This is a genomic window from Rhodococcoides fascians A44A (assembly GCF_000760735.1).
Lineage (GTDB): Bacteria > Actinomycetota > Actinomycetes > Mycobacteriales > Mycobacteriaceae > Rhodococcoides > Rhodococcoides fascians_E.
The window spans coordinates 1097483-1155153 of the sequence record NZ_JMEX01000008.1 but is presented as its reverse complement, the minus strand read 5'-3'; the positions used below and the strand labels follow the sequence as shown (position 1 = coordinate 1155153).

The following is a 57671-nucleotide window of genomic DNA, read 5'->3' as shown; positions in this document are numbered from 1 at the left end:
TGGTCCACATGGATCGGTGTGGCATCGGCGCGGAGTCGAGCTGCGCGCAGGCGGTCGACGGCGTCGAGCACTCTCCTGTACTCGGGAGTGTTCCTGGGATCGGTCATACCGCGTCCTGCCACGGTTGGTCGCCTTCGCCGACGGAGAATTGTTCGTCAGGCGTGTCGAGGACTGGGGTATGTCGGCGGTTCTGCCTGCGTCGACGGCAGTGTTGCCCTTGTCCAGAGCCTCGTTGAACGGCTGGAGGTACTTGTCGATCGTGCGGCTGACCTGACCTTCCGGGTCGATGATCGCGTCGAGGAACAGTCCGAACTGGTCGACAAGTTCTTCGATTCTGCGCACGAGATCCATCGTCAGGTCCATCGTCTGTCTCAGGATGTCGACGATCGCTCCGAGCTGCCAGGCTGTCCCGAGGACAGGAACTTTCTCGAGCGCCACTTTCATTGCTGCGGAGCCGGACCCGAGATCTACCTCGGCCTCCAACATCTCGGCGAACTTCCTCACGACGGTCTGGACGCCCTCGCGAATTTCCTCGGCGATGGCTTCGGAGATGGCGTGGATCGTGCGACCGCACGAACCTTCCCAGTACATGGCTGCAATCTGTCGACCGGAATACTCGTTGAATGCTTGGGCGGCCTGGCCATCCCAGTAGTCGTCGACGCGCCGGACGCCACGCTCGAGTGATGCGGCGGCAGCTTCCATTGCGCTGCCCGCGATGTCGAATGCTTCTCCAGCTCGTCTGATCTCGTTCCAGTTCCCGCTCAGCGGTGTGGTGACCTCAGTCAGGGGGCTCCAAGTGGTGAGTTCGAAGATCGTCTCGTCCACGTCGCCCAGCCAGCCTGCAGCCGCTTGAATGACCTCACGGGTGTCGTCCACGGCGGGATTTGCTGGCGGATAGTCGATTCCGTCGGGGTGGCCGTAGTCGGCGGCATTGACGTAATCGTCGACATTTCCCACCGCGGCGGTCTTCGAATTACCTGAGGTGGACGTGCCTGCTGCGCGTATTCTCTTGGTAAAGAGCAATGAACGGTGCAAGCCGCTGCAGAATCTGACCGGGGATTGTATCGCTCGAGCCCGCGTGATCTCCGATATAGCGATGGCATGCCATCGTTTGTAGACCTATCTCGGACGCCATTTTCCCCATCCCAGCTATTTCACTTGCCTCTGCACGGAATAGTTCATCGGTTAACTCCAGCCCCCTGAATTGAAGTCGCTGCGCCTTATGGTCGATATCATGGCGTCGGCGATGGAATGGTTAAGCGCGTCAGGTAGGCCTTGATGGAGCTCGATCATGAAAACCGCGATGGGGGCCGTTGCAAACCCCGTGGTTGCGACGACGTCGAAGGTCGCCTGGTGCGGATCGCAGTTCTCTTGCCGATGGATATTCTCCGCGCGAACGGTGTACCGGACTGCGGGCTCACCTTGGATCTTGAAGTAATACGGTTGCGAATACTGCAGCCTGGGTGGGGCAGCGTCGGAGTTACCGAACACAACTTCGGCGTCGCGAGCGGCGGACAGTGCCGCATCGTCGATCGTCGTTCCGGTCCGTCCGGTCATGCCCGACAGAGCAAGGGCCGATCCGTCCGACTCCGGACAGTACTTGTAGCCGTAGTCGCCGATTGCGCCGTAGACGACCGACTCGCCACCTGTGGTCCAACCGGCGACGCCCCCGGAGACGTTTCTCCAGTCCGCTGGAATGTCGTAGGTCAAACCGAATTTCGTTGCGATGGGCTGGGGCTCCCCGTCAGGAACGATGATTTTGGGAGGCGGATACTCCATCGTCGGAAACCCCGACGGCAGAGGAGCTGGTGTTGTCGTCGGAGCTTGTGGGCTCGTCTTGGACGGTTCGGCGACCGAGACCCCCTCGTACCGGCCGGGCGCTTCAGGTGCCAGTTTGGGTATTCCCCACAGCACTAGGTTGAAGACAACCAAGCTCCCTGCCAGCAGCAGTAGCCGTTTACGTAATCCCACGAACGCTCCCCCCGAAGTCTGCGAAAAGGTAACACGGGGGTCGGACAAGTTCGGCCCGAAACCGGGCACACCGGTATGGTCACGGTTATGAAACTGCTCGTGACCGGGGGTGCCGGGTTCATCGGCGCGAACTTCGTCCATCTGACCGTCTCTCAACGGCCCGATGTGGAGATCACTGTCCTGGACAAGCTGACCTACGCCGGCAACCGAGCATCGCTCGACCCGGTTGCGGACCGGATCGAGTTCGTCGAAGGCGACGTCGCAGACTCGGATCTGGTGTCGAGCCTGATCAAGGACACCGATCTGGTGGTCCATTTCGCCGCGGAATCCCACAACGACAATTCCCTCGCGAACCCCTGGCCGTTCGTACACACCAATGTCATCGGCACCACCACCCTGCTGCAGGCAGTCCGCGAACACGACGTGCGCTATCACCACATCTCCACCGACGAGGTCTACGGCGACCTCGAACTCGACGACCCCGCACGGTTCACCGAGAACACCCCGTACAACCCGTCGAGCCCGTACTCGTCGACGAAGGCCTCCAGCGACCTGCTGGTCCGAGCGTGGGCGCGGAGCTTCGGGGTCCGAGCCACGATTTCCAACTGCTCCAACAACTACGGCCCTTACCAGCACGTGGAGAAGTTCATTCCGCGTCAGATCACCAACATCCTGTCCGGTCTGCGCCCCAAGCTGTACGGCGAAGGCAGGAACGTCCGCGACTGGATCCATGTCGACGACCACAACAGCGCTGTCTGGACGATCATCGACGCCGGTGTGCTCGGCGAGACCTATCTCATCGGCGCCGACGGGGAGAAGAACAACCGCGACGTGCTCGAGACGATTCTCGAGGAAACAGGACAAGCCGCCGACGCCTTCGATTTCGTCACCGACCGTCCCGGCCATGATCTGCGCTACGCAATCGACTCGACCAAACTGCGCACCGAACTGGGTTGGACCCCGCAGTACGTCGACTTCCGCAGTGGTTTGAAAGCAACCGTCGACTGGTACCGAGACAACGAGAACTGGTGGCGTCCACAGAAGGACACCACCGAAGCCGCCTACGCAACCGCGGGTGAACGCACTGTCTGAACGCGTCCGGACCTATCTTCTTCCTGCGGCGACGGCAATTGTCGCCGCCGCGGTATTCGCGTTGGCGTCGCGGTTCCTGATCGACGACACCTTCATCACCCTGTCGTACGCGAGGAATCTTGCATTCCATGGTGAATGGGCTCTGGTCAGTGGTCACCCGTCGAACACGGCAACGTCGCCGCTGAACGTTCTGGCGCTCGCTGCCGGAACAATCGTGGTGCGCGACGCCGTACTTGCCTGTGGGATCGTGTTCGTCTTGTCCTGTGTGGCGACGGTGGTGGCATTTCGAAGAATTGCTCTTCACCAAGGTTTCTCGACGGGCTTCGCTCCGGTGACGCTTGCATTGATCGTCGTGAACCCGGTGGTCTCGTCGTCTCTGGGATTGGAAGTGATTCTGGGAACGGCGATTTTGGCGTGGGTGGCGGTGTTCGCCATGGAGCACTCACCGATTGCTCTCGGTGTGGCGTCGGGCCTCGCCGTGGTCGCTCGTGTGGATTTGGTCGTTGTTGCGGCCGCGTTGGTGCTGATCAGGAGCGCGCCGCTGCGTCGACTATGGCTGTCTGCGCTCGCCGCTGCAGCCACAGCGTTGCCGTGGTTCTTCGTCAGTTGGGTGTTCCTCGGCTCGGTGGTCCCGGATACCGTCGTCATCAAGACCGGCCAAGGGGCCTGGGGGGAATGGGGTTTCGGCAACGGTTTGCTGATGTACCTCGACATCTATCCCGCCGCGGCTGTCCTGACAGCTGTCGTGCCGATTCTCGGAGCGCTGTGCTTGCTTGCAGTGCCGGCGGTGCGGCGATGGCGTCGAGCAACGGTGTTGTGGGCCTGGGCGCTCGGCGGCGTCGTCTACTACGCCGCGTACACCTTGCTCGAGGTTCCTCCGTACCACTGGTATTACGGGGTTCCGGCAGTGGCGGGGACGGTGATGTTCGTCGGCGCGATGTTCGCGGCTCCTTCTGTCGTGAAGTCTGTCGGCCTTGCGGCGGCGGGAGCCGCAGGGCTGGCGGGCGCGGCCCTGTGGAGTTGGACGACGGCCACCGATCGCGTCGTTCCCATCACGACCAACCATGCGACGGCGAATCAGTACGAGGACATCGGCGCCCAGCTGCCTGCCTACGCGGGCGACAAGGCTGTCCGTTCGGGCGGTGAAATCGGCGCGCTGTCGTACTACTGCGAGTGCCTCGTCGTCGACAAGTTCTCCGATCGGGGTGCACTCGAAGCGGATCTCCGGAAAAAGACGGCCGAGCCAGGAGTCGCCGGCTGGTTGTGGCGCAAGAACTTCCACTTTCTGGATTTCGACGCTCTCGAACAGGTAGGTCCGATCCCGCTGGACTACCGGCTCCTGCGGGTGAACTTGGTGCAGGAGAGCCCGCCGTCGTTCGTGGACTGGCCGATCACCTCCCCGTGGACCGGAGCGGGCGAGCTGCATTTGACGAATCCGGATGTGTCAGTTCCGAACTAGCGCGAAGTGTGCGACGCCCCGCGCTGCGGAATCCACTGTCCATGTCCAGGGTGAGCCGTCGCTCGGGCCTGGACGGTATTCGATGCGGTAGACCGGTACGACCGGCTTACGGGAGTAGTCGAGGTTGGCGTAATTTGCGCGAAGTAACAGGTCGCCGACAGGCCCGGATTCCTCCAAGCGCGGGATGATCCGCTCGTTGATGATGACGCCTCGGTCGGAGAACTCGTCGACGATTCTGCACTCGCATGCGTAGGCCAGCGTTCCGATCTCGCCGGGCGACTTGACGGCGTCGTCGCCGACGATCTTTCCGATCTCCTCGCCGACGCGCTGGTAGTCCGCGGCCGAAGCGAAGTTGCCGAAGATGGGCGGTGACGCCCACGGCATGGGCCTGGCTGTGTCGAACGCGATGGAGCCCGCGATTCCGATGACGACAAACAGAAGTGAGACGGCGGCCACCGGGCGCGGTGATATGCCGGCAAGGAATATTGCTGCCGATCCACCCGCGATCATCGGGGTGACGTAGTACCAGTGGTAGGGGACGGTGTCGAGAGCTGTGTACGCGAGGTAGTAGGCACCTCCGCCGAGTCCGAGACCGATCAGAGGCCATGACGCCCGGTCGCGCGCGCGTCTGGATACGCATGCGGCGAGCCAGCCGACGGTGACGACGAGGCCGACGACGGCAGGGCCGAAACTCGCGAGCGTGCCCCACCAGTCGCCGTCGTAGTAGAGGGACGGCCCGTCGAAGTAGTTGAAACCCTCGATTGCCTGGCCTTCTTTGAGGACGAGCGTGTCCGGCACCAGTGATCCGAGCACGATCCAGCTGAAGACGTACCAGGGCAGGGACACCGCAGCCGCGGCTAGAAGAGCCCGGGGCCAGCGGCGGTACAGCGTCGGCGCGAAAGCAGCGAGAAGTAGTACGAAGAGGACAAGGTCCAGTCGTACCAGGACGGCCAGTCCGCTCGCGACGCCGAACAGTACGGGGCTGCCGCGCAGAGCCGCAGCGGTCAGCGTGAGCACCGCTGCGGGAATGAGGAGAACTTCGAGTCCGATGGACGACAGCAGGAACGGGTTGCTCATCACCAGAACGACCGCGATCCCACCGAGCCACAGGCCTCTACCGATCGACCGTGAGATCGACGCGCATGCTGCACCGACGATTCCCCCGGCCAGAACGTTGGCGACGAACAGAGCGAACAACGGCGCCGGCGCGCCGAAGAACGACGTGATCCACACGATGAAGCCGAGGAGCAGAACGTTGAGGGGCGAGGTCGACGTATTCGCGGTCAGGTCGGTGACGATCGCCCACTGACCGTGTTCGGCGAGATTTCGGGCCGCGGAGAGGCTGATGTACGCGTCGTCGGTGAGGCTGGGTGCAGCAACCCAGTACCCGACGGCGCCCAGGGCCGCGCCGAGCGCGATGAGTATCCATGACGAGTGTCCTGCGCGCGACAACCGGGTTCCAGGCGAGTACGCCTCCGCGTCGGCGGCAGCGGACTGTGCAACCATGGTCACCAGAATGGCAGACAACAGGGCTCGTACGCTGCACCGCGAGCCCTCGCCCGGCGTTGTGTCTCGCAATACGGGCAGCACAAGAGCCAAGGAGAAAAGGGACCGTTGCTGTGAGTCACGCTGATTCCACCACCACGACCGAGGCAGACACCGTCGACCTGCCGTCGTCGACGGAGTTGCGCGCACAGCGTCTCCTCTTCGACGGGCCGTCGCCGCTGGTGAGTGCGGATATGTACACGAATGTGGCCAAGGGCAATGTCGAGCGTTCGAGGTATGCGGCGAAGCTGGCCAAGCGCACGGTTCTCGAGACGAACAGTTACTTCGGGCGGTTCCCGGCGAGTTACTGGCAGCGCTGGACCGATGTGACCGAGGTGCGTTTCTCGGCTTCCGTTGCCGGTTCGGGGCGCATCGATATCGTCGCTACCGACTACAAGGGTCGTAAGCGAACGATGGCCAGCGAGACTGTGACCACCGACGGGCGGGCCAGGCGGCTGGACTTCGCTGTTCCCGTCAAGCAGTTCCTCGACGGTGGAGCCTTGTTCGCCCGATTCACCACCACGTCCGGTGAGCTGACGGTCGAGGACGCCGAGTGGACCGTCGACGCGCCGGAGAAGCTGCGTCCGACGTCCGTGGTCATCTGCACGTTCAACCGGGCCGACGACTGCGCCAACACCGTGGCAGCCATGGCCGACGATCCGATTGCACTGCTCGGCGTCGACAACGTGTACGTCGTGGACCAGGGCACCGACCAAGTCCAGACGCGGCCCTTGTTCCAGCGTGTCGCGGCCGAACTCGGCGACAAGCTGGTCTACATCACTCAGCCCAACCTCGGTGGTGCGGGTGGCTTCACCCGCGGGCTCTACGAGGTGCAGGGCAAGGGCGGCGACCCGGCCAACGTCGTGTTCATGGACGACGACGTGCTGTGCGAGCCCGAGGCGATCGTGCGTATGAACGCGTTCGCGAACAAGACCATCGAGCCCGCGATCATCGGTGCGCAGATGCTCTACCTTCTGCATCCCGACCGGGTGCATGTCGGTGCCGAGGTCGCGAACCTCCAGAAGCTCGAAGCCGGGTTGCACGTGAAGAACGCGATCTCGGACAAGAGCGCGTTGAAGAAGAAGCAGGAGATCCGCGTCGACGCCGGCTACAACGGCTGGTGGTCGTGCCTGATCCCGTCGGAGATCGTCTCGCAGATCGGTTATCCACTTCCGTTGTTCTTCCAGTGGGACGACATCGAGTACGGCTACCGGGCCCGTGCCAATGGATTCGCGACGGTCACACTTCCAGGCGCGGCGGTGTGGCACGCCGATTTCGCGTGGAAGGACTGGGACGAGTGGCACCGCTACTTCAACCTGCGCAACGGCATGATCACGGCGTCGCTGCACGCGGGGCTCGACGGTAAGAAGCTCGCGCGTCAGCTGACGACCGATCTGTTCCGCTATCTCGTCTCCATGCAGTACGGCATGGCGTTCACGTTGATCAAGGCCATCGAGGACTTCCTCGTCGGGCCGAGCAAGCTCACCGACGGCGGCATGGATGCTGCGGCGGCGATCCGTCGTGACCGAGCCGCGTACAACGAGACCAAGCGCTACAACGCGAACGCGGTTCCTGACGTCCGCCCTGCGGACATGTTCATCACCCCGGCAGGGCCTCACCCCAAGAAGAGCCTGGAGTGGGCCGTTCTGGCGAAGCGTGTGCTAAACCAGTCGCGTGGCCGCGTTCACCCCGGCCCGGTCGCGATCTCGGCCGATGACGCGCATTGGTGGCACGTCTCGCTGTTCGCGCATGCCGTCGTCACCGATCGTTCGCAGGAGGGTGTGCGAGTACGTAAGCGCGACAAGGCAGCCGCCACGGAGCTACTGAAGCGAGGGCTGAGGGCGCTGCGTCGTCTGCGTGTCGAGACCGACAGCGTGGCCGAGTCCTACCGGCAGGCTGTTCCTGAGCTCACCAGCCGAGAGAACTGGACGCGGCTCTACTCCTAGGTGAGTGGAAATGTAGGCCGACCAGAACACACCGCATTGTCGCTCACAACGACGGAGCGGTGCGGATTCGTACGACGACCTGTTCGTTGTCCGCGGTGTAGCCGAGGTAGTCGAATTCCGTGCCGGTGCGGCCGACGAACTCTGTCCACGCGCGGTACTCGTGATTGCGCCAACCGGGGAAGTTGAAGTACTCGTCGAAGACGATGACGGTTCCCACGGCCAAGCGGTCGGCGACGAGGTCGAGGACGGTCACGGTCGACGAGTACAGGTCCGCGTCGAGATGAAGGAACGCGAGCTTGTCCGTGTGGCTCTTCAGGAACTCGGGTAGCGATTCCTCGAACATGCCGGGAACGATCTCCGCGCCGGGCACCGTCGGCTCGGTTTCCTGCTCGAACAGTCCCTTCGGGAAGCCCGTTCGCCACGTCTCGGGGAGACCGGAGAAGACGTCGAATCCGGCGACGATGGAAATGTCGCTTCGCTTCGCCATCTCCTCGGCGATGATCTCCAGCGTCGTACCGCTGGCGACACCGAACTCGAGCGCCATCCCCGGTACCGATACCTCGCCGAGCGCGAACCTCAGCGTCGCGTGGGGGCGCAGGAACGTGGGTGCCTTCGGCATGACCTCTTCGGCGAACTCGGCGCTCTGAGCGGCGGCCTCGACGTCGGACGCATACGGGATATCGCGTCGCATGCGCATTTCGAGTCCACGGATGAAGGCGTGCAGGTCGTCGATCTCGCGGCGCTGACGTTCGAGGATGTCCAGCAGCTTGGTCTGCTGATCGCTCGTCTGCTCGGCCAGCTGAGCTGTCTGCTTGTCCAGAACCTCGCCGATCGCGCGCTGCAACTTCTCTCGCGCCGAATGCCGAATCCGATCCGTCAGCTTCCGAGATTCCGTCATGCGCACACGGTAGCGGACGCAGGCGCCCACGGCCGTTGTCAGTGGAAATGGAGGCCCTGGGGCAGGAGCGGAGCCTGCGGAGCGACCAGATCACACCGCATTTCCACTCACCTGGGTCACCTCCGGAAATGCTCCCGACGCCCGAGTCGACGGAGACGAAGCCATTCCAGCAGGCCCTTGGGATTGTGAGTGGTCACAAGGAAGAACCAACCGAAACGAATCCACTCCTGCGGCAGCAGTTTCCGCATACCGGGCTGTGACATGAGGTACCCGCGGTTGCGATAGGTGAAGTAGCGCTTGGTGGCGTCGTCCGGGTACTGCGTGTGCATCCGCCCGCCGAGGATCGGTTTGAACTCCTCGGCGCCGTTGGGGTGGACGTAGGCGGTCGTCAGACAGGTACCGAACTTCAGGCCCGATCGCTGCAGTCTGCGATGAACTTCCACCTCGTCACCGCGGACGAAGAGTCGCAGATCGGGCACCCCGACTGCGTCGATCGTCGAGGCTTTGAACAGTGCACCGTTGAACAGTGACGCGATTCCCTCGAGCAGATCGTCGTGGGGGTTACGAGGGTCGATCAGTTCGGACCTCAGTCGCCGCCATTCCACTCCGCGCCGCAGCGGGAACGCGAGACGATCGGGGTCGTCGATGTCGCAGACGACGGGGGAGACCTCGTCGAGGCCGTGCTTCAGTGCGCACTCGTGCAGCGTTTTCAGTACGTCCGGACCCTCGGGCCGCCCGTCGTCGTCGGCAAGGAACACCCAATCCGCGCCGAGCGACAGGGCGTAGAGAATGCCGAGCGCGAATCCGCCCGCACCGCCCAGATTGTGATGCGACCCAAGATAAGTAGTCGGAATCGACGCAGACTCGACGAGCTCGCGGACCTCGTTCTCGTGCGCGTTGTCGACGACGACGAGATGGTCCAGCGGGCGGGTCTGGCGCGTGATGACATCGAGTGACTTCGCGAGGAGCTCGCGACGCTTGTGCGTCACGATAACTCCGATGATCGTCTCAGCCACTGGTTTCATCTCTAGGTCGTTCCGCAGGCTCCACTCCCGCTTCATCTCTAGGTCGTTCCGCAGGCTCCACTCCCGATCCGTCTCGAGGTCGTTCCGCAGGCTCCACTCCCGCTTCGTCTCGAGCGAGCTCTTCCAAGATCGTCGCCACGTGGTCGCCCGCGTCGTTGCCTTCGTACGCACGCACGACTTCTTCGATGCCACCGTCCTGACGGATCTGGCCGTGGTCGATCCACATCGCGCGGTCGCAGAGCTGGGCGAGGAACTCGTTGGAGTGGCTTGCGAAGACGAGGATGCCGGATCGTTGCACCAGTTCCTGGAGCCGGATGCGTGCTTTCTTCATGAATTCTGCGTCGACGGCGCCGATGCCCTCGTCGAGCAGCAGGATTTCAGGATCGATGCTGGTGACGACGCCCAACGCTACGCGGACGCGCATGCCGGTCGAGTAGGTCCGCAGCGGCATGTCGAGGTAGTCGCCGAGTTCGGTGAAGTCGGCGATCTCGTCCATCTTCGCGAGCATCTGCTTGCGCGTCTGGCCGAGGAACAGGCCTCGGATGATGATGTTCTCGTAGCCGGAGATCTCCGGGTCCATACCGACACCCAGGTCGAAGACGGGGGCGACGCGGCCGCGCACCGAGGCGGTGCCGCGGGTGGGCTCGTAGATGCCGGAGAGCAGGCGCAGGAGCGTCGACTTGCCTGCTCCGTTGTGTCCGACGAGGCCGACGCGGTCGCCTTCCTTCAGGTTCATCGTGATGTTCTTGAGGGCTTCGACGACGACGACGTCGGAGCTGTTCCGGTCGATGGCACCGCCGGCTTTGCCGAGGAACGCCTTCTTCAGGGAGCGAGTTTTGGCGTCGAAGATGGGGAAGTCGACACAGGCGTCGTGCGTGTTGATGCTGACTGACATTGCAGACCCCTAAACCCAGTAGGGCACTCGGGCCCGGAATTTCTTGAGAGCGAAAATGGTCAGGAGCCAGCCGACGATGGTGCAGGCGATCACGATGTACCAGTGGTAGGCCTCCTGGGGCTCACCGATCATCGGGGCTCGGAGGATGTCCAGGTAGTGAAAGAGCGGGTTGATCTCGACGAGGCGGGCGCGCTCGGCGGCCTGTCCGCCCTGGTTGAGTAGCCCCTGCGTCGTCCACACGATCGGTGTCATGAAGAACAGCAGCGTGACCATGGACCCGAGAATCGGCGCAATGTCGCGGTAGCGCGTTGCGACGATGCCGAACAGCATCGCCACCCAGACGGCATTGATGGCGATGAGCGCGAAGGCCGGGATCGCCGCGAGGTCGGTCCAGTGGAACGTCGGTCGGAAGATCGCGATGATGATCACATAGACGATCAGGTTGTGCGCGAACAGCAGAATCTGACGCCACACCAGCCGATACACGTGCACCGACAGCGCCGACGGCAACTGCTTGATCAGGCCTTCGTTGGCGACGAAGACATCGCCGCCCTCGAGGATCGCCGCACTGATGAAGTTCCAGATGATCAAACCGACGGCCACGTGCGGCAGGAACGTCTTCAGATCCATGTCGAGCAGCACCGAGTACAGCAGGCCCATGGCGGTGGCCTGGACTGCAGTGGCGATGGTGATCCAGAACGGGCCGATGACCGAGCGTCGGTATCGCTGCTTGATGTCCTGCCAGCCGAGGTGGAGCCACAGCTCACGCTGATTGAACCCGGTCTTCAGATCGCGGAATGCGCGCTTGTACGTCTGCGAATCCGAAACAGGGACGCTCACACGCTCTCCTGTCTCGTTCTCGGGTTCCTTCGCTGGAGCTGACACGACGGTCGACCTTACCCGCTCCCGACGGTCGTTCCGCAGGCTCCACTCCTGCCCAGCCCCGGGTCATTCCGCAGGCTCCACTCCCGCCGCCTCCCTGGGTCATTCCGCAGGCTCCACTCCTGCCCAGCGCTACAGGTACTGGCCCGTTCCGCCGCCGGTGTGGCCTGGGCCACTGGGGTTGATGGCGACGCCGGGAGGCAGGGCGCCTTGGCGCATTTGTTCGAGTTGGGCGCGTGCTGCCATCTGCTGGGCGAACAGGGCGGTTTGAATTCCGTGGAACACCCCTTCCAGCCAGCCGACCAGCTGGGCCTGCGCGATGCGCAGTTCGGCGTCCGACGGGATGGCGTCCTCGCCGAAGGGAAGGGCCAGGCGTTCCAGTTCCTCGCGGAGTTCGGGGGCCAGGCCCTGTTCGAGTTCGCGGATCGAGGACTGGTGGATGCCTTTGAGTCGTGCGCGGCTGGCGTCGTCGAGAGGAGCTGCCCGCACCTCTTCGAGGAGCTGTTTGATCATCGTGCCGATGCGCATGACCTTCGCCGGTTGCTCGACCATGTCCGACAAGGGCGTTTCGCCGTTCTCCACGTTGTCGGTGCCTGCGGCGCGGGCCGCGGCGGCGGTTGCCTCTTCCCGGCTGAGTGCGAGAGGCTGTCCGTCTGGACCGATCACGACGACGTGGTCGCCGGCTTCTGGATTCGAGTGCGAGTCCGAGTGCGTCATGTTCGCCATCCTTCCGGTTTCGGTGGGATTGCGCGATGAGCGGGGCCGATTATTGTTGTTTCGGGTCGTTGAGGAGGGAAGACAAGCGTGCAAGACAGCCAGGCGGTCGATCCGAAAAAGGGATGTGGAACACACGCTCACGAAATCGGCGCTTAGAGTGTCCGGCATGGGGTACGACGTCGCACGAGTCAGGGGATCCATTCCCTCGTTGGGCGACGGCTGGATCCACCTCGATCCGCAGAACGGTATGCAGATCCCCGACCGTGTGTCGACCGCCGTGTCCACAGCGTTTCGCGGAAGTGCGCCAACTCACACTTCGGGTCACCTGTCGTCTCGTCGCAGCGCTGGTTTGCTCGACGCCGCGCGGCAGGCGATAGCGGATCTGGTCGGCGGCGATCCCGCAGGTGTCGTTCTCGGCCCTGATCGCGCGACGATGCTCGCGTGGCTCGCCGAGTCCATGTCGTCGCGTCTCGGGCTGGGAACGGGTCTTGTGCTGTCGCGCCTCGACGAGGAAGCGAACGTGGCGCCCTGGCTGCGCATCGCCAACCGCTACGGTGCTCAGGTCCGGTGGGCCGAGGTCGAGATCGACACGTGCGAACTCCCCAGCTGGCAATTCGAAGAACTCATCACCACGACCACTCGCCTGGTGGCAATGACCGCGGCCTCGCCCATCGTCGGGTCGGCCCCGAACGTGCGTGTCGCGGCCGATCGTGTTCATGCCGTCGGCGGCCTGATCGTCGTGGACGCCGCGGGCGCGGCCCCGTACGCGCACGTCGATATCGAGGAACTGGGTGCCGACGTCGTCGCCGTCCAGGCGTCGGCGTGGGGTGGTCCGCAGGTGGGCGCGCTCGTCTTCCGTGATCCGGGTCTGCTGGATCGAATTCCGTCGATGTCGCTCAATCCGTTCGCGAAGGGCGTCGAGCGGCTCGAGGTGTCGGGCCATCAGTACGCGTTGCTCGCCGGTGTCGTCTCATCGGTGGACTATCTGGCCAATCTCGACGACTCCGCGACGGGTACCCGTCGCGAGCGTTTGCAGCTGTCCATCGGGTCGTTGCAGGACTACCACGACCGGCTGTTCGATTATCTGTTGCGATCGTTGGAGAAGCTGGACCACGTCATGGTGCTCGGCGACGCTCCCAGCCGTATCCCGACGTTGAGTTTCACCGTCGCGGACACGTCCGCCGAGAAGGTCGCCGAGCACCTCGCGCAGAACCGCATCGGCACCGTCAGTGGAATCCATAGCGGCAGTAGGCTTCTGGATGCCCTGGGGGTCAACGACGAGGGTGGTGCGGTGACGATCGGGCTCGCGCCGTACACGACGCGGTACGAGATCGATCAGCTTTCCAAAGCGTTGTCCAAGCTCCGTATGTGAGCGGAAATGTGTCCTCGGGTCGCTCCGCTGGCTCCGCTCCAGTGGCCCACGGCCGACATTTCCACTCACGAGACGCGGAGGACGACCTTTCCGATCGCGTCGGCGTCGAGCAGTCGATGGCCTTCTGCCGCATCGGTTATCGGTAGTTCGGCGTGAATGATCGGGGCGACGGCGCCTTCCTCGACCAGCGGCCACAACCGTGCAGTCATGTCAGCGACGATGTCCGCCTTGCTCGACGCTCCGGTTTCCGGTCGACCACGCAGACCTGCGGCGTGAACGGTGCCGCGCTTGGCCAGAAGTGCACCGAAGTCGAGCTCACCCTTCAGGCCGCCCTGCATCCCGATGGTGATGAGCTTCCCGTCCTTGGCAAGAGCATTTACATTGCGCCCCAGGTACTTCGCGCCCATGTTGTCGAGAATCAGGTCGGCTCCGTCGGGTAGTTTCTCGACGAAGTCCTCGTTCTTGTAGTCGATGAGGATGTCCGCGCCGAGGGATGCGCAGAAGTCGAGCTTCTCGCGCGATCCGGCCGTCACGGCGACGGTGGCGCCGAATGCTTTGGCGACCTGGATAGCGTGCGTTCCGATGCCGCTTCCGCCGCCGTGGAGGAGAACCACATGACCGGAGCGGAGGCCGCCGAACATCACCAGATTGGACCAGACCGTCGACGCCACTTCCGGAAGTGCCGCTGCCGCATGGAGATCGAGCTTTCCTGGGATGGGAAACAGCTGAGTCGACGGGACGGCGACCTGCTCGGCGTACCCGCCGCCGGCGAGGAGGGCGCAGACTTTGTCTCCGACCTTCCAGTCGTGCACTCCTTCACCGAGTTCGGAGATGATCCCCGAGCATTCGAGTCCCAACGTTTCGCTCGCCCCGGGCGGTGGCGGGTAGAAGCCCTGGCGTTGCATCAGGTCGGCGCGGTTGACCGCGGTGGCTGCGACGTCGACGATGACCTGCCCGCGCTCGGGCCGTGGGTCCGCCACTTCGGTCCACTGCATCACGTCGGGGGCCCCGAACTCTTTCAGCGTTATCGCATGCATGCCTGTCTCCTTACCCGATATCCCAGAGATTGATGCCGAAGTCCCGAGCGTGCTCGTCGATCCGGCTCAGTTCGTCCGCCGAGAAGTCGAGGTTCTCCAGTGCACCCACGTTGTTCTCGAGCTGCTCGACGCTCGATGCTCCGATGAGTACCGACGTCACGCGAGGGTCTCGCAGCGCCCAGCTCAGCGCGAGCTGCGCGAGTGTCTGGCCACGTGAGGACGCGATGTCGTTCAGGCTGCGCAGGTGGGCGAGGTGGTCGTCGGTGAACCAGTCGGGGTTCAGCGACTTGCCCTGTGTTGCGCGTGAGCCATCGGGGATTCCGTCGAGATACTTGTCGGTCAGCATGCCCTGCGCGAGGGGCGAGAACGCGATGGTGCCTGCGCCGATCGACGCGAGGGCGTCGAGCAGCCCGTCCTCGATCCACCTGTTGACCATGGAGTACGACGGCTGGTGGATCAGTAGGGGCACCCCGGCGGCGGACAGGAGTTCGGCCATCTTCGTCGTGTTCTCGGGTGTGTAGGAGCTGATCCCGACGTACAGCGCTTTGCCCTGATGCACTGCGCTGATCAACGCCCCTGCCGTCTCTTCGAGGGGTGTCTCGTGGTCGGGGCGGTGGCTGTAGAAGATGTCGACGTAGTCCAGGCCCATTCGGTGCAGCGATTGGTCCAGCGACGACAGGAGGTACTTCCGCGATCCGCCGAAGCCGTACGGCCCCGGCCACATGTCCCACCCGGCCTTGCTGGAGATGACCAGTTCGTCGCGGTAGCCGGCGAAGTCCTCGCGCAGAATGCGTCCGAAGTTCTTCTCGGCGCTGCCGTACGGAGGTCCGTAGTTGTTGGCGAGGTCGAAGTGGGTGATCCCCAGGTCGAATGCTCTACGGAGAACCGCGCGCTGGGTCTGCAGCGGCGCGTCGTCGCCGAAGTTGTGCCACAGGCCGAGCGAGATCGCCGGGAGTTTCAGGCCGCTGGTGCCGGTTCGCCGATACTGCATCGAGTCGTAGCGATCTGCAGCCGCGACGTACGGGGGATCGATATGAGGTTCGGACATGCACCGAGCCTATTCCGACCGCCCGAAACGGACATCGAGCGGGAGCGTGGCCCACGGAATGACCTGAAGGGACAGCTGATCTACTCATCGGTAGCTCTGATGCCTAATATGGTCGGGTGACGGCCGAACGATCCTTTGGTCCAGGGGGGGACCCGCAGTGGTTAGATGCTGCGGAAATGAGAGCGTGGCGCGCCTATATCGACGGCGGCCAACGATTGCAGGGGGTACTCAACAAGGATTTGCAGGACGCGCACAACCTGACGATGGCGGAATATCGCATCCTCGTCATGCTGTCGGAATCATCCGATGGGTCGCTACGAATGAGCGACCTCGCCGACGGTGTCCTGTCGTCGAGGTCTCGCCTGACGCATCAGATCAGGCGCATGGAGTCAGACGGCATGGTCGAACGCAGCACGTGCGTCGACGACGGGCGGGGTGTCCTTGCCGTCATCACCGCCATGGGTCGCCGCCGGTTGGAGGAAGCTGCACCTACTCATGTCACCAGCGTCAGGAAGCATCTCGTCGATCTGTTGACCGCCCGTGAACTCGCGGTTCTCGGCGACATCTTCGAAAAGGTCGACGCAGCGATGGGCAGCCCGACGAGCCGGGGGTGATTGACCCCGGGCCAGCAGAACCGTTTAGGATCGTCTGCGTCGAGAAGACAATGGAAGCGTGGCAGAGCGGCCCAATGCACTCGCCTTGAAAGCGAGAGACGTCCAAAAGCGTCCGGGGGTTCAAATCCCTCCGCTTCCGCAGCATGTCAGGGGCGGTTTCGCCTAACCGCCCCCGGCATCGACGCATTTAGCCGTACGCCGGTACGACACATATGTGACACGTCCTCAGTCGGTTCGTGCCATAGCGTTGCGACAAGGCGTGGATATAGTGGCGCTTGGGGACATCCGATACGAGGTGAGGGTAGGTAGCCTGGACCTTGCTTCGTACTTACGTTGGTACGACGGTCCTTGCGATCGGACGGCGTGTGTCACGAGTTCCAATGCTGAGTGCTTGCAGTAAGTCGCCGTTCACCGATCCCGACCGAGCGGATCCTGTCGGATGCTTTGGAAGTACATGTCGTCGACCTCGAGAGTCTGCGCCGGTTCAGCCTGTGTGCGGGCGGCGTAGCTATCGACGAACGAGGCTATTGCCTGGGCATCGGGGTCGCTGAGAAGATCCCGCATCGCCTTGTCCAACTGTGGCTGCTTGTCGAGTAGCGCGGCTCGGTACGCAGCCAGGATTAGGTCGGCATCTGGGTGATGCAGTGCGACGAGTCGGTTCTCGGCGTCGACCTCGACGGCGATATCACCGACCCTGCCGACACCACGAATCTCGCGCGCAACCGATTGTGCGCGTTGCACTTTCGCGCCCAACTCGTCGAATTCACTGCTCGACATCGTCATCTGGACTCCCTCGACGAGCAGACGATCACGGGGTCGGCGTGACCGGAGCCTGCGCCCCTGACATCTTCGCCTGTGGCAGGCGACATCCCGTGCTCGCCGAAATTACGGCACCTCGGCTGCCGATGAAGATGGCCGTTCGTTCCGGGCTGTAGAAGCGGACCTCGTGGTTGTCCGGATCGTCGTGGAATGTCTGAACCTTGGTCGCGCCCGCAGCCGTGGCGACACGTGTGGCGAACTCGAACACCTGCGGCCATACCGCATCCGGGATCGGCCCCTCCGACACATAATTCTTCAGTTGGACATCGTCACCGTCGGTCCCATCGAACGGCCGGCCGCAGCCGCCGACACTTCGCTCGCGTATCCAGGTCCACCTCATGCCGGGCACCAGGGTGTCCACGAATGCTCCGATCTGCACGACGGCACTCTCGAGCTGCGCTTCGGTGTCCTCGAGCGACGGCAACGTCTTTAGGATCGCGGCTGAGTCCGTCGTCACGGCCGGGTCGGATTTTTCGTACGGGTTGTCGAGCACGTCTGATCCACATCCTGTCAACGTAACGACTGAGGCGACGGTCAATGCCGTCATCCACCGTCGTGATCGGGTACCGGTCGTTCGTCTCTTGCGCATCATCGGGTCAGGCCGACCAGCCCGTCGAGAATGTCGATACCTCCGGTTTTCATTGCCGAGTCACCGGTCACGAGCTGGCCCGGCACATCGGCCAGACCGGCGATGACAACGGCGGTGTTGTAACCGGAGGTACGCAATTCGCCGTTGTCGCTCGACCTCGGGTACTCGCTGTGCCCTGTCGCTCCTTGGCGCGCCACTCCGTCGGCGGTGGTCGTCGCATCGGTGTCGAGGTGGGTGAATTCGGACATGTAACCAGGACTCCATCCGAAGCGGTTCATGTGCGCGACGGGATCGTCGTGCGCGGTCATCTCGTACGCGTGCCCGGGTGCGATGTTGAGCTTGTCGAGGCTGCTGTCGACGAAGTCATGGCCGGTACCAAGGCCGGGGGACCCGTAGACCATCACATCGTCGACGATTCCCTCGGGAGTCTCTTGGAGCGCGAGCCCGGTGGTGAACGACCCGTACGAATGCCCGACAGCCGTCAGATGTGGGTCGCCGTCGTGGTTCGACGCGTCGATGCCCTCGTAGAACTGCGACAGGTCGGGCGCGGCTGCCTGCGCGTTCCATGGTTGCGCCACCTGGATTGCCCCCGCAATGCTCTCCTCGGAGAAGTAGTTGTCTTTGTCGAGTTGCGGTGCGTCGTACCCGATCCAGGCGATGGTCGACACCGTTTCGCCCGCATGGCCCGGTATGTTGTCGAGTTGCTTCTCTGCGGTCGTCTTCATCTGTTGGCCTTCGTCGGTCATGGCACCGATGGCACCGCCGACGGTGGTATTCAAACCCGGCGTGGTGACGGACACGTGCTCTGCGGTGTCCGGGTTTCCGACCGCCACCGCCGCGTGGGTCTGCGCACCCGACCGAGTATCGAGGAGCATCAGCATCCGGTTGGGGTCTTTCTCGACGGTGTCCCGGACGGCCTGTAGGTCCTCGAGCCGATTCGACACGGTCGGATCGCAGGCCTCGGCGCGAGTCAGCTCGTCGTCGAGTTCGATTCGGTTGTAGTGATCACGATCGACGACGGGGAGGCCGTCGCGGTTGCCGATGTAGTTGTCGTGAGCGAACAGCGCATCCTTGTCGGCCGGTGACAACGTGGACCACAACTCGTGCAACTGCGCCGGGTCCGACGGCAGCGAGGTCTTGCCGCTGACGATGTCCGATACGACCGGGCTGATGGCTGCAGCCCCGGGCGATCCGGTCGCGTCGAGACGCTCTTGCGCTACTCGAATTTCTTGCGCCGCTTGCATTTCGGCTTCTCGGAACTGAACGAGAAGTGCCTTGATGCGTACCTCGACGGCGTCGGCCTGCGCGTCCAGTGTGCTCTGCAGGAGCATCGAGACAACTACAGCGCTACCGAGTGGAACAGTCGGGGCCGTCACGGTGCCGTCGTCGAACACCGTCATACCGGCACCGGGTGCCTCGAGGTCCACGATGGCCAACAGGGACATGCGGATGCCGTCGAGTATTCCTCCGTGGGAGGCGTGCGCTTCGGCGATGGCGATGACGGCCGTGTCGATGTGCGAGGCGGCGAGGCTCTCCGACAGACTGCGCGCCGACGCGGCTGCTGCCGCCTCCCCCTGCCATGTGTTCATCGCTGCGTCGACCGCACGATCCATCCGGAGGATCTGATCGGTGAACGTACTGTTCGACGCCAGTAGGGACGTGGCGTAGTCGAGCATCGAGCTCGGTTGGCAAAGGCGGACGTGCGAGATCGTGGTCACTGAGGGACACCGTTGCCGTAGCGTTGCAGCTGGGAGTCGAAGGCCTGGTCGATGTCCTCGTAGCTCGTTGCGTTCCACTCGCACGCTGCCGACATCTCGGCGACGTTGCCGGCGATGCGTGTGTAGGCGTCGGCCGTGGTCCTGGTGCACTGCTCCGAGGCCGGGGCGATCGGCGAACCCGGCATCGTGACCGTCGCCGTGACGCTGATTGCGTTCATCGCACTCGCCGTATCGGCGAGTGTTCTACCGAGCGCTCGAAGCCCTTCGAGATCGACTGCCAGCGTTTCGCCCACTTCTCGCCCCCCAGCGAATCCATCGGCGCGATCGAACCAGCGCCATATCGCCAGCAGGCTAACACGCCGACGCCAGCTAGAACTCACAGCGATTCGGCCGATGGGTTGTCGGTCTTGAAGATTTTCGATCTTTATGTGGTTCGGGAATTCGGGTGAAGCGGGTGCGCGACGAGTTGCAACGCGGCGATCGAGACGCGGACCGACATCCCGCATCTGTTGTGGTCGATCCACACTGAGCTGTACCGCCACCCCTTCAGCGAGAATTTGTCGGTCGTCACGTCAGCGCGTGGTCCAGGCGTCGAGCTGAGTGAAATTGCCTGCGTTCTCCGGTCAGCGGGTCGGTGAACTCCATCTCCGAGGCCAGGAGCTGCAATGGCTCGGTGAAGTCGTCGACGGCTCGGTCGGTGGGACGCGGATAAAGATCGTCGCCGACGATGGGGATCCCCATCGAGTTCATGTGCAGCCGTAGCTGATGGGTACGTCCTGTCGTCGGGTGAAGACGGTAGTGTCCCAGTTCATCACGGTGGGCGACGAGTTCGATGGTGGTGTGCGCGTTGGGCTCGCCGGAGACCTCTCGGGCGGCGAAGTCGTACTTCTCCCTGGCGATGCGGCTCGATACTTCACGCGGAAAGTGCAGTGCCGGATGGTAACCGGCCACCGCCTCGTAGACCTTGCGGACTTTTCGGTCCTGGAACAGAGTCTGGTAAGGGCCGCGTGCGCTCGGATCGATCACGAACAGCACGAGACCTGCAGTGACGCGATCCAATCGGTGCGCCGGAATCAGTTGCGGCAGACCCAATTCCTGGCGCAACCGCACCAATGCTGTCTGCAGAATGTGGCCGCCGCGCGGGATGGTCGGCAGGAAGTGGGGTTTGTCGATCACCAGGATCGTGTCGTCGCGATGGACGATGGGGATGTCGAACGGGACAACGGATTCGACCGGAAGATCGCGGTGGAACCAGACGGCCTCGCCCGGGGCGTACGCGGCGTCGCGGCTGACAGGACCCTGCATGTCGACGACGGCATCGGCGTCGAACATCTCGTCGATGCGGTCCGGTGACATCCGCGCTTCGGTTGCGACGAGAAATTCACGCACGGTCACCCAGCGGCCGTCTTCCGGCATCCGAACCCGGGCTGGATCCAGGCCGTGCCTTTTCGGCAACGGGGGTTGCTGCCGTCGTCTCACCGACCGACGGTACCCAGTTCGCACTTGTGCAGGCAAAACGCAGCCTGAAAGCTGCACAAGTGCGAACTCGTGGGGTTATTCGCAGCCGATGCCGTCGTTGTCGCGGTCGAGGTGCGGGCCGTAACCGTATTCGTCGCGGTAGACGGGGGCGGCGCCTGCGTCGCGTGCCTCGGTGCAATTCTTGTACTGGAACGCGGACTGTGGCCGGGGTGCGGCCTGGGGGGCGGGGGCAGGCGGAGGTGCGGGAGCGACACGCGGCGCGGGAGCCGGCTGTACGAACACGGGGCAGAACTGCGACGAACCGGAGTTGCAGAGGAAGTCTGCGACGGGATCGGCGGATGCGACGGCTGGGCTGACGGCCATCGTGGCAGCGAGGGCGATACCGCCCAGTCCGAGGCGGGCGAGCATGGAGGTCTTGCCGGTCATAGGTGTGGCTCCTGAGCTGAGGGGGGTTTCAATCGTCGGCCAGGGGTGATCAAACGGTCAATCATCTGCGCGAATGAGTTTGGGATCCGACGATCGTGCGTATACGAACGTATGAGCGAAAACGAGCAGGTCAACCAGAACCCCGAGAAGGACCCCGACCAGTGGGTGACCGGTGACGAGCCGATCACCGGGCCGCAGGAAAGCTACTTGAACACGCTGGCGCAGGAAGCGGGCGAGGAAGTGCCGGCTGATCTGACCAAGGCGCAGGCGTCGGAGATGATCGACAAACTGCAGGGCGAGACGGGTCGCGGATAACCATCCCCGACGGGTGAGGACGGCGCGGGCGGAGACCGCGACAATCGGCCGGTGAACGTGCAGGGGCTGCGGCGAGAGTCATGGGGATTCGTCGTCGGCTCGCTGCTGTTCGGGTTGGCCGCGGTGCCTGCGTATGGGCACTGGGTAGGAATCGACGTCGACAACGTCACCTACTTCGTGGGTTCGTTGTTCTTCACCGCGTCGGGTTTCATCGCGTTGAGGCTCAGTGGGCGCCCGGTACCCGGTTCGGAGTCGGAGAAGGTGGAGCACTTCGACTGGTGGGCGGCTGCCGTGCAGTTCGTGGGTACCGTTCTGTTCAACGTGAGCACAGGTGTCGCCCTGGTTGCCGGGTTGACGGCGGCTCAGGCGGACAAGTGGGTGTGGCGTCCCGACGTGTTCGGCTCGGCGGCATTTCTCGTCGCGAGCGCGCTCGCTGTTGTGGCGACCACTGAAACGGACAAATTGTGGGATCCGCATGCGCGTAACTGGCGGAGCACGTGGTTGAACATGGTCGGGTCTATCGCGTTCGGAATTTCGGCGGTGGGGGCGTTCGTCAGACCTGCGACCGGGGATCCGGAGAACGCGTCGATGGCAAATCTTGGAACACTCGCAGGCGCCGTGTGTTTTCTCGCTGCGGCCCTGCTCATGCGGCCTTTGGGACGAGTCCCAAACAACTCGTAGAACTTTTGTACGACCCTCCTTACGACTATTGTGAGCGGAACCACAGCTCGCGGCACGGCTGCCTACCGGTGAGTTACCTTGTGGAACAGATGTTGTTCGTGTTGCGCCGGAGACGGGGCAACGGGGGAGGATGGATCAGTAATGCACCGTCGTGTTCTGGCAGCGCTCGGAACCGGTATCGCCTTGTCGATACTCGGGTCCGGTGTGGTGTCTGCCCAGCCGCTCCCCGGGACCGGTAGCTCCGAGGGGGCCCCGGCACCGTTCTCGCAGACTTCCCCCGCCAAGTCAGCTCGCATCGACAAAGTCGAGATGTTGACCGATCGTCGTGCCGCGGTCTTCGTGGATTCGCCCTCGATGGGCAAGATCGTTCAAGTTCAGGTTCTGCTTCCTGCCGCCCAAGCCGTCTCGCGTCCCACGCTGTACGTGCTCGACGGCGTCAGCGCAGGCAAGGAATCCAACTACGCCGAGAGTACGTGGACGCAGAAGACCGACATCGTCGACTTCTTCGCCAACAAGAACGCCAATGTGGTTCTCCCGGTTGGTGGTTCGAGCAGCTACTACACCGACTGGAACGTTCCGGACCCCATCCTCGGCGTGAACATGTGGGAGACGTTCCTGACGCAGGAGCTCCCGCCGCTGATCGACGCGCGCTTTTCCGGTAACGGCACCAACGCCATCGCCGGTGTCTCGATGGGCGCGCAGGCTGCGATGGACCTCATCACCCGTCATCCGGACCTCTACACCGGCGTCGCAGGGCTGAGCGGGTGCTACGACAACTCGCAGAACAACCTGAAGGACGCCGTTCGCGCGACCGTCGCGATGAACGGCGGCAACGCAACCAACATGTGGGGCGAAAACGCCGACCTGCGCTGGGTCGAGCACGATCCGTCACGTAACGCAGAAGCACTGCGCGGCAAGGACGTCTACATCTCCGTCGGCACCGGGCTGCCCGGTCCCTACGAGCTCGGCCCCGGTGGAAGCGGATTGGAGGTGGCAGCACAGGGCGGTCCGCTCGAAGCTGCCGCGCTGTACTGCACCACTCTGTTCGATACCCGGCTGCGCTCGCTCGACATCGACGCGACCGTCGTCTACCGCCCCTACGGCATCCACCAGTGGGTCTACTGGCAGGACGACCTACGTGAGTCCTGGCCGACGCTCGAGCGGGCCCTGGGCCTCTAGAAAGCCGCGGTCGCCGCGTATTTCAGGAAAGCGTCGTTCTCGTGCGGATCACCGATGGTGATCCGCACGCCGTCGTTTCCGTAGGCACGCAACAGGACTCCGGCCTCGGCCGACCCTTCCGCGAAGGCGCCGGATCGGTCACCCAGCGGCAGGAACACGAAGTTCGCGTCGGAACGAGCGACGTCGTAACCCAATTCGATCAGAGCGTTTCGCACCCGCTCGCGTTCGGCGACCAGAGTGTCGGTGCGCGCCAGAAGCTCGTCCTTGGCCGCCAGTGATGCCAGTGCCGCCTGCTGTGCAACGGAATTGACGGCGAACGCGATGCGCACCTTGCCGAGGGCGGTGATGATCGAGGGATCGCCGACGGCATAGCCCACGCGGAGCCCGGCGAGCCCGTAGGCCTTGGAGAACGTGCGCAGAACCAGCACGTTGCGACGGCCGCGCGCCAATTCGACTCCATCGGTGTATTCGCCTTCGGGGTTCTCGCGGGCGTACTCGAAATACGCCTCGTCGAGCACGACGAGGACGTGCGCGGGCACGGCGTCGAGGAAGTGCTCCAGTTTCGAACGACGGACCACAGTGCCGCTCGGGTTGTTGGGGTTGCAGACGAACACCACGCGGGTGCGGTCGGTGATTGCCGCGAGCATCGCGTCCAGGTCGTGGACGTGGTTCTCGTCGAGCGGTACCTGCACGGGTGTCGCTCCAGCGACGCGGGTGATGATCGGGTACGCCTCGAACGAACGCCACGCGAACACCACTTCGTCGCCCGGTTCGCAGGTGATCTGGACGACCTCCTGGCACAGTGCGACGGAGCCGTTGCCTGCCGCGACGTTCGCCGGTGCGACCTTCAACTGCGAGGCGAGGGCTGCGACCAGTTCGGTGGCCAGGATGTCCGGGTAGCGGTTGACACCCGCTGCGGCTTCGAGGATCTTCGCCTGAACGCTCGGCAGCGGCCCCTGAGTGGTCTCGTTGCTGGCCAGCTTGATCGCCCCGGGGAAGTTGCGGCCGGGTACGTAGGCGGGGATGGCGTCGAGGTCGGTGCGTATGCGAGCAGTCACGGCTCACATTATGCGCTCGGCGTTCATGTGCATTTTCTGTGTGTCCGCCGGTATTGATGCGAGCGCCGCACGAGCGCACTAGTTTGGGTTCATGTCGGGAATCTTCACGGATGTGGCAGTGCTCCGAATCGATGTCGACCCCGGTGTGGTGGAAGCCGACACCGAGCAACCACCTGCGGTGCAGCAGAAAGTCCCCCTCACCGCCATCGAGCCCGAAGGCAGTGTGCGCGGCGGCATCGTCGTCCTGCACGAATCCCGCGAGATCCCGGCGTCGCTGCTGGACCTGTTGCGTGCCCTCGCGCTGGAGGGCTGGTTGGCCGTCGCGCCGGACCTCTTCCACCGCGACGCCGACACCGACGGCGACGAAGTATTCGGTGAGAACCTCTTCGCCGACTTCGACGCCACGTTCGACTGGCTCACCACCAGAGGCGTCTATCCGGACTGCGTCGGCGTCATCGGGTTCGACGACGCCGGGACCGCCGCCCTGATCGTCGCGACCAACCGTCCCATCGGGGCAGCCGTCAGCGTGGCCGCAGCCGGCATTCTCGAGCCGCTGAACGACGACGCCGTCGCGCTGGTCGAAGCCGCCCCGTCGCTTCAGGCGCCGTGGCTGGGCCTGTACGGCGAGAACGACCCCAAGACCCCACCCGAGCACATCGAGAGCCTGCGGGAGGCGGCGACGAAGGCATCCGTGGCAACCAACGTCGTCAGCTACGGCGGCCTCGGTCACCGCGCCGACGCGCCGCCGTCACCCGGCAGCGCCGAGGACGGCGATCCGACGGCGGCTGCCCTCGTCGAGGCGCAGACCCGAATCTTCGACTGGTTCGACTCATTCCTTCGCTGACCAGCCGTTTTGCGTTAACCGCGTAGGCATGTGTAATCTTCTTCCTCGGCGGTCCGAGAGGGCCGGCAGCCTAGGAGGCGTGCCAGAGCGGCCGAATGGGAGTCACTGCTAATGACTTGACCCTTCACCGGGTCCGGAGGTTCAAATCCTCTCGCCTCCGCCACGGTTGGTAGAGTTCTACCGGCCAGCAAGACCAACTGAATAACATGCGCCCGTAGCTCAACGGATAGAGCACTTGACTACGGATCAAGAGGTTAGGGGTTCGAATCCCTTCGGGCGCACAGAAGAGAGCCCCTGATCTGCGAGTTATCGCGGATCAGGGGCTCTCTCTTTGCGCCGGATCTATCCCGAGAGCAGTCCGACCGGCAGTGAAGTGTCGAACGGGTGTAAAGCCTCTTCACCCACAGCTCACACGGGGGCGAGAAGGCCCAACTGTTCGAGATCGCTGAGGTACTTCTCGATCAACGCCCGATCCAGGTGCGGGATGTCGTCGGACTCTTCGCGGACCGCGGCTCGGAAGACGTCGGCGGGGAGATGAGACCCCGCTGCGGGGACGTCCGGGTGTTCGTATGCATGTAGGAGGGGGAGCAGCGATCGCGACCTCTGCGGTTCGGGCAACTCGTCGATGGCAGCGGAGAACTTCGCAAACCACTCGTCGTAATCCTCGATACGCTCGATGCTCCTGCCGGACTCGATCATCCAGTCGACGAACGTGTCGAGCGAGATGCCGTCGTCGTGCGGATTGAGTACGTCGTAGGTGGTGTATCCGTCGACGGTGTCGCCTCCCAGCGTGGTGATCGCGGCGGCACTGAAGTCGGCGGGAAGGCCGTCGTAGTGCGCGCGGGGGCGGCCTGCGTCGTCGAGCGGCGCTCCGGTGTCGCTGCGGTAGAAGCTGTTCGGTGCGATGCCCGTCGCTGCGATCGACAGCACCAGTCGGGTGAACACGTCGGGGACGTTCAACTGTCCGGACCACGTACTGTGCGCGAGGATCATGTCCGATCGGAACACCGTCACGGGAAGTCCGAGATCGTCGAAAGCATTGCGCAGAAGAACCTCACCTGCCCACTTCGAGGTGCCGTAGCCGTTGGCGTACGACTCGTCGACGCTGCGCGAGCTGCTTTCCACCCGAATGTCGCCGTTCTCGACGAATTCGTCGACGCCCGCCGCAACGGCCACGGTGGAAAGGTACGTGACAGGCTTGAGGTGGTGGTGGGTGGCCAGTCGCACTATCTCGGCCGTACCGACAACGTTCGGGCCGAACATGTGCTGGTACGGAAGTGCATGGTTGACCAGAGCGGCGGGGTGCACGATGCGATCGACCCGCGTGGCCAACGAGTTCCATGTGTTCTCGTCGAGTCCGAGCCGGCTTTCACCGATGTCGCCTGCGACGACCTCGAGTGCCGCGTCGGCGAGGGCTCGATACCTGGCGGACAGTTCCGCATCTCCCGAGTCGAACGCTGCATCGAGGCGCGCGCGTGCGTCGGCGGCGTCGCGGCCCCGGACGAGGCAGACGACGGTCCCGCCCACATCGGCCATGCGTTCCAACCATTCCAGCGCCAGGAATCTGCCGAGGTAACCGTTGGCCCCGGTCAGTAGAACCGTGCGCGTCGTCGGGCGAGGCCGGTCGGCGTCCTGCGCGGCTTTCAGTGCGTCGGTGGACAGGAACGCATCGAGGGTCAGATCGGATGCCTTCACCACCGTCGCACCGCGCCCGTGCACCGAATCGAACGTCACCGCATCCGTATCGGAGTCCTGGTGTGCGGAGATGTAGTCGGCGATTCCCCTCAGGTCGGTCGAGGGACCGGTGATCACTCCGACGGGGACCTCGATGTCGAAGATGTCCCTCAGGAGGTTCGAGAAGGTCAAGGCGGACAGAGAATCTCCCCCGAGATCGGCGAAGCGCACGTCGGGACTCACGTCGGTGCCCGCGCAGCCGAGCAGTGCCACCGCCGAATCGCCGACGGTCGCCAGCACAGGCGCGTCGGGTCCGCGGCGTCGCAGGTCGCGAAGTCGACCGGACTGCGATTCCTCCAGCTCGGTGTAGCGCGCTTCCAATGTCGCGCCGTATCGGTCGACGAGTTTGGGACGCAACTGTTTTCCCGCGCCGGACAACAGTCCGTTGTCCTGCGTGAACGACTCGGTCTCCACGATCACCTCGCGCGGTACCTCGTAGGAGTTCAACCCTGCGTCCCGCGCGATCGTCTGAAGCGACGCCAATATGGATCCCGGGTCGTCGACGCCGGGCGCGGGTACCACCACGGCGAGCAAGTAGGACCGTTGACTGTTTCCGTAGACGAAGATCTGGTCGACCAGATCGCTGGTACCGAAGACGGATTCGAGCCGTGCAAGTGCGACGAATTCACCCTGGGCGAGCTTGAGGACGTTCTTGCGTCGGTCCACGTAGGCGAGATGATCGGGAGCGAGTTCAGCCACGACATCGCCTGTGCGGTAGTAGCCCTCGGCGTCGAACATCTTGGCCGTGACCTCGGGACGCTTGTAGTAACCGGGCGTGATGGACTCGGTCTTCAGCAGCAGTTCGCCGCGAGGATGCGGTGTGTCGGTGACGAAGTATCCGAGCTCGGGTACGTCGTCGAGCTTGTAGTCGATGACCGGCGGACGACGGACGACGCCGTCGTGCAACACCATTCCCGCTTCGGTGGATCCGTAGTTGTCCTGGACCTGCGCGTCGAGCAGCTCGGCGACGAAGTCCTTCACCTCGGTGGCGATGGGCGCAGTGCCGACGACAGCGGCGAGCACGCGGCCGCCGAAGGTGTCGCGTCGGAATTCGCCCAGAACGACGTCGCGGACCGTCGCCGGGTCCGCGCCCGCGTCGACTCGGCGATCGATCTCCGCAAGCGCGGTGTGGCGAATCATCTCGCATACCCGGGGGACCAGAAGCGCCAGGGTGGGCCGTGTCAGGGAGAAGTCGTCGAACAGCGTCGACAGGTCGCTCGAGCCCGCGAAGGTGACGGTTCCACCTGCAGCAAGGGTGGAGAACACCAGACCGCGTCCGGCGAGGTGGCTCATCGGCAGGTAGTCCAGGGTGATCACGGGAAATCCTGGACCGGCATCGGAGTCCGATTCCGAGCCCGTGCTGTGCCAGGCGCCCGTCCACGTGCCGGTCACGATGGCCTCGGTGTGGATCGCGCCCTTGGGCGTTCCGGTGCTGCCCGAGGTGTAGATCAGAGTGGCGAGGCGCTCGGGATCGTCGAATTCGACGAGTGGGTACGGCCCTTGTGCTCGGCCTCGCTCGATCACGTCGGCGAGGGTCGAGAGTGAGACGGCGTCGAGCGCACGTGCGGCGGTGAGTCGCTCGCGGTCGGCGTCGACACGGTCGTCGTGGTCCAGAACGATCACGGTGTGTACCGAGGGGCTTTGCTGGGCGATCTCGGTTGCCACCGCCAGGTTTTCGCTGTCCGCTGCGATGACGGCAGGCTCCACCTCGGCGACGATGTCGATCAGTTGCGTGGCGCTCGCACCGGCCTGCAGTGGCACCGCGACGGCGCCGAGTCGCACGGTGGCAAGCTCGACGATCGCGTAGTCCACACTGGCGAAACCGAGAGTCGCGACGAAATCACCTGGCTGAACCGGGTTCTCGTCATGCACGAGGGCGGCAGCCGTTGCGCCTGCACGGTCCCATGTCTCTGCGTAGGTGATCGTGTCGATGGAGGGGAGCAGGGACGCCGCGCCGTCGACGATGGTTCTCGCGCGCCGACCGAGCGCTGGTCGATCGCCGTATCCGATCATGACCTCCTGGACCACTGCGGCCAGATTCGGCTTCAGCGCGAGGGCTGCCGCGGCGACGCCGTGATCGGGTTCGGCCGAGCGGAACTGCTCGTCGGTGCGATGAAGTTCGGCGAAGCGGCGTCGTAATGCGTGGTCGGTGGCGGTTGTGGCAGTACTGGAAGTCATGCGCGAGTTCCCCTCCGTGATCGGCATCGATTTCATTACCTAAGGTAAGGATATGCCCGGAGGGGAATCCGGTAATCGTGATGCTGGTCATAGAGTGGGTGGTCCGCTGGTGGGCGAAGGAAAAACATGCTCAGGTAATTGTCGCGCGCCACACCAGCAGTGTCTCCGTGTGGCAGAGTGACTTACTCTAGGCCCTGCAAGGCCGTCGGGTGGTCGTTCGAAGGGGAGCCTTGTGCGCGAGGATTCGAATGAAGCGGTGCCGGCGCTGCGGGTGATCGTTGTCGGTAGTTCGGCTGGTGGCCTCGAAGCGCTTACCTCGATGCTCGGAGCAGTCGAGGTAGGCCTGGGCTGGTGCGTCGTGGTAGCTCAGCACATGGCACCGACAGAATCCAGCGGGCTAGCTCACCTCCTCGATCGTACGACGGACATGCAGGTCGTCGAAGCTGCGGACGGAGATCGACTCCGCGCGGACACAGTGTTCGTCGCGCCGCCAGGCCACGACATCTCGGTCGATGCTCACCACCTCGCGATCGAAGTCCCCAGCGCGAACACTCGGCCGTGGCCCAGCATCGATCATCTGTTCATCTCGGCAGCACGGGCGTTCGAGGACAGGTCCGTTGCCGTCGTCCTGTCCGGGACCGGGAGCGACGGAGCATCAGGAGTCGAGGCCATCGAGTCAGCCGGCGGTCTTGTCGCGGTTCAGGAGCTCGCAACCGCAGCTTTCGATCCGATGCCGACGGCCTCGTTTGCAACCGGATCGGTGGATATCGAGGCACCGGCGCAAGACATACCTCGGGAACTGAAGCGCTGCCTCGACAGCACCGCGTCGATGCACAACAGTGATTTTCACACCGCCGAGCCGGCCGATGCCGTCGATCTCAGCCCGTCGCATCTCGATGACGTCCTCGAGGCATTGCATGCAGAAACCGGGCTCGACTTCTCGGGATACAAGACCTCCACCCTGGGACGTCAGATAGCCCGTCGACAACGCCTTCTGGACATTGGAAGCGCGACTGCGTATGCCGGTTTTCTACGCGCCAGTCCCGCAGAGGCGACGTCACTGTCGAGGGCGCTTCTCGTGACAGTGACGGCGTTCTTCCGTGACCCGGACATCTGGGACGGTATCCGTGAGCATCTGCACACAGTCGTCGACGCATCAGCCGATCGAATTCGGATCTGGGTGCCCGGCTGTGCAAGTGGGCAAGAGGCCTACACAGTCGCAATGCTTACTGCCGACGTTCTCGGTATCGGGCCAGACGAACTGTCGGGCCGTGTGAAGATCTTCGCCACGGACCTCGACGAGCAAGCACTGACTGTCGCACGAGCGGGGAGATACCCATCGATCGAGGCCGATGAGATTCCTGACCGCTATCGTCGTCAGTGGACGCGCACCGTAGACGGCATGGTGGAAATTGTTCCCGCGCTGCGCGAGTGCATCGTGTTCGCTCGGCACAATGTCGCGTTCGATCCGCCGTTTCCCAATCTCGATCTGATCTCTCTCCGCAACACGCTGATCTACTTTCAGCCGCGACTGCAGGAGCAAGTGCTGCACCTGTGCCAGTTCGCCTTGAACCCAAAGGGGTTGCTTCTGCTCGGCCAGAGTGAACGCGTTCCACGTACGGATGAAGCATTCACCGTCGTCGACCCCGATCGCCGGCTCTATCGGAGGCGACAGCATCCTCGTGTATTCGGCCTTCCGCTTCGCGGCGTCTTTCCGGCCGCCCGTTCGCCGAAACAAACCGAGCAGGTCGATGTTTCGCCCCACGCCTCCGTCGTCGATCGAGAGTTCTACCGTGACATCGTCAAATCTGTTGTTCCGTCTGCGCTGATCGTCGACGACAGGTCGATCCTCATCGAGGTCGTCGGCGATGTCGCGCAGTGGTGCACGATCAGCGAGGGCGTCCACAGTGGCAGCGTCGTAGACCTTCTGAAAGAGCAATACCGCCCGACTGTTCGTGCAATGCTCAGTCAAGTCCAGCACAGTGCACCGAAAACAACGACCCGAACGATACGATCCAACGAAACAACTACTCGGATATCGGTCACCCGGATCGGCTCCTCCCTCACCGATAGCAGTGGCGACGGTGCCATTGTCGCTTTCGAATCCGAACCAGTCCTTCACGGCGAACTTGCTCCGGAAACAGTGGGAGCGGCAGTTCAATTCAGCGACGAACTCGAAACCGTGTACGACGCACTTCAGGCGACAGTCGAGGACCTCAGCACCGCCAACGAAGAGCTGCAAGCCCTCAACGAGGAACTGCAGGCATCGTCGGAGGAACTGCAGGCGTCGTCCGAGGAGGTACAGGCGTCGAACGAAGAACTCGAAGCGACGAACGAAGAGTTGACGACGCTGAACCAAGAACTCACGACGCGTGGAACCGAATTGACTCGTGCGAACATCGACCTGGAGAATATTCAGAGTTCCCTCACCAATGGCCTGATCCTGCTGGACAGAGACCTCCGCGTCACTCGTTTCACCCCACTGGCGGTTCGCCTCTTCTCCCTCATCCCGTCTGACATCGGACGGACTCTCGGTGCGGTCCCGACCGCCATTGCCGTTCCCGGACTGGACGAAGCGTTACAGAGAACGTTGGGCGGGGATTCGATCATCATCGAGCTCGAAAGCGACCAGCGTGACTTGCTGATGCAGACGCAGCCCTACCGCGGAGACAACAGCGAAATCCTCGGCGTGATCGTGGTGGTGATCGACGTCAGTGACATCACAGCCGAGCGGCGGGCACGCGAACGGGCATTGACCAACCTCGAAATAGTCACCGAGTCCATTCGAGAACTTGTCTGGCAACGCGATACGTCCGGAGTGTTGACCCTCCTGACTCGCCGGGTCGAGGAGTTGTACGGTCTGGACCGGTCTCGTGTACTCGCCGACCCTTCGCTTCTTCTGGCCGCAGTGCATCCCGACGACCGCGAACGTGTAGCCGCTGTCTCCGCGTCGACGGACCCGAGCTGGCAGATCCAGTACCGAATCATCCGACCGGACGGCACGATCCGATGGATCGACGAGTCGGCCACCTTCATGCAACCACCCGACGGGTCGCCACCGGTGCGCGTGGGCAGCGCGTTCGACATTTCCGAGCAGCAGAAGCTCGCGGTGCATGTCGACGGCCAAGCCAAGCTCATCGAGTCCCTGTTTCTCAACTCGTCCCTGGGTTTGCTTCTCGTCGACGGTCGGGGGCGGATCGAGCGGGTGAGCCCCGTGATCGAAGCTATGACCGGATACACCGCCGACGCGCTCGCAGGGCGCACCCTGTCCAGTCTCGTTCCGTCGATCCAGTACGAGAACGAGAACCGGGTACCTACGAATCGTGTTCTGGTTCGCGCGGACGGTCACACCATTCCGGCGTCGGTCGAGTTCGTCGACGGCGCCGGGGCGGGCCGATCCGTTGTCGTCGTCCAGGACAGTTCCCGATTGCGTCGTCTGAGTGCAGAATTGGCCGCGCATGAACAGTTCGATCAGCAGACCGGCCTTCTCACGCGCACGTTCTTTCGTTCCCGTGCCACGGATGTGGTCGCTGCGAGCAACGAACCATCGGCGGTTCTGTGGATCGACCTCGACGGATTCAAGGAAGTCAACGACAGGTTGGGTCACCGGAACGGTGATCTGGTTCTCGGCGTCGTCGCACACCGTTTGAAAGGTGCAGTGCGCAAGGACAACCTGATCGGCAGGTTCGGGGGTGACGAGTTCGCAATACTCGTCAGTCGCGCAGACGATCTCGATGCTCTCGACAGCCTGGTTCACCGAATATTGAACGTCGTACGCGAGCCGATCGTCGTCGACGACTCCCACGCCTTCGTGTCGGCGTCCATCGGAATAGCCGTACAACCGACCGACGGCAACACAGCTGACGAGTTGCTCCACAACGCAGACGTCGCGATGTATTCCGCGAAGCAGAACGGCCGCGACCAACACATCTACTTCACTACTGAGATGGACCGCGATGCCGACGCGCGTGCAACTGTGCGCCACCAGCTCTCAGCGGCAGTGAGATCCCGCGACTTCGAGCTGTATTACCAACCGATTCGTTCGATCGCGACGGGCGATACAGCGATGATCGAAGCTCTTGTTCGGTGGAGACGAGACGGCGAGCTGATCAGTGCCAGCGAATTCATCGACATCGCCGCCGACACCGGCCAACTCCGCGCCCTCGGCCATCTCGTACTGGACTGCCTCATCGAGGACGTCGACACACTGCACACACGGTTCGGTGCGGACCATCCACGCGTAGCGGTGAACATGTCAGCCACCGAACTGCGTGAACGCGACCTGATGGACAGACTTCTGGCGTGGCGTCCGGCCGGTGGTTTCGACAAAATCGTCGTCGAAGTCACGGAACAGATCACACTCACGCCCGGTGACCGCGCGTTCGGTGTTCTCACTCTTCTGCAGAGACTGGGCGCAACGATCAGTATCGACGACTTCGGTACCGGTTACTCCAATTTGGAGCTGCTCGGCCAACTGAAACCGGGAATCATCAAAATCGACCGTTCGCTGACCGAACGCGCTGCCGAAGACGCACGTGGAGAACGCATACTCGAAGCGGCGGTGGGGCTCGCACACGCTCTGGAGACCACGGCGGTCATCGAGGGGGTGGGGGACACGAGGTTGTCGGCTGTCGCAGCGGCGTCCGGAGCCGAGCTGGCCCAGGGCTACCACCTCGGACGGCCGATGTCCCTGCCGGACATCATCGATTCGATCTCCGGCCACATGTGACGCGAGGCGATCAGTTCAGCGCAACGAGCTCGTGCAATGTCCTCCCCGTCCGGACTTCGGTTGTACCGTTCCGGGTGACGGTGAGCTCGAAGGTCGAATCGAACCGGAAGTATCCCGGGTGTCCGACGAGTCGATACAGCAGCGGCCGGACGGCTTTGTGGCCGGCCACGGGTACGTCGCTCAGCAGATCGTGTGCATGAACTACCGTGTCGACGGTCAGTATCAGCTTCACCACGCCGGGGATCTCGATCCGAAGCCACTCCGGATAGGCGCGGTTCGCGACGGCGTTGTACTTCATCGGCCCTTCCGAGACCTCTGCTTCACCGGAGCTGAGAATCACCTCGCCCTTGTACGCCAGCATCAGCGGTCGGCTCTCGTGCGCTCCGAGTCGCTCCTTCGTTTTGACCAGTGCGTAGAGCAAGGAGTAGTCGTCGTCGTACAGGCGCCCCCAGTGCCACCGATCGATGACGCTCTTCATGTCGCCTGCGCCCCAATTGTGGTCGGCGTACCCCCGTCCGGTGACGGTCTTCGTCTCTGCTCCGATCGTGATCGACCCCTCGACACGTGCACGGGGAGCAGCGACAACCCAACCGAACACATCGGTTCCACCGAAGAGGGTCTCGCCTTCGCCCGGCATCCAGCTGGGCAGCTCGTTGTGGAACCGCAGATCGAACGTCACGTCCTCTTCGGACAGCGACAGATGATGTATCGGTAGACCGTCCGGTGGGAATTCGGCCCAGGCGTGATTGGGTCCCACTCTCACGTCGCATCGAGCAATGGATGCCGAGGCCTGCTTCTTGGAGTATCGCGTGAAGATCTGACGGCGGGTACCGTCGGGCGCGTAGATCAAGATCTCGACGCTGGGTTTGGCGACCAATGCCGGCTCCTCGGGTCGCCGGAGGTTCAGGAAGCCGATGATGGTGTGTCCGTCGTCGAGGTGCGCGTCGAAGTACCAGTGCTCGAAACCCGTTCGGCTCCCGGGCACCGGATGCGCGCCGTTGTGTCTCGGTTGAACCGTGGTGAGGGCGGCGTCGGCTCTGCCGGGCCCGTTCCAGGTTTCGACGATCTCGGGAGCTGTCATCTGTTCATCTCCGTTTCGTGCGGTGAAGTTCGGCATCAGATGCCGTCGAAGCCGATGTGGACGGTCTTTTCCTCGGTGTCCCCGTCGAGTCCGGATCGGCCCAGTTCGCGTCCGATACCGCTTCCTGCCCGGCCACCCCAGGGCAACGCTGGGTCCGGAACACCCCATCCGTTGACCCACACCGTGCCCACACGAAGCTTCTCGACTACGGAGTGGACGCGAGAGATGTTCTGCGAGTAAACCATCGCGTTGAGGCCGTAACGCGTGTCGTTGGCTATTCGGACGGCTTCCTCGGTGGTGCGGAATCCGATCACCGTGGCGACGGGCCCGAAGATCTCGTCGCGGGCGATGGTGAGTTCGTTGGTACCGCGGAACACGGTGGGTTGTGCGTAGAAACCGACACCACGCTCACGTTTGCCGCCGCAGATCAACTGTGCGCCCTCGGATATGCCGGAATCGATGTACCCGTTTATGCGGTCGAGTTGCTTCGCGTTGACGATGGTCCCCATCGTGGACCGGTCGTCGAAAGGATCTCCGACCACAGCGCTCTCGGCTGCGGCGACGAGTCCGTCGACGACCTGGTCGATGACCGACTCGTGCGCCAGGACTCGCGTCCCAGCGGCACACACCTGTCCCTGGTGGTAGAAGTTCCCCATCGAGATCCAGGGCATCGCAGCCTCCAGATCCGCGTCCTCGAAGATCAGCTGTGGTGCTTTTCCGCCGAGCTCGAGAACGAGTTTTCGGAAGCTCTCGCCCGCAAAGCTCCGAATCGACTGGCCGACAGCGGGACTTCCGGTGAAGGAGACCTTGTCGACGCCGCCATGACCTGCCAGGGCAGCCCCCGCAACCGGACCGAGGCCGGTGACCACGTTGAGCACTCCGTCGGGAATACCGGCTTCGGTGGCGAGCTCGGCCAATCGCAGCGTCGACAGCGACGCGTCCTCGGCGGGCTTGACCACGACGGTGTTTCCCGCGGCGAGGGCGGGGGCGAGCTTCCAGGCTGCGATCAGGGCCGGGTTGTTCCACGGGGTGATCGCCGCGACGACACCGAGAGGTTGACGCACCGTGTAGCCGAATCGTTGCTGCGGGCCGAAGTTCGGCAAGGACATCGCCGAACCGGAGATCTTGTCGGCCCACCCCGCGAAGTGCCGGAACGCTTCGGCCGCGCAGGGAATGTCGCCGCCGGCGGAGTCGCGGTACAGCTTGCCCATCTCGACAGCTTCGAGAGCCGCGAGAGTCTCGGCGTCGGCGTCGATCAGTGCTGCCAACCGGGTGAGGGCCTTTCCTCGTTCTGCGCCGCTGGTGCGGGACCACTCGCCGTGCTCGAACTGTTCGCGTGCCGAGCGGACGGCCGCATCGACGTCGTCCTGGCCGGCCGCGGCGATCTCTGCGACCACCTCACCGGTAGCAGGATCGGTCGAGGTGTACGTCGCACCGTCGGCGGCCCCGACACGGGCTCCACCGATGCGGAGCAGCGGCTCCGGTAGATCGAATTCGGGTCGTGTGATGTCGGCCGTGGTCATCGTGACTCTCCTGTGGCTGCGGAATCCTGCGAATCGAAATGTCGTTGCAAGCCGCTCCACGAGGAGTCGTAGTCCGGCTGACGGTGTTTCGCGTTGTAGGCGAAGTCCGTCGTGATCAACGGGAGTCGTGTCTCGAACATGAACGCCAACGAGTTCTCCAACTTCTGCGGTACCAGATCCGCACTCGACGCGGTGTCGAAGGTCTCGAGATCGGGACCGTGGGCGCCCCACATGTTGTGCAGGCTCGCCCCGCCGGGGACGAACCCTTCCGCCTTGGAATCATGTTGTCCGCGAACAAGCCCCATGAACTCGGTCATGATGTTGCGGTGGAAGTGGGGTGGTCGGAACGAATGCTCGGCAACGTTCCACCGTGGCGGGAAGATGGCGAAGTCGACATTGGCTTGGCCGGGTCGCTCCGATGGAGAGGTGAGTACGGTGAAGATGGACGGGTCGGGATGGTCCCACCCGACGGTGCCCATCGTGTTGAAACGGTTCGTGTCGTACTTGTACGCGCTGTGTGTACCGTGCCACGCCACCACATCCAAGGGCGAGTGATCGTATTCTGCTGCCCAGAGCTGCCCACCGAACTTCTGGATCACCTGCACCTCGTCAGTGCGATCTTCGTAGGCAGCAATGGGATACGAGAAGTCCCGTGCGTGGGCGAGTCCGTTCGACCCGATCGGGCCGAGTTCGGGCAACGCGAAATAGGCGCCGTAGTTCTCGCAGATGTATCCGGCGGCGGAATCATCGTGTAACGACACCCGAAACTTCACCGCACGGGCGATCACGGCGATCTCGCCGGGTACGACGTCCAGGAGTCCGAGTTCGGTGTGCAGCCGGAGGCCACCCGACTGCGGAACCACCAGTAGCTCACCGTCGAGGTCGGCGAAGTACCTGTCGGTCATCGACCTCGTCGCGTGATACATGTGTACCGCGATACCGTTGCGCTCCAGTACATTGCCGTTCGCAGCGATGGTGTGGACACCGTCGAGGAAATCAGCATCGGGCCACGGAGCGTCGAACGGATTCCACCGCAATCGATTGACATCGAGTACCCCGTCGGTGAGCGGAGCCGAACGGAAGAGGCCGTTGTCGATGCGCTCGAATCTCGGATGACGCGCGGACGGGTGGATTCGGTACACCCACGTGCGTCTGTTGATCTCCCGCGGTTCGGTGAACGCCGTACCGGAGAGTTGCTCGGCGTAGAGGCCGTAGGGTGCTCGCTGCGGAGAATTCTGCCCCCAGGGCAAGGCGCCGGGGATCGCCTCGGACTGATGTTCGTTCCCGAATCCCGTGCTGTATTTCAGGGTCTCGGTCATCGTCGCAACGCTCCCTGTGCGTCGAACTCGGCTTCTCGCCCGTCCATCTGGGCGCGGAGCCAACTGCGCCGATGTCGATCGGCGATGTGTTCCATCCGGCGTCCCGCTCTCGGAACAGTCCGCCGGACGAGCTCGAGGACTGTGATGAGGGGGAACCGGGCGATCACGATCAGAATCCACGGAAACGCAGAGGGCATGTCGTACTTCGCACGTGTCGCCGGGCCCATGAACAGCGTGGTGTACGCGCCGTAGATTCCGTAGTTGTATCGAGCGCGCATTCGCGCGAGTCCTTTCTGGTGCGGTCTGGGCGCGAAGCTGGCGGGAAAGGACTCGATGAGTTCCTTGCCGTGCACCCCCGCGTCGTAGCTCCGTGCTGCCGAGACCATGGCCGTCATGCGGAGGGAGTCCGCAATGGTCGTCGGGAAGTTGCGCACATCGACACCGAGGAGATGGCCCATGAACTTCTGGAAGTGCAGCAGTGCGCGAATCTCGGTCGGTGTGGTCTGCAGTCCAACCAGTCGGAGCGCCAACGCAGGCACGGTGCTGCCACCCAGCAACGTCAACATCTGATAACCCTGGCTGATCGGGTATCCCCACTTCTCGGTGTCCCATTCCGGGTGGCCGTCGATGCGGCGTCGGACAGCAACGTGCATCACTCGTACCTTCATCGCGGTGGCGCGGCCGGCCGAGCCGATGCGCAGCAACGCTCCCGGCTCCGAGGTATCGACCCAGAACTGGCACGTTTCCAGAAAGCGCCGCAGGGCGTTGTCGCCCGCGTACCCGCCGGCGAGAGACAGCGGGGTCGCGACGGCGGCCTCGGTGTACATCTCCAGAGTGATTCCGCCTGCGACGGCGAACAACATCGTTCCCCAGCGGCGCCAGATGGCGGCGCCCTGTTCGACGAGCTCGGGCCGCACCCAGTCCGGCAGCGTCTCGAACTCGTCGAAGAGCACCCGCATGCTGGCCGGCACGTCGTCGAGCGCGTCGATACCTTCCGTCAGGGCGCGTTCGAGTAGTGCTCGGCCACCCTTCGGATCGGCTGCGAACACGTCGTCGACGAAGTTCTCGGCGACCGTGTCTCCGCGAAACAGGCTGTCGCAGAACTCGGCGGCAACATCGTCACTCGGAAAGATCGACGTGCCGAACACGTGCCTCGCGGCCGACTCGAGTCGAGCGATTCGAGGGTTGCGGCGATGTTCCCAATACGTGAAGGCGGTCGGGACTCGCATCGAGTTCTGGGTGAGCGTCATACGTTCTTCTCCATCCAGGCGCCGCACTCGCCGGTGACGGTGCCGATTCCGTGCGGCTGATCGACGAGATAGTGATTGAGTTCGGGCAGTTCGACCAAGGTGGAATCAGGACTGACATCGTGCATCGCTCGGGCGTCGTCGGCGAAGGCAGCTTGGTCGCCGAGCAGCGAGACGATGAGGGTCGGTGCGTGGATCCTCGGTAGATTCTTCAGCGCGTCCGCCCCGGTGTGATCCGAACTCCATGTGCTGAGCCAACTCCGCACCGACACGAATCGGGCGAGCCCGCCTGCGGCGGTGTTGGCACGTTGCGGATCTCCGTACATGCTTCCCAGCTCTCTGTCGCTGGGATCGAGCGTGAGGTCGACGAACCGAGGGTCGGCGACGGTGCGGTGCACCACGAACGCGTGATCCGAAGCGCCTCGTGCGGACAGTGTGTCGAGCTCACGAATCGCCCAGTCGTCGATCCTTCTGATGCGGTCGAGCTGAGCCGCGCGATACTGCTCGACCCAGTCCCGATTCAGGGGGACGGTGCGAGAAGGGTCGTACAGGTCGAGTGCGGGGTCGGTGGAGAACGGATCCGATTCGTCGGTGACCGAGGCGTCGATCCAGTGCCTGAGGACCCTCGCACGTCCGGAATGGGCCCCGACGAGCATCAGTCCATCGGCCGGGACGAGAGGGGGACCGTCGACCTCGACGGTCTGCGTCTCCGCTTGCTCTTGGTAGTAGGTGGACAGCGAACCACCGCCGCTGAAGCCGAGAAGGATCACCTTGTCGAATCCGAGTTCGTCCTTCATCCACCGGACTCCGGATCCGAGGTCGGCGATGGCGCGTTCCATCAGTAGTGCCGGCTCGTTGGAGGTGTATCGCGTGTTGAGTCCCATGATGGGCATGCCGGCCTCGGCGAAGCCACGGAGAAGAAAGTGTGACAGGAAGTCCGAGGTGGGATGTGCGAGCAGGATCCCCACGCTGCGATCGTGGCCCTGCGGCGCAACGAAATTGGCATGCAGGGTGGGGTAATGCCGCGATAGACCCGAGTGCATCTCCACTCGGCCGTCCCGAGCTGGTTCGTACTGAATTCTCTGGAAATTGTCGACGATCACGTCTGGGTCCGCCTCCTAGGACGAATGCGATCCGAGTCACAGAAACGTACCATACTTCGAGGTATGGACAAGGGTGGTTTTTCTCGCGCATTCGGCTGCGGAGTCTCCATACTGTGTAGTACGGTCGGATTTCTGCGGACCGGAAAGGTGACGATGTGAGTCAGCGAGAAACAGTGCTGGACAGTGCATCCGAGGAGAATGAGGACACTCCGGAGCGGGAACCGAGCGAGCTCGAATCTGCCTCGTCGAAGCCCGCGAGGCAGGTGCGTCGTGGGGCGGTGGGGGCTGCGGTGCTCGCCGTGGTGGCGCTCGGCGCAACGGCTGGAGTGCTGCTTCACCAGCATCGCGCGTTCGAGTCCGCGCACGACCTCGAGCAGCGCTATCTGCAGGCCGCACGACAGAGTGTGCTCGACTTGACGACCATCTCGGCCGCCACTGTCGACGACGATGTCGCGCGGGTGCTCGACCGGTCGACAGGAACGTTTCGTGACCAGTTCGCCGAACGCTCGGACGATTTCGTCTCGGTGGTGGAGCAGGCCGATGTTCGGGCGACGGGATCGATCACCGAAGCGGGTATCGAGAACTCCGACGACAGTGCCGCGAGTGTCCTCGTGGCGGCGACCTCCAGCGTCACCAATTCTTCCGGGGCGCAGGAGGAACCGCGAGTATGGCGGCTTCGAATCACGCTCGACAACGAGGACGGGACGATTCTGGTCTCCGATGTGGAGTTCGTGCCATGATCGGTCGTCGAGCATTCGCAGTGGGCCTGTCGCTGGTACTCGTCGGTGCGGGGGCGTCGACCGCCTCCCTGTACGCGCAGACCCGTACGGACGAGCAACTGTCCCAGTCACGCTCGGCGATCGGTGACGCGGCCGACGACGGTGCCGTCGCCGTGCTGTCCTACAGGGCGGATTCGGTGGACGCCGATATCGAGCATGCAGCGTCGTTCCTCACCGGAGATTTCCTGAGCTATTACAGTGCGTTCGGTGCAGAATCGATCGCTCCTGCGGCCAAGGAACGCGGAATCATCTCCAGCGCAACGGTCTCGGCGAGCTCGATCGTGTCCTCGTCGGAGGATTCCGCCGTTGCACTGGTCTTCGTGAACCAGAACATCACCTCGACCGACGCTCCCGATCCGAAGGCGGCGTCGAGCAGCCTTCGGATCGAACTCGATCAGGTCGACGGCCGATGGTTGATCTCGAAGCTGGATCCGATCTGACGGGCGGTCATTCTCCGTCCGGGACGAGCAGCCCGTCCAGTGTCTCGGGCAGGGCGTCGAGTCCACCGTCGACATACCGGCGTCCGTCCCCGGCGATGTAGGAACCGTCGGTCGGGTCGTAGTCTCCGGTGGACGCCACCGGGTCTCGACACAGTTCCACCGTGGCTGCGCGTCGTCCCGGGAACTCCATGCACGGGAGGTTTCGCGCGCCGCGGACCGCGGTGGGGTCGGCTGGATCGATCCTGCAGTACAGGCCCTTCGGGGTCGGAATCGTATCTACCTCGGTGGGTGATCGGCGTTCGGACGCAGGCAGGAATCCGGTGGTGCACGGAGGCGGGTCGTTCACCTGGGCGGCGAAGAAGGTGTTCTGACCGGGCTCTCCCGACTGGGAATTCAGCATCCCCGTTCCCTGGGTCGCTGCGATGAGCGGCGGATACAGCACCAGAATCTGCTCGATCGAAGGGTTGTACACCGCCGCAACCTGTTCCACGGTGGTCAGGTTCTCCAGCAGAAGTGGAAGAGTCGGCTGCAACTGGTGAAACAGGGCGGTCACCTCCGTTGCCATCGGCGTGCCCTTGTCCACGAGGGCGCGCACCGACCCATCGTGGTCGCGGAGCGTCCCCGTGACTCCGGTGAGCGACGCTGCCCAGGCCTTGATCGACTCACTGCTCGCGGCGGTTGCTGTCAGGAGGGGGTCGGCTTCGTCGATGAGCGCGATGATCGACGATGTGTCGGCGTTCGCGTCGGCGGTGAGAGTTCGAAGCGAATCGAGTAGCTGGGATACGTTCGCTCCGTTGTTTCCCAGTGCGGCAGCGCTTTCGTCGAGCACGCTGCGTAGGTTGTCCGAGCCGATGGATGCCAGCGCAGACTGCAGGAGATCGATCGTCGGGCCCACCTGCTCGGGAACGGAGGTTCGGTCCTTCGAGATCACCGCGCCGTCGGACAGGTACGGGCCCTCGTCGGAGCTCGGCACCATGTCGATGTACTGCTCTCCGATTGCGGACATCGAGTGCACCTCGGCCGTCGTGTCTGCGGGAACGTCGACATCGGATTCCAGGGACACCACCGCTCGCGCGCCGGTACCGAGGGTTGTGAGCTCGACGACCCGTCCTATCTCGGAACCGCGATAGGTCACGTTCGCACCGGTGTAGAGGCCGGCGCCGTCGGCGAGCTCGACAGCGACTCGGTAGCGGCCGATACCGACCTGCTCCGGCACGCGGGCGAAATAGGTTGCCGTGGTGGCGGTGGAGACGACGCCGACGGCCAGGATGATCCAGAGCTTGCGATGGAGCGTTGTCTTCGACGTCATGGGTTGCCTGCCGGTGGGATGAGGAGGTCGGTGGTCGACGGAATCGTCGGCGACGGAGTGGGTGCGAACGACCCGAGTGCGCCTTCGAGCGGTGTGCCGAGAAACAAGGCGTTGTCGAGAGTGTCGAGCCGAAGATCGAGAGTCACCTCGCCGTTGGCGTAGTCACCGCGTACCGCGTTCTGATAAGTGTCGATCGGGAACGGGTAGGTGAGCAGGTAACGGAAGGCGTCCGTCAGGGACGTCCCGGAATCTGCCAGTGAGGCAAGCACAGGACGCAACTCCTGCAGCTCGGCCACCAGATCGCCTCCGGTGTCGTCGACGATCTTCTCGGCCGTGGTACCCAGTCGGCCCAACGAGGTGAGTGCGGCGGTCAAGTCCTGCCGGCTGTTCGACAGTACGGTCAGCGCGGGGCCGAGCGTGGTCACGGCGTCGGCGAGCACCTGGTTCTGATCGGCGACGTCGGCGGCGAATCGATCGAGGTTGTCTATCGTCCGCTCGATGTTCGCCTGCTGTTCGACGAGTCCGCCGAGGAGAGCGTTCAGCCGATCGATCACGGACCGCACCGATTCCGGTCGTCCGCCGATCGCGGCATCCAGTTCGTTCACGATGTCGCCCAGTTGGGGGAGTCCACCGCCGTTCAGTACGAGCGACAGCGACGACAGGGTCTGCTCGGTGGTGGGATACGCACCGGCGCGATCCAGTGGGATGACATCGCCGTCGGCGAGCCGGCCGGTCGGTGCTTCGGCAACGGGTGGCGACAGTTCGATGTGCGTCGATCCGAGAAGGCTGGTCTGACCGACCGCTGCGACGGCGTTCGCCGGCAGGTCGACGCTCTGGTCGAGGTGAACGGTGACGACGGCGTGGCCGTCGTCGAGCTCGATGTCCGCGACGCGGCCCACGGTGACGTCGGACGCGAGCACTCGCGAATTGCGATCGATGGTGGACACGTCCGGCATCTCGATGGTCACCTAATACGCTCCTTCCCCTTCTCCTGCGGTGCCGGGGAGCGGAAGTGAATTGAGGCCCTGCCAGCCGCAGCCGGACGTCAGCAGCGCGAGTGCGAGCACCACTGCCTGCCGAGGCCCGATTCGTCGTGTCGTCATCGATCACCTCCGGGAAGTAACAGATCCGTCAGCGACGACGGCGACGGTGCCGACGTCGGCGCGGGGGTGGCCGGTTCCAGGTCGGGTTCGCTGTAGACCAGCTGATCCGGCAGTGCGCCGACACCGTGAATCGGGTTGGTGGACAGAGGAAGGTAGTCGAACGCCAGCGTCTTCAGCAGGGGACCGAGGTACTGCACGCACAGGTTCGCTCCTTCCTGAGCACCGACATCCTCGGCTGCGGCGATGGCCGAGCAGATGAAGTCCATCGGATTCGCGAAGTTGTTGGGCGCGAGCGCGGAAACTATCGCGTTGTGTGCGGGCTGGTAGATGTTGTTCAGATTCGACAACGCGGTTGGCGCCACATGGAGGATCTGGGCGAGTCCGTCACGCTGCGAGGCGAGTTCGCCCACGACGGTCTGCAGGCTGCGGAGTGTGTCGTCCAGACCGTCGCGATTGTCGGCGACGAACCTCTGCACATCGCCGACGGCGAGGTCCAGAGACGTCAACGCGGTGCCGATCTGCTCGGAGTTGTCGTCCAGGACAGCGGTGATCGATGCCATCGAGTCGTTGAAGTTCACGATCTGTTGCCCACTTGCGGACAGTGCGGACACGAACACCTGCAGGTTGCGTACGACGGCGAACAAGTCGGTTCGACCGTCGGACAACGTCTTCAACGCGTCCGAGAGTTGAGCGACGGTCGCTCCGAGGTTCTGCCCCTGCCCCCTGAGGTTGGCATCGGCGGCGTTGACGAGGGCTCCGAGAGGTGCTCGGCCGTCGGGCGCAGCGGTTCCCACCGCGTCCGCCAATCGAGACAGTTGAGCTTTGATCTGGTCCCACTCGACCGGTACCGCGGTGCGCGACATCGGGATGTGCTGCCCGTCGACCATCGTCGAGCCCCCGGTGTAGGGCGGAGTGAGCTGTACGAAGCGACTGGCGACAAGACTGTGCGAGACGATGACCGCCAGGGCGTCGGCCGGCACCGAGTAGGACGAGTCGATCTGTAGCTCGACGTCGGAGTGGTCACCTCGTGGTTCGATCGAGCCGACGGTTCCGACGTCGACACCCATGACTTTCACGTCGTCGCCGACGTACAGTCCTGTGGTACTGGGGAACTGGGCGATGATGGTCGTGGTGTTCAGTGCAGGGACGACGGTGTAGGACACCGCGGCCAGAATCGCCAGACCGATCCCGATGGCCGCGAGTTGCCATCGCCTGGCCGTCATCGGGGTGCTCCGTCGATGGCGGACAGTGGGTTGACACTGGCGGATTCACCGGGGGCGGGGCCGAGTCCGAGGGCGGCACGGATGAACGGTGAAATGATCTGGCCAGGGATCAGGTTCTGAATGTACGAGTTGAAGAACGGTCCGCTCGACACCGCCTCGCCGAGTTGAGTGATGTACGGGCCCAGATTCTCGATGGCCGTGCCGATATCGGCTCTGTTCTGCTCCAGCACCTCGAGTACCGAATCCAGCGATGCCAGCGTCGATCCCAGTTGCGCCTCGTTGTCCGCGACCAGCCCACTCAAGTGCCGGGCGAGCTCGGTGACGCTGTCGAACAATCGATCCACGACGGCTCGCCGACGGTCGAGTTCGCTCAGAATGGTGTTCGCGTCGGTGACGAGGATGCCGATCTGTTCACTCCGGGTGGCGAGTACTCCGGTGACCTGTTCCGCCGCTGACAGCAAGGACCGCAGAGAGCCGTCGCGCGAGGCGATGCTCTGGGAGAGTCGGCCCACTCCGTCCACTGCCGCAGCGAGATCCGCGGGGGTCTGCTCGAGCACCTCGGTGCTCACGCGCATGGCGTCGGTCAGTCCGTCGGTGTCGAGTTCGGTGACGTCGTCGGTAAGGTCACCCAGCGCATCGGTCAACTGGTAAGGACTGGATGTGTGATCCAGTCCGATCCGAGAGCCTGGGCTCAGCCGTCCACCGGCACCGGGATCGACACTCAGATTCTTCGTGCCCAGCACAGTCTGTGTCGGTATGGCCAGGCGTGCATCGTCGTGGAGTTCGACCCCGCCGCCTACGGTGAATGCGATGACCACTGTGTCCGCATCGATCTCGATATCGGTGACCTCGCCGACGACGATTCCTGCCACTTCGACATCGGCTCCGGTCGCGAGTCCGCCGGTGTCTCGGAACACGCCGCTGTAGGCAGCGCTCGCCGACAGAATCGGCAAGGATGACACGTTCGTCGCCACCACTGTCACCAGTACCGCGAGGACGGTGCCGACTATGCCGAGCCGCACGGTGTTGCGCTCGCGTACACGCTGATTCATCGTGGTGCGCACCTTCCCGTCTCCTGTCCGATCAGCGGCGTGGTGAGGCCGCCGCCGTCGGGAGTGTCGATCTTCAGCTTGATGCCGCAGAGGTAGTAGTTGAAGAAGTTGCCGTAGGCACCGAGTCGGCTGAGCGCGGCGTAGGTGTCGGGGAGGCGCGAGACGATGCTCCCGATGCTGTCCTTCTGCGAATCCAGTTGCACAGCAGTTCGATCGAGTTCGTCGAGTGTCGACTGCAAGGGCGGTCTGGCCACGGTCAGCAAGTCGGCCACGGTTGTCGCAGACGAATCGATCTCCGTCAGGGCGGTACCCCATGCCGCGCTGTCGGCAGCGAGGCCGGTTGCCAAGTTCTGTGCCCGATCGAGTGCGGTCGACACGACATCCTTCTGGTCGGTCAACGTTGTCAGCGTGGTGTCCAGGTTGGTGATCACCCGTCCGATCACCTCGTCTCGATCGGCGAGTGTGGTGGTCAACGTGGCGGTGTGGGCGAGCAGGGATGCGATCGAACCGCCCTGTCCCTGGAGAGCAGCGACGAGTTCGGCGGTCAGATCGTTGACCTTGGACGGATCGACGGACTCGAACAGGGGCTCGAAGCTTCCGATGAGTTGGTCCAGATCCAGAGCGGGTGAGGTTCTTTCGAGGGGGATCGTCGAGTTGTCGCCCAGAGGTTCGGCCTCACCGGCGCCGTCGGCCAGTTCGAGATAGCGGTCGCCGACGAGATTCTGGTACCGGACGGTGGCAGTGGTCGACGAGGTGACCACGTAACCGGGCCCCACGTCGATGCCGACCTCCGCGTGGTGGTTGTCCACGATGGCTACTTCCGAGACCTTTCCGACTTCCACCCCTGCCACCCGTACGAAGTCACCGCTGCGCAGACCCGACGCGCTGGTGAAGACGGCGCGGAAGGATGTGGTCGACTCGAACCGGACCTGTCCGAATACCACGACCAGGCATGCGAGGACCGCGGTCATCACGACCACGAAAACGACCAGCTTGATCGTGCTCGATGTGCGGTTCATCGGGTGCCACCCGGTGCAGCGAGCCCGCCGGGCAGAAAATCCAGTATCGAACCCGGCGAGACAACCGGGCCGGTGTTGCCGGCACGGAACGGGTTCGATCCGGTGTCGGCAACCACGTACGGGGTCGGCACGGCGTCGTCGGGCACGATGGGCAGTGCGCCGCATCGCGGGCCACCCGACGCGGCAACGCGCGGGAGATCCGACTCGGGCCTGTAGGGCGGGATTCCGAACAATACGGTGCTGTTGAGCAGCATGGTGCGTCCGTTTCCGCCGGACACCTCCTCTGCCCCCACCCGGGCTCGGTCCGCGCCCTGCAGGAAGCAGGTGAACTGGGGTGAGTATTCCTCCAGCAGTTCGGTTGTCGGCTTCAGTTCGAGCACGGTGCTCGAGATTCCTCCGGCATTGTCCGTCAGGACTCGGTTGCCTACATCGGCCATCCCGATGACCCCGAGCAGAACGGCGTCGAGAGCGTCGGCCTCGTCGACGAGAGTGCGCCCGGTGGTCGTCAGGTTGCGCAGATCGGTCATTACATCCGGTGCCGCAACTGCGGCGGTGTCGCTCACGGTCGATCCGGAGTCGATATCGCGTTGCAGGGTCGGAATTCGAGGTTCGACGGCAGCGAGGAGTGCGTTCGTGTCGTCCAGGCTCCGTCCCAGGTCGCCGCCGCGCCCACCGAGTGCCGTGGCCAACGTCGTGAGGGTGGCGTTGAGCTTGTCCGGTTCTACTGCCGACAGAACCTGGGTGAGCGATTCGAAAACGGTGTTGACCTCCACGGTCACCGAGGATGAGTCGATGACAGCGCCGGAGGCAATCGGCGTCGTCGACGGATCGGCCGGTTCGGTGAGTGTGACGAACTTCGAACCGAAGATCGTGGTGGCGGCGATGTTCGCTTCCACGTTCTCGGGTATCGATTGTGCTGCATCGCTGTTCAATCGCAGTTGGACGACGGCACCTTCTGCGTCCCGATCGACGATGTCGACGGTCCCCACTTCCACCCCGTGCATCTTCACCAGGGCACCTGCTTGCATGACGAGACCGCTACGGTCGGATCTCAGTGTCACCCGCGTCGGTGGATCGACGGCGTCCTGCGCGGCACCGGTGAAGGCGAGGTAGGTGGCGGCGACTGCGACGGCGATCGTGGTCGCCAGAACCACAGCCGCCAGGCGGGGTGCGCCGGATCCGGTGCTGTTCACGTCGGACATCTCATCCCGCCAAGTGCACTGATCGGGAATTGCCGTAGAGGGCAAGTGAAATCATCAACGTGACCATGACGACGGTGATGAGCGAGAGTCGAACAGCGCGACCGGTTGCGGTCCCGACTCCCGCCGGCCCACCCGATGCGGTGTAGCCGTAGTAGGTGTGAATCAGCATCACCGCGGTGGCCATCACGAACACTTGAAGGAAGGACCACAGCACGTCCGAGGGGACGAGGAACGTGGAGAAGTAGTGATCGTAGACGCCACCCGATTGGCCGAGAACGACCACGGTGGCTATGCGGCTCGCCAGAAAGGAGGTGATGAGAGACAGGGAGTACAGGGGCAGGACTGCGATCATGCCGGCGAGCACACGAGTTCCGACCAGGTACGGAACCGATTTGATAGCCATCACTTCGAGCGCGTCGATCTCTTCGCTGATACGCATCGCGCCCAACTGGGCGGTGGTACCCGCGCCGATCGTTGCGGCAAGGCCGACGCCTGCCGTGATCGGAGCCACGACTCGCACGTTGACGTATGCGGCGAGGAATCCGGTGAGCGCGTCGACTCCGATGTTTCCCAGTGAATCGAATCCCTGGACGGCAACGGTGGCACCGGCGAAGAGAGTGAGGAATCCCAGTACGACGATGCTTCCGCCGACTGCCGCGAGAGCCCCTGTGCCGAGGCTGATCTCGGCAAGTACACGGAGTGTCTCGGCGCGGTAGTCGCGCGCGGCCTTGCCCGTCGACGCGAGGGCGCGTCCGAAGAACAGTGCCAACTCGCCGACGTCGTCGATCCCGCGAACGACACCGCGCACACGGTTACTCACTCGGATCGACATATCGAAGCCCATCGCTTGTCACCGGTCACTCAGAGCGAGGCCGACGGATGTCAGTGCGAGATTGACGAGAAACAGTGCGACGAAGGAGAACACGACGGTTTCGTTGACCGCCTCGCCGACGCTCCTCGGCCCGCCGACGACCGACAATCCGCGGTAGCAAGCGATCAGCGCGGCCAACAAGCCGAACAGGGCCGCCTTGATCTCGGACAGGACCAGTTCCGGGAGACCGACGAGCAGGGTGATGCCGGATACGTACGCACCGGGCGTGACGTCCTGTAGGTACACCGAGAAGAAGAAGCCGCCGACGAGGCCGATGGTGCAGACGGCACCGTTCAGCAATGTAGCGATCAGAGTGCAGGCAACGACGCGGGGGACCACGAGCCGATGAACGGGGTCGATACCGAGAACTTCCATCGCCGCGACTTCCTCGCGGATGGTGCGTGAACCGAGGTCGGCGGCGATCGCGGTCGCCGCAGCGCCCGCGACGACCAGGACGGTCACCAGGGGTCCGATCTGGGTCACCGCGCCCAGGCCCGCTCCCGCACCGCTGAGGTCGCTTGCCCCGAGTTCGGAGAGCAACGAGTTGAGGGTGAACACAACCAGGACTGTGAACGGAATGGACATCAGGATCGTGGGCAGTAGTGACACCCGAGCGATGAACCAGCTCTGGTCCACGAATTCGCGCCACTGAAAGTCTCTGCGGCCCAGAGCTACTGCGGTGTCCAGGGCCAAGCCGTAGAACTCGCCGACCGAGGACGTCGCAGCGACGGTAGCGCGGGCAGCGCTCCGAAGAGCCTGCGTCACGGCACTATCCGGTACTTGAGCATCATGTCGTGGTCCTCGTGGTCGAGGAGATGACAGTGCCAGACGTAGCCTTGAAGGTCACCGGCGGATTCCCCGGAATGGTCGATTCCGTTGTGGACCTCGTGCATGGGGTCGTGATGGTTGTCGTGATCGGTGCTCGGCTGTGCGGCAGCGGCCGGTCGGGGGAAGGTGGCGTCGGGGTCGAAACCCAGTTCCTCGGCCGTCGGGAAACGTACGACGATGCGCGTGACCGTCCCGCCGTCGACTCTCACCGTGTCCTTCCAACCGGCCTCCCACGGTGCAGGCGGGGTCATCGGTCCGCCGAGGAAGCCTTCCGGATCAGGGGTCCATTTGATTCCGATGGCAGGCTGCGGATTCGCGATCTGGTAATCGACGGTGCGCAGTGGGGTGCGACCCACGATCCGGAAGGTGACGAGGTGGATGTGAATCGGGTGTGGATCGGGCGTGATGTTGACGATGTTCCACTGCTCGACGGTGCCGGGTCGCGGCATTTCGATGTCCGGGTCGCTGTAGCGAAGATTGTTCAGCGACATGATGGCCGGTGGATTGCGTAGTGCGTAGGGCTGGCTGACGGTGACGGTACGAATCTTCGTCGGCTGCTGGATGGGTCCGATCGGTGCAGGCCCTCGACCGCCGCGCAGCGACGTCGGTATCCCACCGGTGAATCCGCGTGCAGTACCGACACGGAAACGACAGAACAGCGGCATGGTGACTGCCCCGATGACGGCCGCCTGGAAGGGCGGAGCCTCGTCGTTTCTCAATTCGACCGTCTGGCCCGCGTCGTAATCGGAGAAGTCGACGAGCACGTCGTATCTCTCGCCTGGAGCGACCCTGATCGACGTCACGGGCACGGGAGCGTCGAGCAATCCGCCGTCGTTGCCGATGACCCAGAACTTCATGTGGTTCTCGAAGTGGAGGTTCCACACGCTGTACGAGGCGGCGTTGATCATCCGAAAGCGGTACAGCCCTCGGGCAACGGTGAGTTCCGGCCAGATCATGCCGTTGACGAGCCCGACGTCTCCGACGGCTCCACCTTCCCACGAACCCTCCGGCACGATGCGAGTCGATCGGATGCTCAGGTGGCTGTCTTCGCGAAAGATCTTCTCCTGCATGACGAGTGGCATCTCGAACTCACCGGCGGGGAGTCCGAGGGGATTGTCGGTACGACCGGTGTCGAACCGATCTCGGAGCAAGTACATCCCGGCCAGGCCCGCGTAGACGTTGACACGGGTGATTGCCATCGCGTGATCGTGATACCAGAGTGTTGCCGCTTCCTGCCTGTTGGGGAAGTGATGAACGATGCTTCCTCCGGGGACCGTGAGCTGCTCCGGATTGCCGTCGCTGTCCGGTGGCGTCACGCCGCCGTGAAGGTGCAGCGACATCGGGGTCGAGGTACGGAAACTCTCGGTCACACCGTGCAGCGAGGTGTCCATGTCCTGAGCCATGGGGTGCAGGGTCATGGTGTTGGAGAATCGAAGGGTCAGCGGATCGTCGGCGTGCGCTTCGATGATGGGCCCGAGGTAGCCGGGTCGCGCGTTCGGTCCGCAGTGATATGCCAGCGCGGGGACCTCGGGCATGTCGGCATGAAATCTGTGCATGGCAGACACCGCGTCGACCGAGAGAGTGGATCCCGACACCGTAGGCAGCGTCGGTAGCGTATCTCGGAACGGAGTCACGTCGGGAGAGTGGAACAGCAGCGGACTCTCGAACGTGTCGCCGGCGGGTGAGGTGAACGCGCGGGAGGCGCTGACGCCGCCGAGAGCCACTGCTGCGGTGCCCACACCCAGCGCTCGGAACAGGGTGCGGCGGGTCATGTCCTGCGCCATGTGTGAGGAGCCTTTCGCACGGTCCGATGATGTGACACGCACCATACCGCACTGTATGGTGTGGTCAGTCGATTTCGACGAATCCGCAGATCGGAGGCCAATGAGGCTGCGTGAGAACGCCTGTCGAGCACTACGTGGAATGGTTGCGATCTCGATCGCTGTCGCCGCAGTTCTGAACGTCGAGGCTGCGACGGCATCCGCCTCTCCGGCGGCGTGCGAGACGCCCACCGTCCTCGTGCACGATCTCGCGTCCTCGGAGCGCGAGTGGGACGGGTGGCTCGACGACCTGGACAGGCGTGGGTTGTGTGCGTTCTCGTTCACCTACGGCAGTTCGGATGCATCGGTTCTGTTGCAGCAGGCTGGGCTCGCGGTGGCCGGTCTGACCAGCATCGAGGACTCGGCACTCGAGTTCGGCGCATTCGTCGCCTCCATCCGTGAAAGAACCGGGGCCGACCGAGTGCAGGTTCTCGCCCGCGGTGCCGGCGGGTTGGTGGCTCAGCAGTGGATTGCGCACTCCGGTGCGCAGGACGTGCGCACGCTCGTGACCGTCGGACCGCTGTGGAACGGAACCGATGTGGCAGGCCTCGGCAGCCTGGCCGCGTTCAATCGGAGCATCGGGATCTACGACGCTCTCGCCGCCCTGGAGAAGCCTCTGCTCGAACCGATCTGCGCCGCATGCGGTCAGATCGTCGCCGATTCCGGCTACATGCACGACGCTGCTCGTACTGGATGGATGTCGCCGGGAGTGCGGTACGTCAACGTGATCTCGCTGTCCGACGGGCTCATGACCGATCCGCTCGTGGCCGCAGTGCCCGGCAGCGAGAATCTCGTCGTCCAGGATGTGGACCCGGCGGACCGGACCGATCACCTGCACATGACGAACGGTCCACTCGTACGTCGGCTGGCCCTCGGCGGCCTCACCGCCGGATGACGGCGACGGATCGTACGATCGAAGGGCGTACGCCGCCCCGACAGCGAGGAGTTCACTCTGATGGCAGGCACACCCAGGTCGGCTTCAGCGCGCCGTGCACCCGCAAAGAAGGCAGCGGGTGCAAAGACCGGGACCAAGCCGACGCGTCGGACAACACGCCTGTCGGTCGACGACTGGATCGACGCCTCGTTCGAACTGATGGCGACCGACGGCGTGTCCGGTGTGAAGATCACCAAGCTGTGCGAACGCCTCGAGGTCACCAAAGGGAGCTTCTACTGGCATTTCGCCGACATAGACAAGCTGATGGAAGCGATCGCGGACAAATGGTGCGACACCCAGAACGACACGGTGCGCGGATTGAAGGGGCTCGAGACCGTCGAGGTCGAACAACGCTTGCAGATCATGGCCGAACTGTTGATCGACCAACGCACGTGGGCCGTGGAGTCGGCCGTCCGGGATTGGGCTCGCAACTACGGCAAGATCGCCGACGCCGTGCGCGAACTGGACAATCGAATCTTCGAGGTCGTACAGCGCTCCTTGCTCGATCTCGAATTCGACCCGGACGAAGCGCGGCTCCGAGCAGGCATTCTCGTGTACTCGGGCATCGGCTTCGTTCACGCTCGGGGCTCCCTGCCCACCCCGACAGCTGCGGAAGTACATGCAATGTTCGAGCTGCTCACACGGCACTGAAACCGGCTCATCCCACTCGACGGAGGCACATCTGCTCGGAGAATATTCGCTTGACGACTCGAATACGCTGCCAATGAATGGTTTTCGAGTCCTGGAGCTGGGTAACTACATCGCCGGGCCCACTGCGGCGCGCATGCTCGCGGATTTCGGTGCCCAAGTGATCAAGGTGGAGCGCGTCGTCGACCGGGGCATGGGCTCACCGGTCATGCGTGAGGTGGACGACCCGCACGAGCACGTCGAGTTGTGCGGGACGGTAGAGATCTGCAACCGATGGATAAACGGCGCTGTCCACTACGTCCGGTGCAGCGGTGATGTGTGACTCTCGGTTGAGGAGCCAGGGGTAGTCCTCCAGGTGCCGGCCGAGTAGCACCGCCATTCTCTCGGCGAGATCCTGGCGGACGCTGTCGCTCGAGCTTTCCGGTAGTTGCTCGTATTCGCGGTCCACATCGGTCTGTGCGACTTCTATCATTGCGCGAATGTCGTCCAACGCATCGTCGTCGAAGTACTGCGCCACTATCGTCAGCAGGGCTCGGTCCGGAGCAGGCAATCGGTCGGCGACAGAACCGAATCCGGCGGGAACGTCGGACTCGGCACCCTCACTCAGGGTGGCCGCCAGTCGTTCCCGAGCGCGCTGTAATTGCTCGATGGCGGCCACCAATTCTTCGTCGAGAGTCTGGAGCGCGCTGTCGGGCCCATCGATCGAATCGATCTGTGTAAGGGGAACACCGAGCTCGCGGTAGCGTCGGATCCGAAGAACACGCACGAGGTGCCCAGCGCGGTACTGCTTGTATCCGTTGCTCGACCGCTCGGGTTCCGAGAGCAAACCCAGGCGGTGGTAGTGACGGATGGTGTTGACGGTCGTGCTTGCGAGCTCCGCGAGTTCACGTGTACTCCAAGCCATATCGACCCTCCTCACGTGATGCAGCGCGCGTCCTCGTCGGGTACCTGCAAGTTGATCAGGTAATCGGACACTATGCCATCGACACACGCATTCGTGCCCTGCCCGACGATGCCATGGGCGCCGCCCTCGACGGTGAGCAGAGAACTTCCCAGTGAATCGGCGAGGCTGACGCCACCGGAGTGCGGGGTCGAGGGGTCGCGCGTCGTGGATATGACCAGGGTGGGAGGTAGTCCGTCGACGTTCTGCGCGTACGGAAAGCCGAGCGTCGGCTCCGCGGGCCAGTGCTCACACGCATCGCGGGCACCGTCGGCGACATCGACACCTGGATCCATGAACGGCGCCAGGTCGTACGTCCAGCGTCGTAGTTCGGCGCTTCGAGTTGGCGTCAGGCGATCGAGATCCATGCAGTTGATCGCGTAGTTCGCTTCCGTGAAGTTGGTCCACTGGCCCGCCGCGCTGCGACCCCCGAAGGTGTAGAGCAGCTGCATCAGACCGTCGCCCCGCCCTCGGGCGAGTTCTGCGAGACCGTCGACGATAAGCGGCCACGTATCCGGCGCGTAGAGCCCCGAGATGACGCTTCCGATTGCATCGTCGAAGCTCAACGTCGTGTCCAGAGCAGGAACAGGCTCGGTACGCAGTGGCCTTACCAGCTGCTGAAACCTCAGGGTCGCCCGTGCTGGATCGTTACCCAGGGGGCACTCGAAACGGGCCGCGCATTCGGTGGCCAAGCCGTCGAACGCTTGTTGAAACCCTCCGTAACTACTGAGCACTGCTTCGTGGCCGTCGAGGCGAGGATCGACAGCTGCGTCGAACAGCAGTGCGCGCACGCGGTCGGGAAATTGTTCGGCGTAGACCGCTCCCAATCTCGAGCCATAACTCTGACCGAAGTAGGTCAACTTGTCCTGGCCGAGTGCTGCTCGCAGAACATCCATGTCCCGCGCCGTGTCTCGGGTCCCGACGTGCGCGAGGGTATCGACACCGCCCGACCTCTCGGCGCATTTGTTCATGATCGCTTGCGTGTCATCGCTGGTGAATTCTACTGTCGTACCCAGCGATCCGAGCGGAACAGTACCTGCATCCGCTTCTTCGTCGCTGTAGCAATCCACGGCCGGTTGTGAGGCGCCGACACCGCGCGGATCGAATCCGACGATATCGAAATTCTCGGTGATCGGGCTTTCGACAAGCCCTAAGGCGGTCAAGATCGCCCCGACGACGCCTGACCCGCCCGGCCCGCCTGGATTGATCACCAGCGGCGTACTGGGTCCGTCACCTCGGGACGGCACGCGCGATACCGCGATCTCGGCGATATCGTTCTCTGGATCGTCGTAGTCGAGTGGCACCTCGAGACGCGCACACTCGAGCCCTGGAACGATGTCCATGGCTTTGGTCTCCTCGTCGGTGCTCGCGTAGTCGCTTCCGCAGGCGCCCCAGGCCAACTGCTGCTGGTAGAAGCGATCCAGCGCAGCGTCGTCTACGACCTGCTCCCCTTCGGGTCTCGTGTTCGATGTGCATGCCACGAGCACTGCCACTGCCAGAGCCGCCGATCCCGCAGCTTTCACTGCACGTTGTTGTTTCGTTCCGAGCATCAATGGTCCTCATCGTCGACGGCGGTGCGAAAGCGACACCGCGGTCCATCCGACACTGTGTTCTCGGAACAGGCTCAAGTGATCGGTTTCGAAGAGTAGGCAAACAAATGGTCCGGCACCTAGCATTCAACGTCGTACGGGTTGCTGCTCGCCTTCTCCTCTAGTGAATCGGACAATGCCCAACCACACGAATGAACGACGATTCGCTCTCGACTTCGGGCAACTAGTGCTCCGGGACCTTGTGTCCGGGAACGATCCCGTCGTGACGGCTTGGACTGTCCTTCAGGTGCCGGAGGGGTGGCAGATCGATGTGTTCCTGCATTTACCGCCTCGCCACCACGGGTTGATCGTTGCACTGTCCGCAACAGTCCCGGCGTTCGATGCCGATCTCGGAATGGACATCGAGACCTACGCGATCATCACCAGCGCGGGGATTCTCGAGTCATTCGACTGCGATACCCCGCGGACGAATCCTCGAATGCAGTATCGCGCACCGGCGGGTTGAATAATCAACGCGTCATTGCTTCGCCGAAGCGTGCGCAGTCAACTACTGAACGTGCGCGCAGGCGTCGGAGAAGGAATGGGTTTTCATGCGGTTGAGATGGCGGATGTGCGTCGTGCTGTCTCTTGCATGCCTAGCGCTGGCCTCCTGTGCTTCTCCTGAGCCCGGTGAGCAGCTGGCGGTCGATGAGGATCAAATTAGAAACTATCTGGAAGCAGATGGATTCACTGTTCCGAGGGGATTCGAATTCGCAGAGGCATTCGTGTTCTGGGAGTTCGTCGGTGCGCCCGCGTGGTCTGCTCGATACGAGGCGGACGCGGCGTTCGGTGATGCATCGACCGTAGCGGCGGCGAATCCGAATTTTCCCCCGATGGAGCCGGTCGGGTGCGGGACGGTGCCCCCTGGAAAGTGGTCTTCCGTGGGATTCGAATGCCGGTCTGGAGCTCTGTCCACACGGTATCCCGCCTCCGGCGGCATGGATTCGATGACCATTGTGCTGACGCAGGACGATGAAAGTGCGCAGCTCTACATGTACAGCGCGGGCCACTGACTGCTGGACTACGAGTTCACCGCCGAGCCAGGATGGACACCCACGCAACGATGGTCAACGACAAGCACGCCAACACAATTGCAGCCCAGAGTAAATCGATGCTGAGGGGCAATGTGGGGTTGATGTCTGCGCTCCTCACATCCCGACACTTTAGTCGCACGAGCCCCGTTCGCACACAGTGTCGGCAACGTCAGCCGGCGGTCCATCGGGTCCCGTGCTCGCAGCCCCCGACGGTTGATGTCCTCCTGCGACGTCAATTGCATGTGGCGGCCTTCCGCAGGTCACCCTAACGTCCTCGGTCGTCAGAAGGGTGGTGGTTTCTTTCGTTCGCGGAGGTGTTGGATGGTTTTGTGTTGTCGTAGTTTTCGGCGGAGGAGT

50 protein-coding genes, 3 tRNA genes and 1 pseudogene (1 of these 54 cut by a window edge) are annotated in these 57671 nt (G+C 63.5%); 19 read left to right on the top strand and 35 right to left on the bottom strand.

Annotation, left to right across the window (positions count from 1 at the left end):
• Both BH95_RS17815 and BH95_RS27835 read right to left on the bottom strand, forming a co-directional pair.
• Window positions 1-957, bottom strand: the 5' portion of a protein-coding gene (locus tag BH95_RS17815) for a hypothetical protein (protein WP_230594109.1). 21 nt of this gene lie to the left of the window's left edge; only the first 957 of its 978 coding nucleotides appear in the window; its start codon is at window positions 955-957; the stop codon falls past the left edge of the window.
• Window positions 958-1185: 228 nt separating this feature from the next.
• Complete coding sequence (locus tag BH95_RS27835) at window positions 1186-1971, bottom strand: hypothetical protein (RefSeq protein WP_155291611.1); 786 nt, start codon at window positions 1969-1971, stop codon at window positions 1186-1188.
• 87 nt (window positions 1972-2058) lie between these two features.
• Between BH95_RS27835 and rfbB the strand changes: the two genes are divergently transcribed.
• Both rfbB and BH95_RS17800 read left to right on the top strand, forming a co-directional pair.
• The gene (gene rfbB / locus BH95_RS17805; protein WP_020111816.1) at window positions 2059-3063 is read left to right on the top strand and encodes a dTDP-glucose 4,6-dehydratase; all 1005 of its coding nucleotides are present in this window, start codon (window positions 2059-2061) and stop codon (window positions 3061-3063) included.
• Window positions 3047-4522 (top strand): hypothetical protein, encoded by a 1476-nt coding sequence (locus tag BH95_RS17800; protein ID WP_037160453.1) that lies wholly within the window; start codon window positions 3047-3049, stop codon window positions 4520-4522. The genes rfbB and BH95_RS17800 overlap by 17 nt, the downstream gene beginning before the upstream one ends.
• Here the strand turns inward: BH95_RS17800 and BH95_RS17795 are convergent.
• Window positions 4508-6028 carry a hypothetical protein gene (locus BH95_RS17795; RefSeq protein WP_037143709.1) on the bottom strand — a complete coding sequence of 507 codons (1521 nt, stop codon included), beginning with the start codon at window positions 6026-6028 and terminating at the stop codon, window positions 4508-4510. The two genes, BH95_RS17800 and BH95_RS17795, sit on opposite strands and share 15 nt — an antisense overlap.
• Window positions 6029-6141: 113 nt before the next feature.
• On the opposite strand from BH95_RS17795, the gene BH95_RS17790 reads away from it, so the two are divergent.
• Window positions 6142-8013, top strand: coding sequence for a glycosyltransferase (locus BH95_RS17790; RefSeq protein ID WP_037160451.1), 1872 nt, complete (start codon window positions 6142-6144; stop codon window positions 8011-8013).
• Between the two features lie 43 nt (window positions 8014-8056).
• Here BH95_RS17790 and BH95_RS17785 read toward each other — a convergent pair whose 3' ends face one another.
• The 5 genes from BH95_RS17785 to BH95_RS17765 all read right to left on the bottom strand — a co-directional run bounded on the left by BH95_RS17785 (window position 8057) and on the right by BH95_RS17765 (window position 12430).
• A complete protein-coding gene (locus tag BH95_RS17785) occupies window positions 8057-8911 on the bottom strand; it encodes a TylF/MycF/NovP-related O-methyltransferase (protein WP_037143711.1) in 855 nt (284 codons plus the stop codon).
• 116 nt (window positions 8912-9027) lie between these two features.
• Entirely contained in the window at window positions 9028-9936 is a 909-nt protein-coding gene (glfT1, locus tag BH95_RS17780; RefSeq protein WP_037160449.1) for a galactofuranosyltransferase GlfT1, read from the bottom strand.
• Entirely contained in the window at window positions 9920-10831 is a 912-nt protein-coding gene (wzt, locus tag BH95_RS17775; protein WP_037183346.1) for a galactan export ABC transporter ATP-binding subunit Wzt/RfbE, read from the bottom strand. The genes glfT1 and wzt overlap by 17 nt, the downstream gene beginning before the upstream one ends.
• A 9-nt stretch (window positions 10832-10840) precedes the next feature.
• A complete protein-coding gene (wzm, locus tag BH95_RS17770; protein ID WP_019667519.1) occupies window positions 10841-11716 on the bottom strand; it encodes a galactan export ABC transporter permease subunit Wzm/RfbD in 876 nt (291 codons plus the stop codon).
• Window positions 11717-11845: 129 nt separating this feature from the next.
• Window positions 11846-12430, bottom strand: coding sequence for a bacterial proteasome activator family protein (locus BH95_RS17765; RefSeq protein WP_026348206.1), 585 nt, complete (start codon window positions 12428-12430; stop codon window positions 11846-11848).
• Window positions 12431-12596: 166 nt separating this feature from the next.
• On the opposite strand from BH95_RS17765, the gene BH95_RS17760 reads away from it, so the two are divergent.
• Window positions 12597-13802 (top strand): cysteine desulfurase-like protein, encoded by a 1206-nt coding sequence (locus BH95_RS17760; protein WP_019667521.1) that lies wholly within the window; start codon window positions 12597-12599, stop codon window positions 13800-13802.
• Window positions 13803-13867: 65 nt separating this feature from the next.
• Here BH95_RS17760 and BH95_RS17755 read toward each other — a convergent pair whose 3' ends face one another.
• The gene (locus BH95_RS17755) at window positions 13868-14839 is read right to left on the bottom strand and encodes an NAD(P)H-quinone oxidoreductase (protein WP_020111823.1); all 972 of its coding nucleotides are present in this window, start codon (window positions 14837-14839) and stop codon (window positions 13868-13870) included.
• Between the two features lie 10 nt (window positions 14840-14849).
• Window positions 14850-15887 carry an L-glyceraldehyde 3-phosphate reductase gene (gene mgrA / locus BH95_RS17750; protein ID WP_037183345.1) on the bottom strand — a complete coding sequence of 346 codons (1038 nt, stop codon included), beginning with the start codon at window positions 15885-15887 and terminating at the stop codon, window positions 14850-14852.
• A gap of 116 nt (window positions 15888-16003) precedes the next feature.
• On the opposite strand from mgrA, the gene BH95_RS17745 reads away from it, so the two are divergent.
• Both BH95_RS17745 and BH95_RS17740 read left to right on the top strand, forming a co-directional pair.
• The gene (locus tag BH95_RS17745; RefSeq protein ID WP_026348207.1) at window positions 16004-16501 is read left to right on the top strand and encodes a MarR family winged helix-turn-helix transcriptional regulator; all 498 of its coding nucleotides are present in this window, start codon (window positions 16004-16006) and stop codon (window positions 16499-16501) included.
• 52 nt (window positions 16502-16553) lie between these two features.
• Window positions 16554-16640 (top strand) — tRNA-Ser (locus BH95_RS17740).
• Between the two features lie 269 nt (window positions 16641-16909).
• Here the strand turns inward: BH95_RS17740 and BH95_RS17735 are convergent.
• The 6 genes from BH95_RS17735 to BH95_RS17710 all read right to left on the bottom strand — a co-directional run bounded on the left by BH95_RS17735 (window position 16910) and on the right by BH95_RS17710 (window position 21532).
• Window positions 16910-17284: a hypothetical protein gene (locus BH95_RS17735; RefSeq protein ID WP_037183342.1), complete on the bottom strand. Its 375-nt coding sequence runs from the start codon at window positions 17282-17284 to the stop codon at window positions 16910-16912.
• A gap of 25 nt (window positions 17285-17309) precedes the next feature.
• Complete coding sequence (locus tag BH95_RS17730) at window positions 17310-17813, bottom strand: LppA family lipoprotein (protein WP_244165026.1); 504 nt, start codon at window positions 17811-17813, stop codon at window positions 17310-17312.
• Window positions 17814-17908: 95 nt separating this feature from the next.
• Complete coding sequence (locus tag BH95_RS17725; protein ID WP_037183337.1) at window positions 17909-19627, bottom strand: alpha/beta hydrolase; 1719 nt, start codon at window positions 19625-19627, stop codon at window positions 17909-17911.
• Window positions 19624-19920, bottom strand: a complete 297-nt coding sequence (locus BH95_RS17720; protein WP_037183336.1) for a hypothetical protein — start codon at window positions 19918-19920, stop codon at window positions 19624-19626. The genes BH95_RS17725 and BH95_RS17720 overlap by 4 nt, the downstream gene beginning before the upstream one ends.
• Window positions 19921-20194: 274 nt before the next feature.
• Entirely contained in the window at window positions 20195-21106 is a 912-nt protein-coding gene (locus tag BH95_RS17715; RefSeq protein ID WP_196249905.1) for a pseudouridine synthase, read from the bottom strand.
• A 75-nt stretch (window positions 21107-21181) separates the two neighbouring features.
• Window positions 21182-21532 (bottom strand): excalibur calcium-binding domain-containing protein, encoded by a 351-nt coding sequence (locus tag BH95_RS17710; protein WP_019667531.1) that lies wholly within the window; start codon window positions 21530-21532, stop codon window positions 21182-21184.
• Window positions 21533-21643: 111 nt separating this feature from the next.
• On the opposite strand from BH95_RS17710, the gene BH95_RS17705 reads away from it, so the two are divergent.
• The 3 genes from BH95_RS17705 to BH95_RS17695 all read left to right on the top strand — a co-directional run bounded on the left by BH95_RS17705 (window position 21644) and on the right by BH95_RS17695 (window position 23707).
• A complete protein-coding gene (locus tag BH95_RS17705) occupies window positions 21644-21847 on the top strand; it encodes a DUF3072 domain-containing protein (protein ID WP_033189325.1) in 204 nt (67 codons plus the stop codon).
• Window positions 21848-21898: 51 nt separating this feature from the next.
• Complete coding sequence (locus tag BH95_RS17700; RefSeq protein WP_019667533.1) at window positions 21899-22528, top strand: YrhK family protein; 630 nt, start codon at window positions 21899-21901, stop codon at window positions 22526-22528.
• A 141-nt stretch (window positions 22529-22669) separates the two neighbouring features.
• Entirely contained in the window at window positions 22670-23707 is a 1038-nt protein-coding gene (locus BH95_RS17695; protein ID WP_019667534.1) for an alpha/beta hydrolase, read from the top strand.
• Here the strand turns inward: BH95_RS17695 and hisC are convergent.
• Entirely contained in the window at window positions 23704-24765 is a 1062-nt protein-coding gene (hisC, locus tag BH95_RS17690) for a histidinol-phosphate transaminase (RefSeq protein ID WP_037160440.1), read from the bottom strand. The genes BH95_RS17695 and hisC overlap by 4 nt on opposite strands.
• Window positions 24766-24856: 91 nt before the next feature.
• Here hisC and BH95_RS17685 point away from each other — a divergent pair, with 91 nt between their 5' ends.
• From BH95_RS17685 to BH95_RS17675, 3 genes are all read left to right on the top strand, one after another.
• Entirely contained in the window at window positions 24857-25609 is a 753-nt protein-coding gene (locus BH95_RS17685) for a dienelactone hydrolase family protein (RefSeq protein ID WP_019667536.1), read from the top strand.
• A gap of 73 nt (window positions 25610-25682) precedes the next feature.
• Window positions 25683-25772: transfer RNA gene (locus BH95_RS17680), tRNA-Ser, on the top strand.
• Window positions 25773-25817: 45 nt separating this feature from the next.
• Window positions 25818-25890 (top strand) — tRNA-Arg (locus BH95_RS17675).
• A gap of 127 nt (window positions 25891-26017) precedes the next feature.
• Here the strand turns inward: BH95_RS17675 and car are convergent.
• Window positions 26018-29557: a carboxylic acid reductase gene (car, locus tag BH95_RS17670; RefSeq protein WP_037183333.1), complete on the bottom strand. Its 3540-nt coding sequence runs from the start codon at window positions 29555-29557 to the stop codon at window positions 26018-26020.
• Window positions 29558-29753: 196 nt separating this feature from the next.
• Between car and BH95_RS17665 the strand changes: the two genes are divergently transcribed.
• Window positions 29754-34250: a chemotaxis protein CheB gene (locus BH95_RS17665; RefSeq protein WP_037183331.1), complete on the top strand. Its 4497-nt coding sequence runs from the start codon at window positions 29754-29756 to the stop codon at window positions 34248-34250.
• A gap of 10 nt (window positions 34251-34260) precedes the next feature.
• Here the strand turns inward: BH95_RS17665 and BH95_RS17660 are convergent, their stop codons facing one another.
• The 5 genes from BH95_RS17660 to BH95_RS17640 are packed head-to-tail and all read right to left on the bottom strand — an operon-like array spanning window position 34261 to window position 40523.
• A complete protein-coding gene (locus BH95_RS17660; RefSeq protein WP_230620982.1) occupies window positions 34261-35331 on the bottom strand; it encodes a lipocalin-like domain-containing protein in 1071 nt (356 codons plus the stop codon).
• A 35-nt stretch (window positions 35332-35366) separates the two neighbouring features.
• Complete coding sequence (locus BH95_RS17655) at window positions 35367-36854, bottom strand: aldehyde dehydrogenase family protein (RefSeq protein ID WP_037183330.1); 1488 nt, start codon at window positions 36852-36854, stop codon at window positions 35367-35369.
• Window positions 36851-38173 (bottom strand): homogentisate 1,2-dioxygenase, encoded by a 1323-nt coding sequence (hmgA, locus tag BH95_RS17650; protein WP_033189274.1) that lies wholly within the window; start codon window positions 38171-38173, stop codon window positions 36851-36853. The genes BH95_RS17655 and hmgA overlap by 4 nt, the downstream gene beginning before the upstream one ends.
• On the bottom strand, window positions 38170-39423 hold the full coding sequence (locus BH95_RS17645; RefSeq protein WP_020111835.1) for an oxygenase MpaB family protein: 1254 nt from the start codon (window positions 39421-39423) through the stop codon (window positions 38170-38172). The genes hmgA and BH95_RS17645 overlap by 4 nt, the downstream gene beginning before the upstream one ends.
• On the bottom strand, window positions 39420-40523 hold the full coding sequence (locus tag BH95_RS17640; protein ID WP_037183329.1) for an alpha/beta hydrolase: 1104 nt from the start codon (window positions 40521-40523) through the stop codon (window positions 39420-39422). Before BH95_RS17640 ends, BH95_RS17645 begins: the two co-directional genes overlap by 4 nt.
• 155 nt (window positions 40524-40678) lie before the next feature.
• On the opposite strand from BH95_RS17640, the gene BH95_RS17635 reads away from it, so the two are divergent.
• Together BH95_RS17635 and BH95_RS17630 are read left to right on the top strand one after the other, a co-directional pair.
• Complete coding sequence (locus BH95_RS17635) at window positions 40679-41263, top strand: hypothetical protein (RefSeq protein WP_244165023.1); 585 nt, start codon at window positions 40679-40681, stop codon at window positions 41261-41263.
• Window positions 41260-41742 carry a hypothetical protein gene (locus tag BH95_RS17630; protein ID WP_019667546.1) on the top strand — a complete coding sequence of 161 codons (483 nt, stop codon included), beginning with the start codon at window positions 41260-41262 and terminating at the stop codon, window positions 41740-41742. Before BH95_RS17635 ends, BH95_RS17630 begins: the two co-directional genes overlap by 4 nt.
• A 7-nt stretch (window positions 41743-41749) precedes the next feature.
• On the opposite strand, the gene BH95_RS17625 is transcribed toward BH95_RS17630, so the two are convergent.
• Genes BH95_RS17625 through BH95_RS17585 form a run of 10 tightly spaced genes read right to left on the bottom strand, consistent with a single transcriptional unit; the run spans window position 41750 to window position 52133 of the window.
• The gene (locus tag BH95_RS17625) at window positions 41750-43051 is read right to left on the bottom strand and encodes an MCE family protein (RefSeq protein WP_037183327.1); all 1302 of its coding nucleotides are present in this window, start codon (window positions 43049-43051) and stop codon (window positions 41750-41752) included.
• On the bottom strand, window positions 43048-44019 hold the full coding sequence (locus tag BH95_RS17620; RefSeq protein ID WP_244165022.1) for an MCE family protein: 972 nt from the start codon (window positions 44017-44019) through the stop codon (window positions 43048-43050). Before BH95_RS17620 ends, BH95_RS17625 begins: the two co-directional genes overlap by 4 nt.
• Entirely contained in the window at window positions 44020-44154 is a 135-nt protein-coding gene (locus BH95_RS29820; protein ID WP_279615087.1) for a hypothetical protein, read from the bottom strand.
• Window positions 44151-45377 (bottom strand): MCE family protein, encoded by a 1227-nt coding sequence (locus BH95_RS17615; RefSeq protein ID WP_037183326.1) that lies wholly within the window; start codon window positions 45375-45377, stop codon window positions 44151-44153. The genes BH95_RS29820 and BH95_RS17615 overlap by 4 nt, the downstream gene beginning before the upstream one ends.
• The gene (locus BH95_RS17610) at window positions 45374-46429 is read right to left on the bottom strand and encodes an MCE family protein (protein ID WP_244165020.1); all 1056 of its coding nucleotides are present in this window, start codon (window positions 46427-46429) and stop codon (window positions 45374-45376) included. The genes BH95_RS17615 and BH95_RS17610 overlap by 4 nt, the downstream gene beginning before the upstream one ends.
• The gene (locus BH95_RS17605; RefSeq protein ID WP_037183324.1) at window positions 46426-47448 is read right to left on the bottom strand and encodes an MCE family protein; all 1023 of its coding nucleotides are present in this window, start codon (window positions 47446-47448) and stop codon (window positions 46426-46428) included. Before BH95_RS17605 ends, BH95_RS17610 begins: the two co-directional genes overlap by 4 nt.
• A complete protein-coding gene (locus BH95_RS17600; protein WP_037183323.1) occupies window positions 47445-48650 on the bottom strand; it encodes an MCE family protein in 1206 nt (401 codons plus the stop codon). The genes BH95_RS17605 and BH95_RS17600 overlap by 4 nt, the downstream gene beginning before the upstream one ends.
• Before the next feature lies 1 nt (window position 48651).
• The gene (locus BH95_RS17595) at window positions 48652-49482 is read right to left on the bottom strand and encodes an MlaE family ABC transporter permease (RefSeq protein WP_037104189.1); all 831 of its coding nucleotides are present in this window, start codon (window positions 49480-49482) and stop codon (window positions 48652-48654) included.
• Between the two features lie 18 nt (window positions 49483-49500).
• Window positions 49501-50286, bottom strand: coding sequence for an MlaE family ABC transporter permease (locus BH95_RS17590; protein WP_020111845.1), 786 nt, complete (start codon window positions 50284-50286; stop codon window positions 49501-49503).
• Window positions 50283-52133, bottom strand: a complete 1851-nt coding sequence (locus tag BH95_RS17585; RefSeq protein WP_037185205.1) for a multicopper oxidase domain-containing protein — start codon at window positions 52131-52133, stop codon at window positions 50283-50285. Before BH95_RS17585 ends, BH95_RS17590 begins: the two co-directional genes overlap by 4 nt.
• A 139-nt stretch (window positions 52134-52272) precedes the next feature.
• On the opposite strand from BH95_RS17585, the gene BH95_RS17580 reads away from it, so the two are divergent.
• The 3 genes and pseudogenes from BH95_RS17580 to BH95_RS29590 form a co-directional block, all read left to right on the top strand.
• Entirely contained in the window at window positions 52273-53064 is a 792-nt protein-coding gene (locus BH95_RS17580) for an esterase/lipase family protein (RefSeq protein ID WP_037183322.1), read from the top strand.
• 60 nt (window positions 53065-53124) lie between these two features.
• Window positions 53125-53754 carry a TetR/AcrR family transcriptional regulator gene (locus BH95_RS17575; RefSeq protein WP_020111848.1) on the top strand — a complete coding sequence of 210 codons (630 nt, stop codon included), beginning with the start codon at window positions 53125-53127 and terminating at the stop codon, window positions 53752-53754.
• Between the two features lie 73 nt (window positions 53755-53827).
• Window positions 53828-53929, top strand: a pseudogene (locus BH95_RS29590) (CoA transferase); the annotation flags it as partial.
• Between the two features lie 21 nt (window positions 53930-53950).
• Here BH95_RS29590 and BH95_RS17570 read toward each other — a convergent pair.
• Together BH95_RS17570 and BH95_RS17565 are read right to left on the bottom strand one after the other, a co-directional pair.
• A complete protein-coding gene (locus BH95_RS17570) occupies window positions 53951-54655 on the bottom strand; it encodes a helix-turn-helix domain-containing protein (RefSeq protein WP_037183321.1) in 705 nt (234 codons plus the stop codon).
• 11 nt (window positions 54656-54666) lie between these two features.
• Window positions 54667-56241 carry an alpha/beta hydrolase gene (locus BH95_RS17565; protein WP_037183320.1) on the bottom strand — a complete coding sequence of 525 codons (1575 nt, stop codon included), beginning with the start codon at window positions 56239-56241 and terminating at the stop codon, window positions 54667-54669.
• Window positions 56242-56503: 262 nt separating this feature from the next.
• Between BH95_RS17565 and BH95_RS17560 the strand changes: the two genes are divergently transcribed.
• Complete coding sequence (locus tag BH95_RS17560; RefSeq protein WP_244165018.1) at window positions 56504-56746, top strand: hypothetical protein; 243 nt, start codon at window positions 56504-56506, stop codon at window positions 56744-56746.
• The last annotated feature ends 925 nt before the right edge of the window (window positions 56747-57671 follow it).

Coding starts and splice junctions, on each gene's coding strand:
- BH95_RS17795 (WP_037143709.1), bottom strand. CDS start 6,028: ATGGTTGCACAGTCCGCTGCCGCCGACGCGGAGGCGTACTCGCCTGGA.
- BH95_RS17605 (WP_037183324.1), bottom strand. CDS start 47,448: ATGAACCGCACATCGAGCACGATCAAGCTGGTCGTTTTCGTGGTCGTG.
- BH95_RS17645 (WP_020111835.1), bottom strand. CDS start 39,423: ATGACGCTCACCCAGAACTCGATGCGAGTCCCGACCGCCTTCACGTAT.
- BH95_RS17630 (WP_019667546.1), top strand. CDS start 41,260: ATGATCGGTCGTCGAGCATTCGCAGTGGGCCTGTCGCTGGTACTCGTC.
- BH95_RS17760 (WP_019667521.1), top strand. CDS start 12,597: ATGGGGTACGACGTCGCACGAGTCAGGGGATCCATTCCCTCGTTGGGC.
- BH95_RS17695 (WP_019667534.1), top strand. CDS start 22,670: ATGCACCGTCGTGTTCTGGCAGCGCTCGGAACCGGTATCGCCTTGTCG.
- BH95_RS17705 (WP_033189325.1), top strand. CDS start 21,644: ATGAGCGAAAACGAGCAGGTCAACCAGAACCCCGAGAAGGACCCCGAC.
- BH95_RS17655 (WP_037183330.1), bottom strand. CDS start 36,854: ATGACCACGGCCGACATCACACGACCCGAATTCGATCTACCGGAGCCG.
- BH95_RS17625 (WP_037183327.1), bottom strand. CDS start 43,051: ATGACGTCGAAGACAACGCTCCATCGCAAGCTCTGGATCATCCTGGCC.
- BH95_RS17580 (WP_037183322.1), top strand. CDS start 52,273: ATGGTTGCGATCTCGATCGCTGTCGCCGCAGTTCTGAACGTCGAGGCT.
- car (WP_037183333.1), bottom strand. CDS start 29,557: ATGAAATCGATGCCGATCACGGAGGGGAACTCGCGCATGACTTCCAGT.
- BH95_RS17710 (WP_019667531.1), bottom strand. CDS start 21,532: ATGACCGGCAAGACCTCCATGCTCGCCCGCCTCGGACTGGGCGGTATC.
- glfT1 (WP_037160449.1), bottom strand. CDS start 9,936: ATGAAACCAGTGGCTGAGACGATCATCGGAGTTATCGTGACGCACAAG.
- BH95_RS17600 (WP_037183323.1), bottom strand. CDS start 48,650: ATGTCCGACGTGAACAGCACCGGATCCGGCGCACCCCGCCTGGCGGCT.
- BH95_RS17570 (WP_037183321.1), bottom strand. CDS start 54,655: ATGGCTTGGAGTACACGTGAACTCGCGGAGCTCGCAAGCACGACCGTC.
- rfbB (WP_020111816.1), top strand. CDS start 2,059: ATGAAACTGCTCGTGACCGGGGGTGCCGGGTTCATCGGCGCGAACTTC.
- BH95_RS17610 (WP_244165020.1), bottom strand. CDS start 46,429: ATGAATCAGCGTGTACGCGAGCGCAACACCGTGCGGCTCGGCATAGTC.
- hmgA (WP_033189274.1), bottom strand. CDS start 38,173: ATGACCGAGACCCTGAAATACAGCACGGGATTCGGGAACGAACATCAG.
- BH95_RS17575 (WP_020111848.1), top strand. CDS start 53,125: ATGGCAGGCACACCCAGGTCGGCTTCAGCGCGCCGTGCACCCGCAAAG.
- BH95_RS17685 (WP_019667536.1), top strand. CDS start 24,857: ATGTCGGGAATCTTCACGGATGTGGCAGTGCTCCGAATCGATGTCGAC.
- mgrA (WP_037183345.1), bottom strand. CDS start 15,887: ATGTCCGAACCTCATATCGATCCCCCGTACGTCGCGGCTGCAGATCGC.
- BH95_RS17595 (WP_037104189.1), bottom strand. CDS start 49,482: ATGTCGATCCGAGTGAGTAACCGTGTGCGCGGTGTCGTTCGCGGGATC.
- BH95_RS17660 (WP_230620982.1), bottom strand. CDS start 35,331: ATGACAGCTCCCGAGATCGTCGAAACCTGGAACGGGCCCGGCAGAGCC.
- BH95_RS17785 (WP_037143711.1), bottom strand. CDS start 8,911: ATGACGGAATCTCGGAAGCTGACGGATCGGATTCGGCATTCGGCGCGA.
- wzt (WP_037183346.1), bottom strand. CDS start 10,831: ATGTCAGTCAGCATCAACACGCACGACGCCTGTGTCGACTTCCCCATC.
- BH95_RS17735 (WP_037183342.1), bottom strand. CDS start 17,284: ATGACGATGTCGAGCAGTGAATTCGACGAGTTGGGCGCGAAAGTGCAA.
- BH95_RS17755 (WP_020111823.1), bottom strand. CDS start 14,839: ATGCATGCGATAACGCTGAAAGAGTTCGGGGCCCCCGACGTGATGCAG.
- BH95_RS29820 (WP_279615087.1), bottom strand. CDS start 44,154: ATGACGACACGACGAATCGGGCCTCGGCAGGCAGTGGTGCTCGCACTC.
- BH95_RS17565 (WP_037183320.1), bottom strand. CDS start 56,241: ATGCTCGGAACGAAACAACAACGTGCAGTGAAAGCTGCGGGATCGGCG.
- BH95_RS17585 (WP_037185205.1), bottom strand. CDS start 52,133: ATGGCGCAGGACATGACCCGCCGCACCCTGTTCCGAGCGCTGGGTGTG.
- BH95_RS17615 (WP_037183326.1), bottom strand. CDS start 45,377: ATGACGGCCAGGCGATGGCAACTCGCGGCCATCGGGATCGGTCTGGCG.
- BH95_RS17765 (WP_026348206.1), bottom strand. CDS start 12,430: ATGACGCACTCGGACTCGCACTCGAATCCAGAAGCCGGCGACCACGTC.